Origin of the sequence: Citrobacter sp. Cf118, from assembly GCF_030334095.1 — a bacterium.
In the GTDB taxonomy this organism is placed as follows: domain Bacteria; phylum Pseudomonadota; class Gammaproteobacteria; order Enterobacterales; family Enterobacteriaceae; genus Citrobacter; species Citrobacter freundii.
This window is the reverse complement of sequence record NZ_JAOWES010000083.1, coordinates 4,010-61,680: the sequence shown is the minus strand read 5'-3', so window position 1 is coordinate 61,680 and position 57,671 is coordinate 4,010. Positions and strand designations below refer to the sequence as shown.

At 53.8% G+C, this 57,671-nt stretch carries 52 protein-coding genes and 2 rRNA genes (2 of these 54 running past the window's edge); 20 read left to right on the top strand and 34 right to left on the bottom strand.

Annotation, left to right across the window (positions count from 1 at the left end):
- Positions 1-391, top strand: partial view of a stationary phase inducible protein CsiE gene (gene csiE, locus OGX67_RS10780; protein ID WP_003037652.1) — the 3' end only. 887 nt of this gene lie to the left of the window's left edge; 391 of the gene's 1,278 nt are visible here — the last part of the coding sequence; its start codon lies off the left edge, out of view; it ends in the stop codon at positions 389-391.
- Here csiE and OGX67_RS10775 read toward each other — a convergent pair.
- The 4 genes from OGX67_RS10775 to OGX67_RS10760 form a co-directional block, all read right to left on the bottom strand.
- Entirely contained in the window at positions 386-1,534 is a 1,149-nt protein-coding gene (locus OGX67_RS10775) for a 3-phenylpropionate MFS transporter (protein WP_003037650.1), read from the bottom strand. The two genes, csiE and OGX67_RS10775, sit on opposite strands and share 6 nt — an antisense overlap.
- A gap of 88 nt (positions 1,535-1,622) precedes the next feature.
- Positions 1,623-2,465 carry an aldose 1-epimerase gene (locus tag OGX67_RS10770; protein WP_257651558.1) on the bottom strand — a complete coding sequence of 281 codons (843 nt, stop codon included), beginning with the start codon at positions 2,463-2,465 and terminating at the stop codon, positions 1,623-1,625.
- Positions 2,465-3,904: a sugar porter family MFS transporter gene (locus OGX67_RS10765; RefSeq protein WP_071697615.1), complete on the bottom strand. Its 1,440-nt coding sequence runs from the start codon at positions 3,902-3,904 to the stop codon at positions 2,465-2,467. Before OGX67_RS10765 ends, OGX67_RS10770 begins: the two co-directional genes overlap by 1 nt.
- 73 nt (positions 3,905-3,977) lie before the next feature.
- Complete coding sequence (locus OGX67_RS10760) at positions 3,978-7,244, bottom strand: DUF5107 domain-containing protein (RefSeq protein WP_257651559.1); 3,267 nt, start codon at positions 7,242-7,244, stop codon at positions 3,978-3,980.
- Between the two features lie 114 nt (positions 7,245-7,358).
- Here OGX67_RS10760 and OGX67_RS10755 point away from each other — a divergent pair, with 114 nt between their 5' ends.
- Entirely contained in the window at positions 7,359-8,552 is a 1,194-nt protein-coding gene (locus OGX67_RS10755) for an ROK family transcriptional regulator (protein WP_003037640.1), read from the top strand.
- A 3-nt stretch (positions 8,553-8,555) separates the two neighbouring features.
- On the opposite strand, the gene hcaR is transcribed toward OGX67_RS10755, so the two are convergent.
- Positions 8,556-9,449 carry a DNA-binding transcriptional regulator HcaR gene (hcaR, locus tag OGX67_RS10750; RefSeq protein ID WP_003037638.1) on the bottom strand — a complete coding sequence of 298 codons (894 nt, stop codon included), beginning with the start codon at positions 9,447-9,449 and terminating at the stop codon, positions 8,556-8,558.
- Between the two features lie 135 nt (positions 9,450-9,584).
- On the opposite strand from hcaR, the gene hcaE reads away from it, so the two are divergent.
- From hcaE to hcaD, 5 genes are read left to right on the top strand one after another with little or no spacing between them, the layout of a single operon-like run.
- Complete coding sequence (hcaE, locus tag OGX67_RS10745) at positions 9,585-10,946, top strand: 3-phenylpropionate/cinnamic acid dioxygenase subunit alpha (RefSeq protein WP_003037637.1); 1,362 nt, start codon at positions 9,585-9,587, stop codon at positions 10,944-10,946.
- Positions 10,943-11,461, top strand: a complete 519-nt coding sequence (gene hcaF / locus OGX67_RS10740; RefSeq protein WP_257651561.1) for a 3-phenylpropionate/cinnamic acid dioxygenase subunit beta — start codon at positions 10,943-10,945, stop codon at positions 11,459-11,461. Before hcaE ends, hcaF begins: the two co-directional genes overlap by 4 nt.
- Positions 11,461-11,781 carry a 3-phenylpropionate/cinnamic acid dioxygenase ferredoxin subunit gene (gene hcaC / locus OGX67_RS10735; RefSeq protein ID WP_257651562.1) on the top strand — a complete coding sequence of 107 codons (321 nt, stop codon included), beginning with the start codon at positions 11,461-11,463 and terminating at the stop codon, positions 11,779-11,781. The genes hcaF and hcaC overlap by 1 nt, the downstream gene beginning before the upstream one ends.
- On the top strand, positions 11,778-12,590 hold the full coding sequence (gene hcaB, locus OGX67_RS10730; protein WP_106924074.1) for a 3-phenylpropionate-dihydrodiol/cinnamic acid-dihydrodiol dehydrogenase: 813 nt from the start codon (positions 11,778-11,780) through the stop codon (positions 12,588-12,590). The genes hcaC and hcaB overlap by 4 nt, the downstream gene beginning before the upstream one ends.
- A 9-nt stretch (positions 12,591-12,599) precedes the next feature.
- Positions 12,600-13,802, top strand: a complete 1,203-nt coding sequence (gene hcaD / locus OGX67_RS10725; RefSeq protein WP_257651563.1) for a phenylpropionate dioxygenase ferredoxin reductase subunit — start codon at positions 12,600-12,602, stop codon at positions 13,800-13,802.
- A 92-nt stretch (positions 13,803-13,894) separates the two neighbouring features.
- On the opposite strand, the gene glyA is transcribed toward hcaD, so the two are convergent.
- Positions 13,895-15,148 (bottom strand): serine hydroxymethyltransferase, encoded by a 1,254-nt coding sequence (gene glyA / locus OGX67_RS10720; protein ID WP_003037627.1) that lies wholly within the window; start codon positions 15,146-15,148, stop codon positions 13,895-13,897.
- A gap of 325 nt (positions 15,149-15,473) precedes the next feature.
- Here glyA and hmpA point away from each other — a divergent pair, with 325 nt between their 5' ends.
- Complete coding sequence (hmpA, locus tag OGX67_RS10715) at positions 15,474-16,664, top strand: NO-inducible flavohemoprotein (protein WP_049002473.1); 1,191 nt, start codon at positions 15,474-15,476, stop codon at positions 16,662-16,664.
- 101 nt (positions 16,665-16,765) lie between these two features.
- Here the strand turns inward: hmpA and glnB are convergent, their stop codons facing one another.
- The 5 genes from glnB to purL all read right to left on the bottom strand — a co-directional run bounded on the left by glnB (position 16,766) and on the right by purL (position 25,218).
- Positions 16,766-17,104 (bottom strand): nitrogen regulatory protein P-II, encoded by a 339-nt coding sequence (gene glnB / locus OGX67_RS10710; protein WP_002914032.1) that lies wholly within the window; start codon positions 17,102-17,104, stop codon positions 16,766-16,768.
- A 60-nt stretch (positions 17,105-17,164) separates the two neighbouring features.
- The gene (gene glrR, locus OGX67_RS10705; protein ID WP_304502307.1) at positions 17,165-18,499 is read right to left on the bottom strand and encodes a two-component system response regulator GlrR; all 1,335 of its coding nucleotides are present in this window, start codon (positions 18,497-18,499) and stop codon (positions 17,165-17,167) included.
- A complete protein-coding gene (gene qseG, locus OGX67_RS10700) occupies positions 18,499-19,242 on the bottom strand; it encodes a two-component system QseEF-associated lipoprotein QseG (protein ID WP_044714650.1) in 744 nt (247 codons plus the stop codon). Before qseG ends, glrR begins: the two co-directional genes overlap by 1 nt.
- Before the next feature lie 22 nt (positions 19,243-19,264).
- Entirely contained in the window at positions 19,265-20,695 is a 1,431-nt protein-coding gene (qseE, locus tag OGX67_RS10695) for a two component system sensor histidine kinase QseE/GlrK (protein ID WP_003037614.1), read from the bottom strand.
- Between the two features lie 635 nt (positions 20,696-21,330).
- Positions 21,331-25,218: a phosphoribosylformylglycinamidine synthase gene (purL, locus tag OGX67_RS10690; protein ID WP_110249047.1), complete on the bottom strand. Its 3,888-nt coding sequence runs from the start codon at positions 25,216-25,218 to the stop codon at positions 21,331-21,333.
- 256 nt (positions 25,219-25,474) lie between these two features.
- Between purL and mltF the strand changes: the two genes are divergently transcribed.
- Positions 25,475-27,025 (top strand): membrane-bound lytic murein transglycosylase MltF, encoded by a 1,551-nt coding sequence (gene mltF, locus OGX67_RS10685; protein ID WP_003838390.1) that lies wholly within the window; start codon positions 25,475-25,477, stop codon positions 27,023-27,025.
- Between the two features lie 12 nt (positions 27,026-27,037).
- Here mltF and tadA read toward each other — a convergent pair whose 3' ends face one another.
- Genes tadA through murQ form a run of 4 tightly spaced genes read right to left on the bottom strand, consistent with a single transcriptional unit; the run spans position 27,038 to position 30,498 of the window.
- Positions 27,038-27,574 (bottom strand): tRNA adenosine(34) deaminase TadA, encoded by a 537-nt coding sequence (gene tadA, locus OGX67_RS10680; protein ID WP_071524296.1) that lies wholly within the window; start codon positions 27,572-27,574, stop codon positions 27,038-27,040.
- 17 nt (positions 27,575-27,591) lie between these two features.
- Complete coding sequence (gene yfhb, locus OGX67_RS10675; protein ID WP_003037603.1) at positions 27,592-28,227, bottom strand: phosphatidylglycerophosphatase C; 636 nt, start codon at positions 28,225-28,227, stop codon at positions 27,592-27,594.
- A gap of 3 nt (positions 28,228-28,230) precedes the next feature.
- Positions 28,231-29,595, bottom strand: coding sequence for a PTS transporter subunit EIIC (locus OGX67_RS10670; RefSeq protein WP_049015003.1), 1,365 nt, complete (start codon positions 29,593-29,595; stop codon positions 28,231-28,233).
- A 9-nt stretch (positions 29,596-29,604) separates the two neighbouring features.
- Positions 29,605-30,498 (bottom strand): N-acetylmuramic acid 6-phosphate etherase, encoded by an 894-nt coding sequence (murQ, locus tag OGX67_RS10665; protein ID WP_003037596.1) that lies wholly within the window; start codon positions 30,496-30,498, stop codon positions 29,605-29,607.
- A gap of 117 nt (positions 30,499-30,615) precedes the next feature.
- On the opposite strand from murQ, the gene OGX67_RS10660 reads away from it, so the two are divergent.
- Both OGX67_RS10660 and OGX67_RS10655 read left to right on the top strand, forming a co-directional pair.
- On the top strand, positions 30,616-31,464 hold the full coding sequence (locus tag OGX67_RS10660; protein WP_003037593.1) for a MurR/RpiR family transcriptional regulator: 849 nt from the start codon (positions 30,616-30,618) through the stop codon (positions 31,462-31,464).
- 55 nt (positions 31,465-31,519) lie between these two features.
- On the top strand, positions 31,520-31,780 hold the full coding sequence (locus OGX67_RS10655; RefSeq protein ID WP_003037590.1) for a YfhL family 4Fe-4S dicluster ferredoxin: 261 nt from the start codon (positions 31,520-31,522) through the stop codon (positions 31,778-31,780).
- Between the two features lie 29 nt (positions 31,781-31,809).
- Here the strand turns inward: OGX67_RS10655 and acpS are convergent, their stop codons facing one another.
- The 12 genes from acpS to rseD all read right to left on the bottom strand — a co-directional run bounded on the left by acpS (position 31,810) and on the right by rseD (position 41,394).
- On the bottom strand, positions 31,810-32,190 hold the full coding sequence (gene acpS / locus OGX67_RS10650) for a holo-ACP synthase (RefSeq protein WP_003037588.1): 381 nt from the start codon (positions 32,188-32,190) through the stop codon (positions 31,810-31,812).
- On the bottom strand, positions 32,190-32,921 hold the full coding sequence (gene pdxJ / locus OGX67_RS10645) for a pyridoxine 5'-phosphate synthase (RefSeq protein ID WP_016150781.1): 732 nt from the start codon (positions 32,919-32,921) through the stop codon (positions 32,190-32,192). The genes acpS and pdxJ overlap by 1 nt, the downstream gene beginning before the upstream one ends.
- A gap of 11 nt (positions 32,922-32,932) precedes the next feature.
- Complete coding sequence (gene recO / locus OGX67_RS10640; RefSeq protein WP_071697626.1) at positions 32,933-33,661, bottom strand: DNA repair protein RecO; 729 nt, start codon at positions 33,659-33,661, stop codon at positions 32,933-32,935.
- A gap of 27 nt (positions 33,662-33,688) precedes the next feature.
- Positions 33,689-34,594, bottom strand: coding sequence for a GTPase Era (era, locus tag OGX67_RS10635; RefSeq protein ID WP_198903294.1), 906 nt, complete (start codon positions 34,592-34,594; stop codon positions 33,689-33,691).
- Positions 34,591-35,271 (bottom strand): ribonuclease III, encoded by a 681-nt coding sequence (rnc, locus tag OGX67_RS10630; protein WP_003037579.1) that lies wholly within the window; start codon positions 35,269-35,271, stop codon positions 34,591-34,593. The genes era and rnc overlap by 4 nt, the downstream gene beginning before the upstream one ends.
- 269 nt (positions 35,272-35,540) lie before the next feature.
- Positions 35,541-36,515 carry a signal peptidase I gene (lepB, locus tag OGX67_RS10625; RefSeq protein WP_257651564.1) on the bottom strand — a complete coding sequence of 325 codons (975 nt, stop codon included), beginning with the start codon at positions 36,513-36,515 and terminating at the stop codon, positions 35,541-35,543.
- Positions 36,516-36,530: 15 nt separating this feature from the next.
- Positions 36,531-38,330 carry a translation elongation factor 4 gene (gene lepA, locus OGX67_RS10620; protein ID WP_003037577.1) on the bottom strand — a complete coding sequence of 600 codons (1,800 nt, stop codon included), beginning with the start codon at positions 38,328-38,330 and terminating at the stop codon, positions 36,531-36,533.
- 270 nt (positions 38,331-38,600) lie between these two features.
- Positions 38,601-39,065 (bottom strand): SoxR-reducing system protein RseC, encoded by a 465-nt coding sequence (rseC, locus tag OGX67_RS10615; protein WP_286526466.1) that lies wholly within the window; start codon positions 39,063-39,065, stop codon positions 38,601-38,603.
- Positions 39,062-40,018, bottom strand: a complete 957-nt coding sequence (rseB, locus tag OGX67_RS10610) for a sigma-E factor regulatory protein RseB (protein WP_003037575.1) — start codon at positions 40,016-40,018, stop codon at positions 39,062-39,064. The genes rseC and rseB overlap by 4 nt, the downstream gene beginning before the upstream one ends.
- Positions 40,018-40,668: an anti-sigma-E factor RseA gene (rseA, locus tag OGX67_RS10605; RefSeq protein WP_003037574.1), complete on the bottom strand. Its 651-nt coding sequence runs from the start codon at positions 40,666-40,668 to the stop codon at positions 40,018-40,020. The genes rseB and rseA overlap by 1 nt, the downstream gene beginning before the upstream one ends.
- Positions 40,669-40,699: 31 nt before the next feature.
- Positions 40,700-41,275 carry an RNA polymerase sigma factor RpoE gene (gene rpoE, locus OGX67_RS10600; RefSeq protein ID WP_003037573.1) on the bottom strand — a complete coding sequence of 192 codons (576 nt, stop codon included), beginning with the start codon at positions 41,273-41,275 and terminating at the stop codon, positions 40,700-40,702.
- On the bottom strand, positions 41,272-41,394 hold the full coding sequence (gene rseD, locus OGX67_RS10595; RefSeq protein WP_223306697.1) for a rpoE leader peptide RseD: 123 nt from the start codon (positions 41,392-41,394) through the stop codon (positions 41,272-41,274). The genes rpoE and rseD overlap by 4 nt, the downstream gene beginning before the upstream one ends.
- A 305-nt stretch (positions 41,395-41,699) precedes the next feature.
- Here rseD and nadB point away from each other — a divergent pair, with 305 nt between their 5' ends.
- On the top strand, positions 41,700-43,322 hold the full coding sequence (gene nadB / locus OGX67_RS10590; protein ID WP_286526464.1) for an L-aspartate oxidase: 1,623 nt from the start codon (positions 41,700-41,702) through the stop codon (positions 43,320-43,322).
- Here nadB and trmN read toward each other — a convergent pair.
- A complete protein-coding gene (gene trmN, locus OGX67_RS10585) occupies positions 43,307-44,044 on the bottom strand; it encodes a tRNA(1)(Val) (adenine(37)-N(6))-methyltransferase TrmN (protein WP_257651566.1) in 738 nt (245 codons plus the stop codon). The two genes, nadB and trmN, sit on opposite strands and share 16 nt — an antisense overlap.
- Positions 44,045-44,174: 130 nt before the next feature.
- On the opposite strand from trmN, the gene srmB reads away from it, so the two are divergent.
- Entirely contained in the window at positions 44,175-45,503 is a 1,329-nt protein-coding gene (gene srmB, locus OGX67_RS10580; protein ID WP_003037569.1) for an ATP-dependent RNA helicase SrmB, read from the top strand.
- A 17-nt stretch (positions 45,504-45,520) separates the two neighbouring features.
- On the opposite strand, the gene OGX67_RS10575 is transcribed toward srmB, so the two are convergent.
- Positions 45,521-46,417, bottom strand: coding sequence for a LysR family transcriptional regulator (locus OGX67_RS10575; RefSeq protein WP_086504434.1), 897 nt, complete (start codon positions 46,415-46,417; stop codon positions 45,521-45,523).
- Positions 46,418-46,519: 102 nt separating this feature from the next.
- On the opposite strand from OGX67_RS10575, the gene eamB reads away from it, so the two are divergent.
- Positions 46,520-47,107 carry a cysteine/O-acetylserine transporter gene (eamB, locus tag OGX67_RS10570; RefSeq protein ID WP_032949823.1) on the top strand — a complete coding sequence of 196 codons (588 nt, stop codon included), beginning with the start codon at positions 46,520-46,522 and terminating at the stop codon, positions 47,105-47,107.
- Between the two features lie 79 nt (positions 47,108-47,186).
- On the opposite strand, the gene grcA is transcribed toward eamB, so the two are convergent.
- Positions 47,187-47,570 carry an autonomous glycyl radical cofactor GrcA gene (gene grcA / locus OGX67_RS10565; RefSeq protein WP_003037563.1) on the bottom strand — a complete coding sequence of 128 codons (384 nt, stop codon included), beginning with the start codon at positions 47,568-47,570 and terminating at the stop codon, positions 47,187-47,189.
- 317 nt (positions 47,571-47,887) lie between these two features.
- On the opposite strand from grcA, the gene ung reads away from it, so the two are divergent.
- A complete protein-coding gene (ung, locus tag OGX67_RS10560) occupies positions 47,888-48,577 on the top strand; it encodes a uracil-DNA glycosylase (protein ID WP_003037561.1) in 690 nt (229 codons plus the stop codon).
- Between the two features lie 33 nt (positions 48,578-48,610).
- Here ung and OGX67_RS10555 read toward each other — a convergent pair whose 3' ends face one another.
- Positions 48,611-49,690 carry a tRNA/rRNA methyltransferase gene (locus OGX67_RS10555; RefSeq protein WP_048218418.1) on the bottom strand — a complete coding sequence of 360 codons (1,080 nt, stop codon included), beginning with the start codon at positions 49,688-49,690 and terminating at the stop codon, positions 48,611-48,613.
- A 207-nt stretch (positions 49,691-49,897) separates the two neighbouring features.
- On the opposite strand from OGX67_RS10555, the gene trxC reads away from it, so the two are divergent.
- The 5 genes from trxC to OGX67_RS10525 all read left to right on the top strand — a co-directional run bounded on the left by trxC (position 49,898) and on the right by OGX67_RS10525 (position 55,620).
- Positions 49,898-50,317: a thioredoxin TrxC gene (gene trxC, locus OGX67_RS10550; RefSeq protein WP_003037559.1), complete on the top strand. Its 420-nt coding sequence runs from the start codon at positions 49,898-49,900 to the stop codon at positions 50,315-50,317.
- A 69-nt stretch (positions 50,318-50,386) separates the two neighbouring features.
- Positions 50,387-51,085 carry a tRNA-uridine aminocarboxypropyltransferase gene (gene tapT / locus OGX67_RS10545; protein WP_192465360.1) on the top strand — a complete coding sequence of 233 codons (699 nt, stop codon included), beginning with the start codon at positions 50,387-50,389 and terminating at the stop codon, positions 51,083-51,085.
- Between the two features lie 36 nt (positions 51,086-51,121).
- Positions 51,122-53,782: a bifunctional acetate--CoA ligase family protein/GNAT family N-acetyltransferase gene (locus OGX67_RS10540; protein ID WP_257651567.1), complete on the top strand. Its 2,661-nt coding sequence runs from the start codon at positions 51,122-51,124 to the stop codon at positions 53,780-53,782.
- 114 nt (positions 53,783-53,896) lie between these two features.
- Complete coding sequence (gene pssA / locus OGX67_RS10530) at positions 53,897-55,252, top strand: CDP-diacylglycerol--serine O-phosphatidyltransferase (protein WP_008319601.1); 1,356 nt, start codon at positions 53,897-53,899, stop codon at positions 55,250-55,252.
- Between the two features lie 32 nt (positions 55,253-55,284).
- Complete coding sequence (locus OGX67_RS10525; RefSeq protein WP_153687927.1) at positions 55,285-55,620, top strand: YfiM family lipoprotein; 336 nt, start codon at positions 55,285-55,287, stop codon at positions 55,618-55,620.
- Here the strand turns inward: OGX67_RS10525 and OGX67_RS10520 are convergent.
- The 3 genes from OGX67_RS10520 to OGX67_RS10510 form a co-directional block, all read right to left on the bottom strand.
- A complete protein-coding gene (locus OGX67_RS10520) occupies positions 55,617-56,915 on the bottom strand; it encodes an MFS transporter (RefSeq protein WP_003037551.1) in 1,299 nt (432 codons plus the stop codon). The two genes, OGX67_RS10525 and OGX67_RS10520, sit on opposite strands and share 4 nt — an antisense overlap.
- 510 nt (positions 56,916-57,425) lie before the next feature.
- Positions 57,426-57,541 (bottom strand): 5S ribosomal RNA (rrf, locus tag OGX67_RS10515).
- A gap of 90 nt (positions 57,542-57,631) precedes the next feature.
- Positions 57,632-57,671 (bottom strand): 23S ribosomal RNA (locus tag OGX67_RS10510); it runs 2,845 nt beyond the window's last position.

The window sequence follows — 57,671 nt, the reverse complement described above, 5'->3', positions numbered from 1 at the left end:
TCGAACTACCCGCGAGGCGATTCACGGCTTTGAAGCGGAATACGATGTCCAGTTTTCAGAAGAAGAGATCGGCCTGGTCGCCGTTATTTTCGGCGCCTGGCTGATGCAGGAGAAGGATTTGCACGAAAAGCAGATTATCCTGCTGACCGGTAGTAACGAACAACTTGAAGCGCATATAGAGCAACAGCTGCGCGAACTGACGCTGCTGCCGCTCAACGTAAAACATATGCCGATGCAGGACTTTCAAAAAGAGGGAGCGCCGCGTGGCGTAACGCTGATTATTACACCGTACACCACGCCGCTACCGCTGTTTTCTCCCCCGCTGATTCATGCGGATCTGGCGCTTACGTCTCACCAGCAGCAGCAAATCCGCAAAATCCTTGAATCATAACGTCGCAGGCTGCGCCACCACTTTCGGGCGCAGAACGATAGCTGGTAGCGCCACCAGCGCCATCACCCAGAATACGCCGCTGCCCAGGTTCTGGTACAGATAGCCGGCGAAAACGGTCATGATGGCGATACTGCCGCCCATCGCCACCGCAGAATATACCGCCTGCAGACGAATCACTTCACTGCCCTGTCGCGCAGCAATGTAACGCATCGCCGCCAGGTGGCAGACGGTAAACGTTCCGCAATGCAGGATTTGCACCACAATCAGCCATGGCAGCTCTGTGCTCCAGCCCATCAGACCCCAACGCGCCACGCCGCAAACGGCGGAAAGCAGCAGAAGATCGCGAGCGCTAAAGCGGCGGAACAGCTTGTGGCTGAGCGCAAAAATAATCACTTCCGCCACCACGCCTAATGACCATAAATAGCCCACCGCCGAAGCGGAATACCCGGCAGACTGCCAGTAAATGGCGCTGAAACCGTAATAAGCTGCATGCGCGCCCTGCAGCAGACTCACGCAGGCCAGAAAGCGCCAGCTTTGGGTTATTAGCGCGCGCCAGGCGGGCCATCCTGCGCTCTCCTGCTGACGGTTTTCACCCGCTGGCTGCACGCTCGGGCGAATCATCATGCCCAGCAGCATTGAGGCGGCGCCAAGCGATAACAGGACCAGGATCACCCGATAGTCGAACAGGCTCACCAGTTTGCCGGTCAACGCAGAGCCGATCACAAAGGCCACGGATCCCCACAGTCGCACCCGACCGTAATCCATGGTTATCTGTTTTTGCCAAGTGTTGGCCAGTGCGTCGGTCAGCGGCACCAGCGGTGAGAAAAACAGGTTAAAGCCGACCATCACCACCATCAACCACGCCACGTTGGTCCCCGCCCAGAAGGCCAGCGCAAACACCAACGTCAATAAGGCCAGAATACGTAACGCAGAGATCAGCCGAGAGGGATCGCTCACACGCGGTGCAATCAGCAAGCTACCGAGAAAACGGGCAATCAGCCCCGCGCCCAACAGTAAACCGATGGTTTCCGGCGTCAGCCCTAACCCTTCGAGCCAGACGCTCCAGAAAGGCAGAAAGATACCGTAGCTAAAGAAGTAGGTGAAATAACCGAGCGCCAGCCAGCGCGTGGAATGCAAAGCCATGAATCCCTCCCGTTTGGAGGCGATAGTCTGGCGACAAACGCAGGCTGGCGCAAGAGAGCATTAACAGGCAGATAACATGATTTTTGCCCTATTCGACGCTAATTTGCATCGCAAAATGGCAGCGTTCTCCCTGCGCTAAAACCTGCAATCCCGGCTGCCCCTGCATGTTGTGGGCATTCACCGGATGCGTTTGCGGCTCCAGGCACAGGAACTCCTCACCCGACATTCTGAACAGCATCAACCACGGAGTTTGCGCTAAAATCGTGACTCTCATCACATCCCGCTGAATAACGGCCCGCCCGCTCCAGCCAGAATATCCGACATTCAGCCAGCTATCCTCACCGTATTGCGCATGCATGAAATCCGCCGCTGAAGGGATATCGCGTTGCCATTCCAGCGGCAGATGCTGTTCCCCCTCCGGCCAGTAACCGCCGGCGGTGAACTGCGCCGTGCTGCGCTTATCAAAGGCGAAAAACGGATGGAACCCGCAGCCATAGATCATTGGCTGTTCACCGCAATGAGTGAGCGTCAACGAGGCGTGCAGGCTTGAGGTTTCCAGTTGATAACAAAGCCGCGCCGTATAGTCGTAGCCGCAGGGGTGCCAACTGCGCAACTGCAGCAAACAGCCGCTTTGGGTAGCGGTAATAATCTGCCAGCGTTGCAGCCAGCCGTCACCGTGCAGGAAGAAAGTGTCGTCTGCGCCATGCTGAGGTAAAACCACCTCTTCACCGCGCAGCATAAAACGATTTCCCGCCACCCGATTCGCGACCGGCAGCATCGGGAACAGGCCGCAATCACCAGGCCGCTGACCATGACCTTCGCGTAAAATGGCCTGTTGATGTTGTAACGAAACCAGGCTTAATAGAGAACCGCCCTGCGGATCGACGCACATCCGCAGATGTGCGTTTTGTAGCGTCAGCAGACCATCCATTAGCGGGCGCTTCGCGGTTGGGTTGATGCACCAACTTTTGTATGCTGCGCCGCCAGCTGTTCTTCCAGCGCTTCCAGCGTCACGCCTTTGGTTTCCGGTACATTACGCAGAACATAGATGAAGCCCATCGCGCAAATCACACCGTACAGCAGGAAGCTTCCCGACGCGCCCAGACTCGCATTGAGCAGCGGGAAGGTATAGGTCAGCAGGAAACAAGCAATCCACAGCGCCAGCGTCCCCAGCGACATTGCCAGCCCGCGCACGCGGTTGGGAAAAATTTCTGATAGCAGCACCCAGGTCACCGGCGCCAGCGTCAGAGCATAAATCGCGATTGCCGCCAGCACCAGAACCAGAACCGGCCAGCCCATAATGCCCAACCCGTACGCCCCGGCAATCAGTACGTAGATAACCGTCAATCCTGACGCGCCGAACAGCATCAGTTTACGACGGCCAATTTTGTCCACTAACGGCAGAGCGGCAAGGGTAAAGACCAGATTGATGATCCCTGTCGCCACGATCGATTTTAACGTACCGTTGATGTCGAATCCGGCAGAGGCGAAGATCTCCTGCGCATAGTTGAAAATAACGTTGATCCCACACCACTGCTGGAACACTGCCAGCACCATGCCAATAATCACGATCGGTTTGATCTGCGGTTGTAACAGCGTTGACCACGCGACCTTGTGATTATCTTTTTGCAGCGTATGTTCAATCTCTTTCAGCGTTTGCCCGGCATATTCCGCCGAACCAATGCGCTGCAGCATGGCATGCGCACGATCTGCTTTGCCCGCTTTCACCAGCCAGCGCGGCGATTCAGGTACAAAGAACATCAGCACCAGGAAAATTACCGCAGGCACTAATTCAGCACCAAACATCCAGCGCCAGCCTGTCTGACCGTTCCAGCTTTCAACAATTGCCTGCTGCGTAGCGCCTGTGGCAACAGGTTCGGCAATCATCAGGTTGATAAGCTGCGCCGCCAGCACGCCAATGACGATGGTGAGCTGGTTAACGGCAACAAAGCGACCTCGCTTTTCCGCCGGGCTGACCTCGGCGATATACAGCGGACTTAACGCAGACGCCAGACCAATCCCCACACCACCCACAATGCGATAGACAATAAACATATCGAAGTTACTGGCGACGGCAGTTCCCCATGCAGAAGCGCTAAAGAGGATCGCTGAAAGAATCAGCGGCATTTTTCGGCCAAATTTATCGGCGCACCAGCCGGAAATCAGCGCGCCAAAGATACAACCAACCAGCGCGGAACTCATCGCCCAGCCGGATTGCGCCGGATCGGTAATCGAGAAATATGCTTCATAGAAGGGTTTTGCCCCGCCGATCACCACCCAGTCATAGCCAAACAGTAAACCTCCGCAGGCCGCAACCAGGCAGATAGTCCAGACGTAACCAATCTTTAAATGTGTCTGCGCGTTATTCATTATGATTCCTCTTTCAGGGAAACGCAGGGTACAGTAGGTTTCGGGTGAGGTTATCCCCCACCCGTTTCGGGTGTTACTGGAAAAGCCTTACGTTAATGGCGTGACGCAGCAGTAATGCCTTGTCATGTGCCGGATTGAGTTGCAGGAGTTCATCAAGTTCACGCTGACAGGCGGCGCTATTTCCTAGCCCCAGATGCCCGAGCGCATTGATAAACAGGCAGTGTTGCTGGTGTTTTGCTTGTGCTGAGGTATCCAGCACCACCAGGTCGGGTAGCGATACGGCAAAGAAATCGACATCCGGCACGTTGTCGTGATGCGACTCAACCCATTGCAGGAAGCTATTGAACAGAGCGTCCGCCTCTGCATCATCGCCAAGTTTTCTCTGCGCCATACCCTGCCAGAAGAGATAGTCCACTGGCTGGTCGTTGTAGTAACGTCCGGCATCCAGTGTGCTTCCGCCGCGCGTCGCACGGGAGAAGTAGCGCTGAGATTCTTCGAAATGGCCTTGCAGCTGCGCGCAATACCCAAGCAAATACCAGATGTCGTTATCCGTTTGCCCTGGCAAACGGCCTTCCCCAAGGTTTTGCGGATAGTGCAGCGCCTGTTGCAGTTGCGTAATAGCAGTTTGCGGGTCGCCGGACTGCACGGCAGCCAGCGCGCGATGTAATTGATTAAGCAGATATTGCCCGGTGGCTTTACCTTCACCGCCTTCCCACGGATGGAACACCCGCTCACGTAATACTGCGGCGGCATCGTCATAGCGCCCCAACCCATTCCACAAGCTGAGCAGTTCCACCGTCAGATCATCACGCAGGAAGACAATCTCTTTACTGGCTTCCAGCCGCTGCAGGCGCTGTTCAACCGGTTGTGCCATCAGCTTGTTGAGATAGTCGAGTTCAAACAGGAAGCGGGCATTTTGCGGCTCCAGCGCCACGGCTTGCGACAGATACTGTTTCGCCTGCTGCGCATCTTGCAGTTTGTTCCAGGCGTAAATCCCCAGTAAACGATGCGCCGGAGCGAAATCCGCTTCCTGCGCAAGCGTGAACTGCCAGCAGGAAACCGCCTCGGCATAACGCCGTTTGCTGTACCAGAAACAGCCGAGTAAATAGCGGGCAAAAGCGCTTTGCTCAAGAGTTTGCAGCATCTGCACTTCATCCAGCGTATTGGGGAAACGCACGCGGTTTTGCAGACACTCACGAGCACGTTCAATGAAGGGTTGTGGATTATCGCTCAGCGAGGCGCGCCACAGCATCGGCAGCGTTTCCTGGCTGTCGAGCAGTTCCAGCACGCCACGGGCAGCATCCTTTTGCCCCAAAGAGGTCAGCCAGCCTGCCAGTTCACACGCGTTGGTCCCGCGACGCCCGGTAATCGAGATCAGCGCAAGCGCTGTCGCCTCGTCCTGGCAGATAGCCCAGCGCGCATAGTGCAGGGTATAGCTCAGCGGATAATCCACCAGCTGTTGGCGAATGTAGTCCAGCGCTTGCGCATTGCGATCAAGCTTTGCCAGCGCCAGCGCTTTCAGCCCCATGGCCAGGTTATTACTGCCGTTAAAGAGCAGGCTCTGCTCCACCTTTTCCAATGCGCCAGCGTAGTCCTGACGCTTCATCGCCAGACGCGCTAACGACCAGAAAGCCGCATCCCGGCAGTTGCCGCTCCAGCTGGCCTTATAATAATTATCCCACGCGCTGTCATCATCGCCCTGACGTTCCTGTGCGGCGGCCAGCAGCATACTCGCCTCGCCATCACGCGGATTTTTATTGAGCTTATGCGCCCGCTCCAGCGCCTTGCCGGCACATTGTGCCGCCAGCGCCCAGTCGGCGCGGTTTAGCGCCAGCGTCCCCAGGGCCACATTATTGCGGTAGTCCAGCGGATCAACGTCCAGCGCGCGGCGATAATAATCTTCGGCATAGCGGCTGGCATGGTTGTACTGCTCCAGATGCTGACCAATAAAATAGAGTTCATCGGTATTAGAAAGCGCTTCTGGCAGCGCTGGCGCGACGGCCGCCGATGGCAGTGGTAACTCTTGCGCGATGTGCTCTTCGTACTGCAAAAGCGTAGTGCCATCGGCGCCAGTGACAGTCATCGTTACCCGCGCATGGTTATCGTCAGACACATCAGCCAGCCAGCTTTGTCCGGGCTCCAGGGTCAGCGTATGCTCATAGAACGGTTGTCCATCGGCAGAAAGCGTAATCTGCACGTCGTGCAGCGGCGCAATCGCATAAACGCCCACAGAAAGCTGGTTACTCTCACGTACCAGACGAAGCGCCAACTGCGTACTGGCGTTTTGCACCATGCCCAGTTCGCTGTAGGGCAGGAAGTTTTGTACGAAGACTTTCTCTTCGTACGGCGCAAGCCAGGTGAAATCCGGCTGGTTGTCGGTAAAGACCCCGGTCATCAGTTCAATATAAGGACCGTTGTCATCGGTAAGGTTACGATCCCAGGCAACGCCAAAGTCGCCATAGCCCCAGGTCCACTGTTTTTTCCCTGGCGAAACGTGGTGGTCAGCCACATGTAGCAGCCCGCCTCGCTCACCGTGATGCCATGCGCCAACAAAATCATAATCTGATTTTTCAGCCATGTAGGAGGTCGGTACCGGCACGTTTTTGTAGCGCGAGATATCCACGCCAGCCGAGTAGTCCACTTTATAGTATGTGCCGGTGGCGATAGGAAACGCAGAAACATCACGCTTACCGTGGTCAAATACTGCGGTCACATCCGGCGGAAACACGCTCTGGTGATCGTCGCCGCCCTTCACCGCTGGATTCGCCCACCATAAAAAATGGCGTGGCGTAGCGTTACCGTTAAACACCTTCCCGGTTATCTCGATCAGGGCGCGATCCGGATACAGCGTAAATCCGGTCATCACCTGTAAACCGCGCATAGGTTCTACCTCACCCATCCATACGGTATATTCGCCATGCTCACCCTGCTGCTGCGTAAAATCGACTGGCATAAAAGTGGTTGGGCGATGATGCTGCGGCCAGTTAAATTCAATGCCACCAGAGATCCACGGTCCAAGCAAACCAACCAGAGCGGGCTTCACCACTTCGTTGTAGTAGACAAAATCGCGTTGCTGTACTTTGTCATACGCTCGATGAATACGCCCGCCTAACTCCGGCAACAGCATGACGCGAATGAAGTCATTCTCCATCCACACCGCCTGATAGTCGCGCATTTCACGTTTGCCGGTCAGCGTATCAATCACGCCATACGGATACACCGCGCCAGAAGATCCCTGGTAAACCCGCTTTTCCAGAAACATTGGGTTGGCATCTTCTTCACCCGCCGTCCACGTTGGGAGGGTTATCGTTTCTTGCCAGACTTTAACTGAACCGTACATGCCGCTCTCCACTCAATAAGCAAAAGTAAAAATTCAACTTGATGCTATTCTGCGGCAGTTAAGTGGCGCTAAAATGCGCAATGCTCACGCAATATAGTTAAGGGAGTTAAGTGAATGCAGCGTTCGGGGTTCAACAACGCCAGGGTTCGTCAGGCGAATAAGCAGATCTTTTTGTCGCACCTGTGGCGGGAAAAGCAGCTCAGCAAGTCACAGCTGGCGCAGCTCACCAGCCTGTCGATCCCGGCGGTCAGCAATATCCTCGAAGAGCTAATGGATGAGGGGAGGATCAGTCATTCGCGAAAAACCTTAAGCCAGCGCGGTTTGAGCAGCGGCAGCTATCATTTGCCAGAAAAAGGCGCATGGACGCTATGTATCAACGTCACCCCTACCAGTATCACCAGCCAACTGGCGGACGCACGGCTGGTTGCCATCGGCGACTGGCGTCATGAAGTCATTAAGCCGGAAACCCCCAAAGCGCTGCTGTCAGCCCTGGCTGCACACTGGCGGGAATACCGTCGACAATTTCCCGAGGTCACGATTAATCTGGCGCTCGGCGTTCACGGCCAGGTTGATCCGATCACCGGCGCATCAAAAACCATGCCCCAGGCCCCGTGGAAAACACCGGTGGAAATAAAATATCTGCTGGAAGAGATGCTTGGCGTACAGGTCCGCCTGGACAATGACTGTGTGATGCTGGCGCTGGCCGAAAAATGGCAAAACCCAGCGGCTAACGGTGATTTTTGCGTGATTAACGTTGATTACGGTATCGGCTCATCGTTTGTGATTAACGACAATATCTGGCGCGGTAGTCTGTATGGCAGCGGCCAGATTGGACACACCATCGTTCATCCCGATGGAATTGCCTGTGACTGCGGTCGCTATGGCTGTCTGGAAACGGTGGCATCATTGAGCGCGTTGAAAAAACAGGCCCGCGTGTGGATGAAATCGCAGCCGACGTCCCTTTACGATCCGGAAACACTCACCACCGACCAGCTTATTACTGCCTGGCAGAACGGTGATGTTCGTATTCAGGCCTGGGCCGAGCATGCCGCCAGCGCCATTGGGCTTAGTTTATATAACTTTCTGAATATACTGAATATTAATCAGATATGGTTGTACGGTCGTAGCTGTGCTTTTGGCGATAGCTGGCTCAATACCTTGGTGCAGCAAACTGGGTTTAACCCGTTTGATCACGGTGATAACCCGCGCGCCAGAGCGACTCAGATAAGCTTCGGCCAGCTCAATCGTGCCCAGCAACTCATGGGAATTGGCTATCTGTATGTCGAGTCACAGCTCAGCGAGTTGTAACCATTACACCGTCAGACTCACGGCCAAACGTTCATGTACCGTGGCGATAAAATCGGTCAGTGCCGGTTTGAGCGATCCTTTTTTCCACGCCATCAGCAACGCGATGGTTGGGACATCACCAATAATTGGCCGAAAAACCACCTGTCCGGTATTAAAATTATTCATATAACCGGGTATCAAAGTCACCCCCAACCCCATGCCGACCAGGTTCATGGTCACCAGAATGTTGGTTGCCACTTGCACAATGTTAGGCTGGCTTTTTTGCTGCTGAAACCAGTTTTTGACAATCATCGCTAACGCGCCGGAATAGGCCGGATCGGTGCTGACAAAATTCACGCCGTGTAGTTGTTCTGCGGAGATTGCCTGCTCATCAGCTAACGGATGATTCACCGGTAACACAACTACCAACGGCTCATGAATCAGCTCCAGATAATCGAGATCCGGGCTGTACACCGGGTGGCGCATTAAGCCAACGTCCAGCTCTCCGCTGAGGATCTTCTCTTCCTGCTCGGTGGTGATCAGACTCACCAGTTCAATGTGCGTATCCGGTTGTTTTAAACGAAACAAAGGCAGCACCTTCGGCAACAGATTGACCTCTGCGGAAGGGACAAAGCCAATGGAGAAATGATTATCTTCCTGCACCGTTCTACGGGCACGAACTTTGGCGTTTTCCGCCTGTTCGAGGATCGCCAGCGCATCCTGTAAAAAGCACTCACCGGCCGCCGTCAGCGCAACTTTTCGTTTATCCCGCACCAGCAACGGAACGCCCACGCAGGTTTCAAGATCGCGGATCTGGCTGCTTAATGACGGCTGAGAGGTATGCAGCTTTTCTGCCGCTCGGGTGAAATTCAGCGCCTGCGCCACTGCTACGAAATAGCGTAAGTGCCTCAGTTCCATGCCCTTCTCCTTGTTATCGAAAAAATGTCTCAACTGGTAGAAATTTACTATTTCACAGATTGATAACTAACCAGCAACATCCTTAGGGTACAAAAAAAGAAGGTCAATACATCTTAGCTTTCAGGATTAAAAAATATGACCACACCCTCAAATTTAGACATCTACCAACTGATCGACACGCAAAACGGTCGCGTAACCCCACGAATTTATACCGACCCTGAAATTTACCAACTGGAGCTGGAACGCATCTTCGGACGCTGCTGGCTATTTCTCGCCCACGAAAGCCAAATCCCCAAACCCGGTGATTTTTTTAACACCTACATGGGCGAGGATGCGGTGGTGGTGGTTCGCCAGAAAGACGGCAGCATCAAAGCGTTTCTCAACCAGTGTCGCCACCGTGCGATGCGCGTCAGCTACGCCGACTGCGGCAATACCCGCGCCTTTACCTGCCCGTATCACGGCTGGTCTTACGGTATTAACGGCGAGCTGATCGACGTCCCGCTGGAGCCGCGCGCTTATCCGCAAGGTTTATGCAAATCGCACTGGGGGCTGAACGAAGTGCCTGGCGTAGAGAGCTACAAGGGACTGATTTTCGGTAACTGGGATACCTCCGCGCCTGCGCTTGGCGATTATCTCGGCGACATCGCCTGGTATCTCGACGGCGTACTCGATCGTCGTGAAGGCGGCACCGAAATCGTCGGTGGCGTACAAAAGTGGACCATCGATTGTAACTGGAAATTCCCCGCCGAACAGTTTGCCAGCGACCAGTATCACGCGCTGTTCAGCCATGCCTCTGCGGTGCAGGTGCTGGGAGCGAAAGACGACGGTAGCGATAAGCGCCTCGGCGATGGTCAGACCGCCCGCCCGGTGTGGGAAACCGCCAAAGACGCGTTACAGTTCGGTCAGGATGGGCACGGCAGCGGATTTTTCTTTACTGAGAATCCCGATGCCAACGTCTGGGTCGACGGTGAGGTCTCCAGCTACTACCGCGACACCTACGCGGAAGCCGAGCAGCGTCTGGGTAAAGTTCGCGCCCTGCGTCTGGCCGGTCACAACAACATTTTCCCAACGCTTTCCTGGCTCAACGGTACCGCCACGCTGCGCGTCTGGCACCCGCGTGGGCCGGATCAGGTTGAGGTGTGGGCGTTCTGTATTACCGATAAAGCCGCCTCTGATGAAGTGAAAGCCGCGTTTGAAAACAGCGCCACGCGGGCTTTTGGCCCCGCCGGGTTCCTGGAGCAGGACGACTCGGAAAACTGGTGTGAAATTCAAAAACTGCTGAAAGGTCATCGCGCACGCAACACGAAATTGTGTCTGGAAATGGGGCTTGGCCAGGAGAAACGCCGTGAAGACGGCATTCCGGGGATCACCAACTACATCTTTTCGGAAACCGCCGCGCGTGGCATGTACCAACGCTGGGCCGATTTGCTCAGCAGCGAAAGCTGGCAGGAAGTGCACAAGAAAACCGCCGCCTACCAGCAGGAGGTGATGAAATGAGCGCTTTAGTTTCTCTTGAACTGCATCATCGCATCAGCCAGTTTCTGTATGAAGAAGCGCGTATGCTCGACGACTGGCAGTTTCGCGACTGGCTGGCGCAGCTGGATGACGACATTCGCTACACCATGCGTACCACGGTGAACGCCCAGACGCGCGACCGTCGCAAAGGCGTGCAGCCGCCGACCACCTGGATTTTCAACGACAACAAAGACCAGCTTGAGCGCCGCATCGCGCGGCTGGAAACCGGCATGGCCTGGGCGGAAGAACCGCCTTCGCGTACCCGTCATCTGATTAGCAACTTACAAATCAGCGAAACCGACGTGCCCGGTGTGTTCGCCGTGCGCCTCAACTATCTGCTGTATCGCGCGCAAAAAGAGCGGGACGAGACGTTTTACGTCGGCACGCGCGTGGACAAAGTCCGTCGTTTGCCCGGCGATGAGTGGCGCTTACTGGCACGCGAGATCGTGCTGGATCAAGCGGTGATCACCTCCCATAACCTGAGTGTACTGTTCTGATGAGCCGTGTATTTGCCTGCTCCGCCACGGAGCTGCCGGAGGGTGAAGCCCTCCGGCTGGAAACCTCGCCCGTCATCGCCCTGTTCAACGTTGGCGGCGAGTTTTATGCCATTAACGATCGCTGTAGCCACGGTAACGCCTCGATGTCCGAAGGTTATCTGGAAGACGATGCCACGGTGGAATGCCCGCTGCACGCGGCCAGCTTCTGCCTGAAAACCGGTAAAGCGCTGTGCTTACCTGCCACCGATCCGCTGACCACCTACGCGGTTTACGTGGAAGGTAGCGATGTATTTGTTGATATTCCAGAGGACGCCCGATGAGCGATTTACGCGACAACGTGGTTTTCATTACCGGCGGCGGCTCCGGCCTCGGTCTGGCGCTGGTCGAGCGCTTTATTGAAGAAGGCGCGAAGGTCGCCACGCTCGAACTGTCACCAGCCAAAGTCGCCAGCCTGCGCCAGCGTTTTGGCGAACATGTGCTGGCGGTGGAAGGCAACGTCACCTGCTACGCCGACTATCAGCGCGCGGTCGATCAAATCCTCACCGCGTTTGGCAAACTGGACTGTTTTATTGGCAATGCGGGCATCTGGGATCATAACGCAACGCTGGTGAACACCTCTGCTGAGGCGCTGGAGAGCGGCTTTCACGAACTGTTTAACGTTAACGTGCTGGGCTATCTGCTGGGTGCGAAAGCCTGCGCCCCGGCGCTTATCGCCAGCGAAGGCAGTATCATCTTTACCCTGTCCAACGCCGCGTGGTATCCGGGCGGCGGCGGGCCGCTGTATACCGCCTCGAAACATGCCGCCACCGGGCTGATTCGCCAGTTAGCCTACGAGCTGGCGCCGAAGGTGCGGGTGAACGGTGTCGGTCCGTGCGGTATGGCGACCGATCTGCGCGGCCCACAGGCGCTGGGGCAAAGCGATACCTCGATTATGCAATCGCTGACGCCGGAGAAAATCGCCGCCATTCTGCCGCTCCAGTTCTTCCCCGACCCAGCCGACTTTACCGGGCCATACGTGATGCTGGCATCGCGTCGTAACAACCGCACCTTAAGCGGCGTGATGATCAACGCCGACGCCGGGCTGGGGATCCGTGGGATCCGCCACGTCGCCGCTGGTCTGGATCTGTAAGGAGTCGTTATGAGTGAACACATTATTGCCATCATTGGCGGCGGTCAGGCGGGGGCAATGGCCGCTGCCGCGCTGCGCCAGCAAGGGTTTAACGGGCCGTTACACCTCTTTTCTGACGAGGCGCATCTGCCCTACGAGCGCCCGCCGCTGTCGAAAGCCATGCTGCTGGACGAAAATCCGCAGCTTCAGCCGGTGCTGCCCGCCAGTTGGTGGCAGGAACATAACGTGCAGCTGCATCTGGGCGTGACGCTTCGCGAGATTGATCGCGCCTCGCGTACGCTAACGCTCACCGATGGGCAAACCTACCGCTGGTCGCAGCTGCTGCTGGCTACCGGTGCAGCGGCCAGGCCTTTGCCGCTGCTGGATAAGCTGGGCGAGCGTTGCTTTACGCTGCGCCACGCTGGCGATGCCGAACGCCTGCGCGACGTCCTACAGCCGGGTAAGGCAATCGCGATCGTCGGTGCGGGCACGATTGGCCTGGAGCTGGCGGCGAGCGCCACCCAGCGCGGCTGCCAGGTGACTGTGGTCGAGATGGCGTCGTCGGTAATGGGCCGCAACGCCCCTGCTCCGGTGCGCGATTACCTGCTTGCCCGCCACCAGCAGGCGGGCGTGCGGGTGTTACTCAACAGCAGCATTGAACACGCCGAAGCGGGAGAGTTTCTCTCGCTGACGCTGCAAAACGGCGAGACGCTGCTGGCCGATGCGGTGATTTACGGTATCGGTATCGTGGCGAATGATGCGCTGGCCCGCGATGCCGGTCTGGAGGCAGCTAACGGCATTATCGTTGATAGCGCCTGCACCACCTCCGATCCGGACATTTTCGCCGCCGGTGACGTAGCGATAACGCGCAAGCCCGACGGTTCGTTAGTACGCATGGAAAGCTGGGAAAACGCCAATTTTCAGGCACAGATTGCCGCCGCCGCAATCCTAAATCTGCCGTTGCCGGAGAAGACACCTGGCTGGTTCTGGACCGACCAATTTAATGACAATCTACAATTTGTTGGCGAAATGCAGGGAGAAAGCTGGTTCATACGCGGCAATTCAGATGCGCATAAAGCAATATGGTTTAACCTGCAGGATGGCGTGATTGTTGGCGCAGTAACGTTGAATCAGGGCCGAGAAATACGTTTATTGAGAAAATGGATTCAGGCAAAGAAAAAGCCGCCAATGGCGGCTTTAGTCGATGAAACAATCTTGCTTAAGTCAATATAACTGCCGGATGGCACTTCTTTTATCCGGCCTACATGTGAGTTACCCGTAGGCCGGATAAGGTGTTTACACCGCCATCCAGCAATCAGTATGGCTTACGCGTAAACCGGGAAGCGTGCGCAGATATCCAGAACTTTACCTTTGACGCGCTCGATTACGGCTTCGTCATTGATGTTGTCCAGCACGTCACACATCCAGCCAGCCAGCTCTTTCGCTTCCGCTTCTTTGAAGCCACGGCGAGTGATTGCCGGAGAACCGATACGGATACCGGAAGTCACAAACGGGCTCTTCGGATCGTTCGGTACGCTGTTTTTGTTAACGGTGATGTTAGCGCGGCCCAGTGCGGCGTCAGCTTCTTTACCGGTCAGGTTTTTATCAACCAGATCCAGCAGGAACAGGTGGTTTTCAGTCCCGCCAGAAACCACTTTGTATCCACGGTTCAGGAACACTTCCACCATCGCTTTGGCGTTTTTAGCAACCTGCTGCTGGTAAACCTTGAACTCAGGCTCCATCGCTTCTTTCAGCGCCACGGCTTTCGCTGCGATCACGTGCATCAGCGGGCCGCCCTGCGCGCTTGGGAACACAGCAGAGTTCAGTTTTTTGTACAGCTCTTCGTCACCGCCTTTCGCCAGGATCAGGCCACCGCGTGGACCCGCCAGGGTTTTGTGGGTGGTGGTGGTCACAACGTGTGCATGTGGAACCGGGTTCGGATAAACGCCTGCGGCAATCAGCCCCGCAACGTGCGCCATATCGACGAACAGGTATGCACCGATGCTGTCAGCGATTTCACGCATTTTTGCCCAGTCAACAACGCCGGAGTAAGCAGAGAAGCCACCGATGATCATCTTCGGTTTGTGCTCTTTGGCCTGCTTCGCCATGTCTTCGTAGTCAATTTTGCCGGACTCATCAATACCGTAAGGGATGATGTTGTACAGTTTGCCGGAGAAGTTAACCGGGGAGCCGTGAGTCAGGTGGCCGCCTTGTGCCAGGTTCATACCCAGAACGGTATCGCCCGGTTGCAGCAGAGCGGTGTAAACAGCGAAGTTAGCCTGAGAACCAGAGTGCGGCTGTACGTTAGCGTAGTCAGCGCCAAACAGCTCTTTTGCACGATCGATAGCCAGTTGCTCAACGATATCAACGTACTCGCAACCGCCGTAGTAGCGCTTACCCGGATAACCTTCAGCATATTTGTTGGTCAGCTGAGAACCTTGCGCCTGCATAACACGCGGGCTGGTGTAGTTTTCGGAGGCGATCAGTTCGATGTGCTCTTCCTGACGTACTTTTTCCTGCTCCATAGCCTGCCACAGTTCGGCATCATAATCGGCAATGTTCATTTCACGCTTTAACATCCGCATCTCCTGACTCAGCTAACAATAGAATTTCGGCCTAAAAAGGCAGTCCCTAGGACTTCGGCCAACAGTATAACCGAATCATTCTTCGATAACAGGTCTTGACAAAGGATTTTACGCAAACGATTACCTTCACGGCACGCAAGGCTTTGGAGAACAAAGGTCTGCTGAATTTCAACGGATTTCTTTTCAGGTTTGTGATGCAGATTTTTCACGATGTAACCTTTACAACGCAAAGTTACAAAGAACCATTTACAATGCAGGGGTATTTTTTATAAGATGTATTTGACATACATCATTAAAGTCTCAGATAAAGGAAGACCGTATGCTTGACGCACAAACCATCGCTACAGTGAAAGCCACTATTCCCCTGCTGGTTGAAACAGGTCCGAAGCTGACCGCCCATTTCTACGATCGCATGTTTACGCATAACCCAGAGCTGAAAGAAATTTTCAACATGAGTAACCAGCGTAATGGCGATCAGCGCGAGGCGCTGTTTAACGCGATTGCCGCGTATGCCAGCAATATCGAAAACCTGGCGGCGCTGTTGCCAGCGGTTGAGAAAATCGCGCAAAAGCATACCAGTTTCCAGATTAAACCAGAGCAGTACAACATCGTGGGTGGTCATTTGCTGGCAACGCTGGACGAAATGTTCAGCCCAGGCCAGGAAGTTCTGGATGCGTGGGGTAAAGCGTATGGCGTACTGGCGAACGTGTTCATCAACCGTGAAGCGCAAATCTATAGCGAAAATGCCAATAAAAATGGCGGCTGGGAAGGTACCCGTCCTTTCCGCATCGTGGCAAAAACCCCACGCAGTGCACTGATCACCAGCTTTGAGTTTGAACCTGTCGATGGTGGCGCAGTAGCTGAATATCATCCGGGACAATACCTGGGCGTCTGGCTGAAGCCGGAAGGTTTCCCGCATCAGGAAATTCGTCAGTACTCACTGACCCGTAAACCTGATGGCAAAGGCTATCGTATTGCCGTTAAGCGTGAAGACGGTGGTCAGGTTTCCACCTGGCTGCACAACTATGCGAATGTTGGCGACGTTGTTCACCTGGCCGCACCTGCGGGCGATTTCTTTATGGACGTCGCGACCGACACCCCGGTATCTCTGATCTCCGCAGGAGTGGGACAAACCCCAATGCTGGCGATGCTGGACACGTTGGCGAAAGCGAAGCATACGGCGCAGGTTAACTGGTTCCACGCGGCAGAAAATGGCGATGTACATGCCTTCGCTGATGAAGTAAATGAACTCGGCAAAACGCTGCCACGTTTTAGTGCGCACACCTGGTATCGTGAGCCAACCGAAGCCGATCGCGCGAAAGGTGCGTTTGATAGCGTAGGTCTGATGGATTTGAACAAGCTGGAAAGCGCAATCAGCGATCCGGCGATGCAGTTTTATCTGTGCGGTCCGGTTGGTTTCATGCAGTTCGCCGCGAAGCAGCTGGTCGGCCTGGGCGTGAAAAACGAGAACATTCATTACGAATGCTTCGGTCCGCATAAAGTCTTGTAATGTATTACGCGAGTAGGCCGGATAAGGCGTTTACGCCGCCATCCGGCAATCACTCGGCCTGATGCGCTACGCTTATCAGGCCGACAAATTAACGGCGCGGCTTAGATTGCCGCGTCGTCTTCTTCACCGGTACGAATACGAATAACGCGAGCCACGTCGAAGACAAAAATCTTACCGTCGCCGATCTTGCCGGTCTGGGCAGTACGGATAATGGTGTCGACGCAGGTATCGACGATGTCGTCGGTAACCACAATTTCAATTTTTACCTTCGGCAGAAAATCCACCATATATTCCGCGCCACGGTACAGCTCGGTATGGCCTTTCTGACGGCCAAAGCCTTTCACTTCCGTTACCGTCATCCCGGTGATACCGACTTCTGCCAGCGCTTCGCGGACGTCGTCCAGCTTGAAGGGTTTAATAATCGCATCAATCTTTTTCATGCTATTCCTTGAAAAGGTCGCCTGTCTTTTGATCGAATAAAGCTAACATAATCCGCAGATTTATTCTTTGAAATCGTTTGCATCCAGCTCGTGTCGAGAAAGCAACTTATAGAATTCGGTGCGGTTGCGCCCCGCCATTCTTGCCGCGTGAGTCACATTGCCCTTGGTGATTTGCAGCAGCTTACGCAGATAGTTGAGCTCAAACTGGTTACGCGCCTCAACAAATGTCGGCAGCGCGGTGTTTTCCCCTTCCAGCGCCTGCTCCACCAGCGCGTCGCTGATCACTGGCGAAGAGGTCAACGCCACGCACTGCTCAATTACGTTGACCAGTTGACGCACGTTGCCCGGCCAGCTGGCGGTCATTAACCGCTTCATGGCATCGGTTGAAAAGGCGCGTACGAACGGTTTGTGCCGTTCAGCAGACTGGCGTAGCAGATGGTTCGCCAGCAGCGGAATATCTTCCGTACGCTCGGCCAGCGCAGGGATCTTCAGGCTCACCACGTTGAGGCGATAGTACAAATCCTCGCGAAATTCGCCCCGAGCCATCGCTTTGGGTAAATCGCGGTGGGTCGCAGAAACGATCCGCACATCAATGTCGATATCGCGGTTACTGCCCAACGGTCTGACTTTTCGTTCCTGCAATACGCGCAGCAGTTTCACCTGTAACGGTGCAGGCATATCGCCAATCTCATCGAGAAAAAGCGTGCCGCCTTCCGCGGCCTGAAACAACCCTTCACGATTACTCACCGCGCCGGTAAAAGCGCCGCGCGCATGACCAAACAGTTCAGACTCCAGCAGTTGTTCCGGCAACGCGCCACAGTTAATGGCAATAAAGGGCTTGTGGCTGCGCGGGCTGGCGTTGTGAATAGCCTGGGCGAAAACTTCTTTCCCGGTTCCGCTTTGGCCGTTGATCAAGACACTAACATCCGATTGCGCCACCATTCGCGCCTGTTCCAGCAGACGTAGCATCAGCGGGCTGCGGGTGACAATGGACTCACGCCAACTGTCATCAGTAGCAGGCGCAGACTGTTCCAGCGCCCCGTCAATCGCGTGATATAACGCATCCTTGTCGACTGGCTTAGTGAGAAAACTGAACACCCCTTGCTGGGTCGCCGCAACGGCGTCCGGGATGGAGCCGTGAGCGGTCAGGATAATCACCGGCATGCCCGGCTGCACTTTCTGGATTTCAGTAAACAGCTGCATGCCGTCCATTTCATCCATGCGCAGATCGCTGATAACCAGATCCACTTTTTCACGGTTCAGTACCCGTAACCCTTCCTGCCCACTTTCCGCGGTCACGACGCTGTAGCCTTCGCTGGTTAGTCGCATTCCAAGTAATTTCAACAGGCCCGGATCGTCATCCACCAACAGCAGATGCGCGGGCTTACGGCTTATCATGGCGTAACCTCATCGGCAGACGGCGCTGCGCCTTCTTCGTTATCAGGCGTAGTGAGTTTATCGTTCCCGTGCGGCGCATCAGGATTGTAGTTACCGGCGGGTTTGCGCGTTGAAAGCTGGCGCTCAATATCGGTCAGATTCTCCAGCTTGCGGGTCGTGAGATCGAGCTGGGACTGCAAATGCTGTTGCTGTTGACGCAGCGTATCGAGATCGCTGTCTGACGACTGCTGGAGCTTACTGTAGCGCAGGCGCTCTTCGGCAAGCTGTAACTGCAACATTTGATTACGGAACCAGGCCTGATAAAGCGGTCGAACCTGACTCGGAATTTGTGGGCTTAACGCGTCGAGACGCGTAACTGCCTCTCGCCGTTCAGGCGGGGTAATGCGGGCGTTATCAAGCAGGATCCCGCGTTTGAAAGCGCCCTGCCAGGTATCCGTGAGCTGAGCACTGGCTTCACTGCGCGCCTGTACCGGCATCATGCGATCGGCACAGTCCATCGCCCGCAGCCAGTACAACGGGTTGGTTTCTGTGGACTGGCCAGATAGCGACCAGATATCCGTACAGTCGGTTGCAAGGTAGTCCGCCAGTTGATTAGGCGGAATTTTCTCCTGCGAAGGATCGCCGATAATATGATTCACCGCGTTCGGGACGCAACCAACCAGTGCCAGGCACGGCAGGCTTGCAAGGATGACGCGATGAAGAAAATGTCGTTTAAGCATTCGGGCAACAACGTATGGCATACTCACCAGACTTAGGTTTATTTTAGTGATTTTTCGCAGCAGCTAGCGGCAGTTCTATGCGAAAACAAACGTTTTGCGCATGGTCATCAACCAGATACAGTTTGCCCCGCATACGGCGAATGCAATCTCTGGCAATGCTTAGCCCCAACCCGCTTCCTTTTACCGCCCCTTTTCGCTGATGGCTACCCTGGAAAAAAGGCTCGAAGATCATGGTCTGTTCTGCTTCTGGGATCGGTGTGCCGGTATTCATTACATCGATGTATACCATTGATCCATGCAAACTGCTGCGGATCCAAATGTTACCGGATTCAGCGCCGTAGTGCACCGCATTGGAATAAAGATTGTCCAGCACGCTCATCAACAGCATCGGTTCTGCCAGGCAGGCGTTCACCGCAAGCGCAACATCAGTATGTATCATTTTGGCGCGAGCGGGCAGGCTATGCGCAGAAACAACGCTTTCCACCAGCGGCGCGATTTCCACACTTTCAAGCTCAGCCTCGTCATCCGCCAGCTTGCGGTTGTAATCGAGAAGCTGCTCAATCAGTTTTTGCAAGTTGCGGCTGCTGTCATCGAGGATGCCGACCACCTCTTTTTGCTCCGGTGTTAACGGGCCCACTACCTGATCGGCCAGCAATTCAGTACCTTCACGCATACTCGCCAGCGGTGTTTTCAGCTCATGAGAAAGATGGCGTAAAAACTGATGCCGCTGCGACTCAAGCCAGGAGAGGCGTTCGCTTAACCAGATAATACGCTGCCCCACGGATCGCAGCTCACGGGGCCCAGTTAATAATACGCTATCGCCCAGCGAGCGCCCTTCTCCCAGACGATTGATCATCCGTTCGATGCCCTTCACCGGACCGATAATCATACGGGTAAACAACAGCACCATCGCCAGGCTAAGGAGAAACAGCACCAGTGCCTGCCAGCCAAAAAACTGCCCGCGTTCGGCTATTTCCTGCTGTAACTGCTGGCCACGAGAAAAGACGACGGTACGCGTCGCTTGCACCATCTCGGTATTGGCATTAGCGAACGCTTCCAGCCGTGCAGCCGACACACTGTCAGGGCCGCTGTTTTTACACTGCAACTGCGCGAGATCGTTAAGATCCTGACGCAACGCCTGGTAGAGCTTGGTATCTGGCAACACCCCCGCATGCGCATCCAGCATATCACTGTAGCGTTTACGCTGACTTTGGTAGACCTTGGCCAACGTTGAGTCATCAAGCACACAGTATTGCCGATAGCTGCGCTCCATCTCCAGCGCAGCATTGGTCATCGCTTCACTGCGTCTGGCGTCAATCAGCGTGGTGCGGTTCGTCAGCGCAGCCTGCGCGCTCAGGGCATTCAGACTTTGCCACGCCTGCCAGGCCAAAACTAACAACGGCAACAGGATCAGCAAAAATGCCAACATCACCAATTGACGTAAAGATCGGGGGAAAACTGACCAGCGCTTCAAGGCGTTACTCTCAATGGACAGGAATAGGTAGATGCTAACTGAGGGGAACGCCAGATACAACAAAGCCGGGATTAACCCGGCTTTGTTGTGGAATAAGGCGGTGCCTAACTCGACGTTTCGCCCGGAGGTTGATATGAGCTTCGCTAATATCAGATGTTGGACGGCAGGCACCTTGTTGTGCGTCATTCGAAGTTTATGTAGCACGTCCCGAAGGGGCTGACATAAGAAGGTGAATGAGCCACTGGTTAATATTATGCAGCATCTGTGCCAATATTCAAAACACTTTGTTAACACAATGATAAATATAGAAAATATGATTATTTATATGAGAAATGATATTGTCTATTTTTCACCCACACCGTCGCCAATCAGCAACACCCGTAACACTTAAAAATAAATTCGTTTTAAATCAAATAATTAAATGTCTCTTTTTGGCGACAATGTAACCTTACCTATGTCGGCATTTCCCGACACTTTACTTTTAGGTGCAAGCGCTGAGTTTATTGCCGGATAGCGGCGTGAACGTCTTATCCGGCTACAACCGCATTTCCCCGTAAGCCTGATAAGCATAGCGTTATCAGGCGGCAGACAAAAAAAAAGCCCCTCACAAGAGGGGCTTGATGATCATAGGCTAATTATCCAAGCTGTTTACGCGCGTTGCGGAAGATACGCATCCACGGGCTGTCCTCGCCCCAATTTTCCGGGTGCCAGGAGTTGCTCACGGTACGGAACACGCGTTCCGGGTGCGGCATCATAATGGTGACGCGACCATTTTCAGTGGTCACAGCAGTAATACCGTTCGGCGAACCGTTCGGGTTAGCCGGGTAAGCCTCGGTCACCTTACCGAAGTTATCGACGTAGCGCAGTGCCACCAGACCTTTGCTCTCAAGCTGAGCCAGATGCGCACCGTCACGCACTTCCACACGACCTTCACCGTGAGAAACGGCAATCGGCATCATCGACCCCACCATATCGGCAAGCAGTAAAGACGGGCTTTGCGTCACTTCGACCAGGCTGAAGCGGGCTTCAAAGCGGTCGGAGTGGTTACGCACAAAGCGCGGCCACAGGTCGCTTCCTGGGATTAGCTCACGCAGGTTAGACATCATCTGGCAACCGTTACACACCCCGAGCGCCAAGGTTTGCGGGCGATGGAAGAAGGTTTCGAACTCATCACGCACGCGGTTGTTGAACAAAATTGACTTCGCCCAACCTTCCCCTGCGCCGAGTACATCGCCGTAAGAGAAGCCGCCGCAGGCTACCAGCGCCTGGAAGTTACCCAAGCCGATGCGTCCCCCCAGCAGATCGCTCATGTGTACATCGATGGCGTCAAAGCCCGCACGGTGGAAAGCTGCCGCCATTTCGACGTGGGAGTTAACGCCCTGCTCGCGCAGCACGGCCACTTTCGGACGCGCACCGGTGGCGATATACGGCGCGGCAACATCGTCGTTAATATCGAACGTCAGTTTGACGTTGAGACCCGGATCGGCATCGTTGGTTTTAGCGTCGTGTTCCTGATCGGCGCATTCCGGGTTATCGCGCAGACGCTGCATCTGCCAGGTGGTTTCCGCCCACCACATACGCATTGTGGTGCGACTTTCGCTGAACACCGCATGTCCATCGGCTTCGACCACGAAGCGGTCGCCCTGCACGGCTTTCCCCAGATAGTGCACGCAATCGGCAAGGCCATGTTGAGCCAGCAACGCCTCAACCGCTTCACGATCACCTGCGCGAACCTGTATCACCGCGCCCAGCTCTTCGTTAAACAGCGCCGCCAGACGATCTTCACCAAGAGAGTGGATATCAGCTTCAATACCGCAGTGACCAGTGAAGGCCATTTCCGCCAGCGTCACCAGCAAGCCACCGTCGGAGCGATCGTGGTAGGCCAGCAGCTTACGCTGTGCGACCAGCGCCTGAATGGCGTCGTAGAAGCCTTTCAGTTGCTCTACGTTACGCACATCGGCAGGCTTATCCCCCAGTTGACGGTAAACCTGCGCCAGCGCCGTCGCACCAAGCGCGTTGTGACCCAGACCAAGGTCAATCAGCAACAGGGCGTTGTCTTCAGTAGAAAGCTGCGGGGTAATGGTGTGGCGCACATCTTCCACGCGGGCAAAGGCGGTGATCACCAGCGACAGCGGCGAGGTCATTTCACGCTGCTCGTTACCTTCCTGCCAGCGGGTTTTCATCGACATAGAGTCTTTGCCCACCGGAATGGTCAGGCCAAGCGCCGGACATAATTCTTCCCCAACGGCTTTTACCGCTTCGTACAGTCCGGCGTCTTCGCCAGGATGACCCGCAGCCGCCATCCAGTTGGCCGACAGTTTAATGCGTTTGATATCGCCAATCTGCGTTGCCGCAATGTTGGTCAGCGCCTCACCGACAGCCAGACGCGCAGAGGCTGAGAAGTCGAGCAATGCGACTGGCGCGCGCTCGCCGAGAGACATCGCTTCGCCGTAGTAGCTATCGAGGCTTGCGGTAGTGACCGCGCAGTTGGCGACGGGGATCTGCCATGGACCAACCATCTGGTCACGCGCCACCATACCGGTAACGGTACGGTCACCGATAGTCACGAGGAACGTTTTCTCCGCGACAGTCGGCAGATGCAGCACGCGGTTAACCGCATCTGCAATCGAGATTTCACTACGATTCAGGGCATCGCCTTTGGCTTTCAGCGTCTGCACATCGCGGGTCATTTTCGGTGTTTTACCCAGCAGCACATCGAGTGGCATGTCGATCGGCTGGTTGTCGAAGTGGCTGTCGCTCAAGGTCAGATGCTGTTCTTCGGTAGCTTCACCGATGACCGCGTACGGCGCGCGCTCGCGCTTACACAGTTCGTCAAACAGCGGCAATTGATCGGCAGCAACCGCCAGCACGTAGCGCTCCTGGGACTCGTTACACCAGATTTCCAGCGGGCTCATACCCGGCTCATCGCTGAGGATATCGCGCAGCTGGAACTTACCACCGCGACCGCCATCGCTTACCAGCTCCGGCATGGCGTTAGACAGACCACCCGCGCCAACGTCATGGATAAACAGAATTGGGTTCGCATCACCCATCTGCCAGCAACGGTCGATAACTTCCTGGCAACGACGTTCCATTTCCGGGTTATCACGCTGTACAGAAGCGAAATCAAGATCGGCATCAGACTGACCGGAAGCCATAGAGGAGGCTGCCCCGCCGCCAAGGCCAATGTTCATCGCCGGGCCGCCGAGGACGATCAGCTTGGCGCCAACGACGATCTCGCCTTTCTGCACGTGATCGGCACGGATGTTACCGATCCCGCCTGCCAGCATGATCGGTTTATGGTAACCGCGCAGCTCTTCGCCGTTATGGCTGTTGACCTTTTCTTCATAGGTACGGAAGTAGCCGGTCAGCGCCGGGCGACCAAATTCGTTGTTAAACGCCGCGCCGCCCAGCGGGCCTTCAGTCATGATGTCGAGCGCGGTGACAATACGATCCGGCTTACCAAAGTCCTCTTCCCAAGGCTGTTCAAAGCCAGGAATACGCAGGTTGGAGACGGAGAAGCCTACCAGCCCGGCTTTCGGTTTTGCACCACGACCGGTTGCACCCTCATCGCGGATTTCTCCGCCGGAGCCGGTTGCCGCACCTGGCCACGGAGAGATAGCCGTCGGGTGGTTATGAGTTTCTACCTTCATCAGGATGTGGGCTGGTTCCTGATGGAAATCGTAGCGGCCGGTTTTGTGATCGGCAAAATAGCGGCCCACTTCAGAACCTTCCATTACCGCGGCGTTGTCTTTATAGGCAGACAGCACGTGGTCCGGCGTGGTTTCGAAGGTATTCTTGATCATCTTGAACAGCGACTTAGGCTGTTGTTTACCGTCGATAACCCAGTCGGCGTTAAAAATCTTGTGGCGGCAGTGCTCGGAGTTGGCCTGCGCAAACATGTACAGTTCAATGTCGTTCGGGTTGCGCCCCAGTTTGGTGAACGCATCCTGCAGATAGTCAATTTCGTCTTCCGCCAGCGCCAGACCCAGACGCAGGTTAGCGTCGATCAGCGCCTGACGTCCCTCACCCAGTAGATCAACGCTGGAGACCGGCGCCGGTTGGTGATGGACAAACAGTTTTTCAGCATCGTTCAGCGCAGAGAAAACCGTTTCCATCATGCGGTCGTGCAGTTCGTCGGCCACCATCTGCCATTGCTCAGCGGTCAGCGTAGAGGCTTCTACATACCAGGCAATGCCACGTTCCAGGCGGCTAATCTGATGCAGACCGCAGTTGTGGGCAATATCAGTCGCTTTAGAAGACCACGGGGAGATGGTGCCAGGGCGAGGCGTAACCAGCAGCAGTTTTCCTTCCGGGGCGTGGCTTTGCAGAGCAGGACCATATTTCAGCAGGCGTGCAAGCTGCGCGTGCTCATCTTCATTTAACGGTGCATTCAGATCGGCAAAATGGACGTACTCGGCGTAAATATTGTGGACCTGGAGGTTGGCAGCCTGAAAACGTGCCAGCAGTTTGTTAATACGGAATGCAGACAGTGCAGGTGAACCACGCAGAATTTCCATCATAAGTCTCTCGTCTTCTAAGCTTTCGGTGTGCCCAAGTGGGGAAACGGGCGTCATTATAAAGAATCTACCGCGCCGACGAAACCGTTTGCGTCGAAATAAAATCACGACCGTCACTTATCATCAAATGCGGTCAGATTTCTGAATAAGTTGCCAACTGACGCAAGTTTAAGCAAAATGCCGTTCATTAATGACGACTTCACTTCTTAATCAGCACCACAGCAGGCAGAGAAAACGTACGGTTCAGAGAATTAACTAATTGAAAAAATTAAAGATTAATTATCTGTTCATCGGCATATTGACGCTGTTGTTGGCAGCGGCCCTTTGGCCATCTATTCCCTGGTTCGGTAAAGCCGAAAATCGTATCGCCGCCATTCAGTCGCGGGGAGAGCTGCGCGTCAGTACCATCGACTCGCCGTTAACTTACGCGACCCTCAACGGCAAAAAATTCGGCCTGGATTATGAACTGGCCCAGGAATTTGCCGACTACTTAGGCGTGAAGTTAAAAGTTACCGTACGCCAGAACATCAGCCAGCTTTTTGACGACCTGGATAACGGCAATGCCGACCTGTTAGCCGCAGGCCTGGTCTATAACAGCGAGCGGGTGAAAAATTACCAGCCAGGCCCGACCTATTATTCGGTTTCACAACAGCTGGTGTACCGGGTTGGGCAATATCGCCCGCGCACGCTTGCCACCGTGAACGAAAGCCAACTGACTATCGCCCCGGGGCATGTGGTGGTTAACGACCTCCAGCAGCTAAAAGAGAAAAAATTTCCCGATCTGAGCTGGAAAGTTGATGACAAAAAGGGCACCACCGAATTGCTCGATGATGTAATCGCCGGAAAGCTGGATTACACCATTGCAGATTCTGTCGCCATCAGCTTATACCAACGCGTGCATCCTGAGCTTGCCGTAGCGCTGGACGTCTCTGACGAACAGCCGGTGACCTGGTTTAGTCGTCTGGACGATGACAACACGCTGTCTGCCGCCTTGTTGGATTTCTTTAACACCATGAATGAAGACGGTTCTCTGGCACGGCTGGAAGAGAAATATCTCGGGCATGGCGATGATTTTGACTATGTCGATACCCGCACCTTTTTGCGCGCCGTAGACAGCGTGTTGCCGGACCTTAAGCCGCTGTTTGAAAAGTATGCGCAGGAGATAGACTGGCGACTGCTCGCCGCAATATCCTATCAGGAGTCGCACTGGGACGCGCAGGCCACATCCCCGACCGGCGTACGCGGACTGATGATGCTGACCAAAAATACTGCTCAGAGTCTCGGGCTGACCGACCGTACCGATGCCGAACAGAGTATCAGCGGCGGCGCGCGATACTTGCAGGATATGATGAGTAAAGTACCGGATACCGTCCCCGAAGGAGAACGCATCTGGTTTGCCCTTGCAGCCTATAACATGGGTTATGCGCACATGCTTGATGCGCGGGCGCTAACGGTGAAAACCAAAGGCAATCCGAACAGTTGGTCCGACGTAAAACAGCGGCTACCGCTGCTCAGCCAAAAGCCGTATTACAACAAGCTGACCTATGGCTATGCGCGTGGCCACGAAGCTTACGCCTATGTGGAAAATATCCGTAAGTACCAGATTAGCCTGGTGGGGTATCTGCAGGAGAAAGAAAAACAGGCGCAGGAAACGCAGCAACTGGCTCAGGATTACCCGGCGGTGTCGCCAGCTGAGCTGCTGGGTAAAGATAAATTTCCGCTTTCAGCCTTTCTGACTCAGACGTCGTCAAACTACCTGTCGCACTCCCCTTCCCTGCTATTTTCGGCACAGAAGAAAGAGGACCAGTAGTCTGATTGGTATTTACTGATTAGCGGATTTTTTCAGGGCCTTGATTTCCTGCCGACGCATGCGAAAGAAATCACTGAGCAACGTGGCACATTCATCCCGCAGTACCCCCTCTGTCACTTCAACCCGATGATTCATCCCTGGGTGATGCAGCACATCCATTAATGACCCGGCAGCACCCGTTTTCGCATCGCGTGCGCCAAAAACCACTCGGCCGATACGACTATGGACCATCGCGCCTGCGCACATCACGCACGGCTCCAGAGTGACGTACAGCGTGGCATCTAACAGACGGTAGTTTTGTAGTACCAGGCCGCCCTGACGCAGCGCCATAATCTCAGCGTGGGCAGTCGGATCATGATGACCTATCGGGCGGTTCCAGCCTTCGCCAATCACTCGGTTGTTATGTACCAATACCGCACCCACCGGGACTTCACGCTCATCCCAGGCGCGCTTAGCCAGCGTTAAAGCATGACGCATCCAGTATTCGTGGCTAAATTCAACATCTGACAAAGGGGTTACTCCACCAATAAAAGCGGGCGCATTATACACAGACGCTATCGTTTACTCTATTCGAGTTGTTGCAGCTCTCCGCGCGGCGTGACGCGCCAGCGATGCTGGCAAAAAGAGAGTAACGGATTATCCTGCTTACTGTCGCTGTAGCCGCTGTAGAGAGACAACGGTGCGCCAATCTGCCGCTCCAGTTGCGTCACTTTCTCATGGCCCAGACAGCGCAGAGTCAGCACCCAGCCGCCGTATCCCCGCGCCATTTTGCTGGCGATCAGATTGACTCGCGGTAGCCATGGCGTGTCGAAGTAAACCTGCTCGACCAGCGACTGCGGAGAGCCGGTGATAAGCCAAATATCAGCGTCAGAGCTTAACAGGTAGGTTGTCAGCCGCTGCTGCACGAGCGGAAACGCCGTCACGTTACTGCGAAACCAGCGCACAAAGTCGGCCTGATGCGCTTTCAGACGCGCCTCGCTGCGACCAAAAGTGCATCCCCATAACAGCAGGCTCATTGGCCAGCGGGCGGCACGCCCTTGTATCAGCAATGCCAGCGCAATCACCGGTAGCAGAGGCAGCACCAGCAACGCGTTCAGCGGCTGACGACGTAGCAGATAACGTATAAAACTACCGAACATATCCTGCTGGTGTAACGTGCCATCCAAATCAAAAAAGACAACGCGGCGCTGGTGATTGGTCAAACCTTATTCCTCTGGATCAGTGAATCCCAATAGCCAGGTAAACAGGAACCCGGCGATAACTGCTACCAGATAGCCTAACAGATAGAACATCACTTTTCCGGCAACAATCGTCAGTGCCAGCGGTAATCCGGAGATGCCAAATGTGATGACCGTCGCCACCTTCCAGTAGCTAATCAGCGCTCCACCTACCGCGCCGCCAAGACATGCACCGATAAACGGCTTACCCAACGGCAGCGTTACGCCAAAAATCAGCGGCTCGCCTATACCCAGCAGTCCGACAGGCAGTGCACCTTTGATTACTTTTTTTAACCGCGCATTTCGGGTTTTCATCAGAACCGCGATCGCAGCACCTATTTGCCCAACGCCCGCCATCGCCAGGATCGGAAAGAGCGCGTTATAACCGTGTGCCTGAACCAGCTCAACGTGGATGGGCACCAATCCCTGATGAAGTCCAGTGAGCACCAACGGCAGGAAGGTTCCTGCCAGCACGGCACCGACCAGAAAACCGCCGCGATCGATAGCCCAGGATGCGCCGTGAGCAATAGACTCAGAAATCCAGCCGCCAAGCGGTTGCAGCGCCACAATCGCGATTACGCCGGTAATGATGGTAGTCAGCAGCGGATTAAGGATAAGCTCCAGTGATTCTGGCAACAGCTCGCGGAATTTGCGTTCGATCCAACACATCAACGCCACCACCAGCAGTACCGCGATCACCCCGCCGCGTCCCGGCTGCAACGCTTCGCCAAACAGCGTGATTTGTGCCAGTTGCGGACTGGAGAGAATACCGGCCATCACCCCGCCCATCGCCAGGGAGCCACCGAAAACTTTGGCGGTATTCACCCCGACCAGAATATTCATAATGGCAAACACGGCGCTGCCAAATATGCCCATCAACCCCAGCATATTCGGATAGTGGGTCGCAAAATCCCCCACGATGTCCGGGCGCTTAAGGATGTTAATAATGCCGGTAATCAAACCAGAGGCGATAAACGCCGGAATAAGAGGGATAAAGACGTTCGCCAGCTTGCGCAGCGCATCGCTCATCGGCGCTTTGTACTTCGCTTTGGCCTCTGACTTTGTGCGCTCGATATCATTGGCACCTGCTCGCTCGCCGCCATCGGCAATCAGGGAACGCATGGCATCCACCACTTTGGCCGCTTTACCGGGGCCGACAATAATCTGGTGCTGCGCGCCCTGCTTCACGTAGCCGCTGACACCGGGCAGTTGCCTGAGACGAGGGATATCGAGCTGTCCATCATCCTGAACTTCAACCCTGACGCGGGTCATACAGTTTTCCAGGCGCAGAATATTTTTCTCTCCGCCAACGCCCAGTAGAATATCGCTGGCCAGCACCGCCGTCTTATCCATATACACCTCTTAGTGTTCTAACGCCGCGCGTAAAAAACCCTGGTGAGCGGCAAGCTTTTCGCGGGCGGCAGCGGCGTCAAGGCCGGTGAGCGCCATTAAAATGGCTGGCTTAACGTCAAAATCAGTCTGCTTTAGCAGCGCTTGCGCCTGTTCACGCGCAATGCCCGTGGCTTCAACCACCATACGGCACGCCCGATCGACCAGTTTGACGTTGGTTGCCTGCATGTCCACCATCAGGTTCTGATAAACCTTACCGAACTTCACCATCGCTCCGGTGGAGATCATATTGAGCACCAGCTTTTGCGCGGTGCCGGATTTCAGTCGTGTTGACCCGGTCAGCGCCTCTGGCCCCACTACAGGAGAAATGGCAATATCCGCTTCATGCGCGATAGGGGAATCCGGATTGCAAGAAATAGCCACCGTCGTACAGCCCACCGAACGCGCATATTTCAGCCCACCAATTACATACGGCGTGCGACCAGATGCTGCCAGCCCCACCACCAGATCCTGCGCGGTAAGATTGAGCGCACACAGATCGTCTTCACCTAACTGTGGGTTATCTTCCGCACCCTCAACCGCCTTCAGCAGCGCGCCCGGCCCCCCGGCAATCAATCCAACCACCAGACCGTGTGGAACGCCGAAGGTCGGTGGGCATTCAGACGCATCCAGTACCCCGAGACGCCCGCTGGTCCCCGCTCCCATGTAAATAATGCGACCACCTGCTTTTAGTGCGTTAGCTGCCGCATCAACCGCACACGCAACTTGAGGCAGAGTTGCTTTTACTGCTTCGGCTACCAGCGTATCCTGTTGATTAAAACGATGAACCAACTCCAGCGTGGAGAGCGCATCCAGGTCCATGGTCTGTGGATTGCGGGTTTCTGAAACTAATGCACCGAGATTCATTTTTTGTTCCTTAGGAATTTTTAATTCATAATAATCTGCCATAATGGAATATTATATTCATCCAGGCGAATGAAATTTTGTTTTGTAATCGCCATCACGTTTTCGCCAGGAGACAGCATGAACTGTTTAATTCGCATTCGTCAGCGTTACCCGGACCTCGCGCAAAGCGATAAAAAATTGGCAGATTATCTCCTTTCCCAGCCGGATACTGCGCGTCATCTCAGTTCGCAGCAGTTGGCCGCGGAGGCGGGCGTCAGCCAGTCCAGCGTGGTGAAGTTCGCGCAAAAGATGGGTTTTAAAGGATTTCCTGCACTCAAACTGGCGATCAGCGAAGCGCTGGCCAGCAATCCCAACCCCCATTCCATTCCGGTACATAATCAGATTCGCGGTGACGATCCTATGCGTCTGGTGGGGGAAAAGTTGATTCAGGAGAACGTGGCGGCGATGCATGCGACGCTGGACGTCAACAGCGAAGAGAAACTGATGGAGAGCGTCACAATGCTGCGTTCAGCCCGACGCATTATCGTGACCGGGATTGGCGCATCGGGTCTGGTGGCACAGAATTTTGCCTGGAAGTTGCTGAAGATTGGTTTTAACGCGGTGGTGGAACGCGATATGCACGCCCTGCTGGCGACGGTGCAAGCCCTTTCGCCCAACGATCTGCTGCTGGCCATTTCGTATACCGGAGAGCGCCGCGAGCTCAACCTGGCTGCAGATGAAACGTTGCGCACCGGCGCGAAAATCCTCGCCATCACTGGATTTACACCGAACGCCCTGCAGCAACGGGCAAGTCATTGTCTGTACACGATTGCCGAGGAGCAGGCCACCCGCAGCGCAGCGATTTCCTCCACTCATGCGCAAATGATGCTCACTGATTTACTGTTTATGGCGCTGGTGCAGCAGGATCTGGAGCATGCTCCGGAACGCATTCGTCACAGCGAAGCTCTGGTAAAAAAACTGGTCTGAACAAAGAATGCGCGTATAATGCCCGCCCGGTTTGTGATGTTTTGAGAGTTTCCTGATGGCCCTGTTAATCACTAAAAAGTGTATCAATTGCGATATGTGCGAGCCCGAATGCCCGAATGAGGCGATTTCGATGGGTGATAGCATTTACGAGATTAACAGCGACAAGTGTACGGAATGCGTAGGCCATTACGACACGCCAACCTGCCAGAAGGTGTGCCCGATCCCCAATACTATTTTGAAAGATCCGGCACATGTCGAAACAGAAGAGCAGTTGTGGGATAAGTTTGTGCTGATGCACCACGCCGATAAACTTTAACCGCGTCGCCATCCGGCAACGTGCAGAATCTAACTCTCGATAATCACCGTGGCGCAGGCGTAGTGACGCTCATCGGCCAGCGTCACATGCATATGCGCGACGCCGAGTTTTTCCGCCAGTTTTAACGCCTCTCCCCATAATCGCAGACGCGGCTTACCGAGTTCGTCATTAAAGACTTCAAACTGATTAAACGCCAGCCCATTGCGAATACCCGTGCCAAAGGCTTTTGCTGCCGCCTCTTTGACTGCAAAACGCTTCGCCAGAAAACGCACCGGCTGCTGATGCGTTTCCCAGATTGCCCATTCGTTGTCGCTGAGCACACGTCTTGCCAGGCGGTCGCCGGAACGGGAAATTACCGCTTCGATGCGGGCAATCTCCACGATATCCGTACCTAATCCCAAAATCGCCATTAGCCACGCGCTTCCAGCATCAGGCGCTTCATTTCGACTACGGCATCTTTCAGACCGCTCATCACCGCGCGCCCGATAATGGCATGGCCAATGTTCAGCTCATGCATTTCCGGGATCCGTGCGATAGCTTTAACGTTGTGATACGTCAGACCGTGACCCGCATTCACCTTTAGGCCAAGGCTTGCAGCATAGGTCGCCGCTTTGGCGATACGCGCCAGTTCGCTGGCCTGCTCTGCGTCAGTTTTCGCATCGGCGTAACAGCCGGTGTGAATTTCAATAAACGGCGCGCCAACTTCCGCAGCGGCCTTAATCTGTTCTTCGTCGGCATCGATAAACAGCGAAACCAGAATGCCTGCGTCCGCCAGGCGTTTGCAGGCATCGCGCATCTTGTCACGCTGACCGGCGACGTCCAGACCACCTTCAGTGGTAACTTCCTGACGTTTTTCCGGCACCAGGCAGCAAAAATGCGGCTTAGTCTCAACGGCAATCGCCAGCATCTCTTCGGTGACTGCCATTTCCAGATTCATGCGCGTATCCAGCGTCTGGCGCAAAATACGCACGTCACGGTCGGTGATATGGCGACGGTCTTCACGCAGATGTACGGTAATACCGTCCGCGCCCGCCTGTTCAACGATAAACGCTGCCTGAACCGGGTCCGGATATGCGGTACCGCGTGCATTACGTAACGTGGCAATGTGGTCAATATTGACGCCTAACAGTAATTCAGCCATGACAATCCTCGTTAATCATTATTTGTTTTTACTGCGCGTTTTGGCATAAATTGCCGGAACAGTTCCCGGCTTTTTAACGGCTTACCACCAAGATACGGCTTTAACGCCATGCGGGTAAAGCGTTTAGCGGCGCGTAACGTATCGACATCAGGAAATTCACGCGACTCAAGTGCTTTGAGATGGCGTCCGGTAAAGGTGTTGTTATCAATAACGACGCTGGCAATAAACCCTTTTTCTTCCCGGTAACGATAGGTCATGGTGTCGTCTACCGGCTCGCCGCTGCCCGCACAGTGGGAAAAATCGATGCCGTACCCCAGATGTCCAAGTAAGGCCAGCTCAAAGCGACGCAATGCAGGTTCTGGCGAACCCGTCGCGCCAGCCAGCGCCTGAATACAGTTCAGGTAATCGAAAAAGAGTTCAGAAAAGCGGGTTTCGTACTCGAGTACGCGCGAGACAAGCTCGTTGATATACAAGCCGCTGTACAGCGTGATACCGCTAAGAGGGAGTGCCAGAGAAACGGCTTCAGCACTACGTAGGGTTTTGACCTCTCCACGCCCACCAAAGCGAAGCAACAACGGGGTAAAAGGCTGGAGCGCGCCTTTGAGATTAGAACGTTTGGAACGTGCGCCTTTAGCCACCAGGCGCACGCGACCCGACTCTTCCGTGAAGACGTCCAGCACGAGACTGGTTTCGCTCCAGGGGCGACTATGCAAGACAAAGGCTCGTTGCCATCCTTCCATATACTCGCCGTTTTTCAGAAGATGGGTTTAGACGTCGTCGCCGTAACCGAGGCTACGCAGCGCGCGTTCGTCATCGGCCCAGCCGGATTTCACCTTCACCCACAGTTCGAGGTGAACCGGCGCTTCGAACATCTCCTGCATGTCTTTACGCGCTTCGATGCCGATGGTTTTGATCTTGGCCCCTTTGTTGCCAATAACCATCTTCTTCTGCCCTTCACGTTCAACGAGGATCAGACCGTTAATATCGTAACCACCGCGCTCATTGGAGATAAAACGCTCAATTTCCACGGTAACGGAGTACGGCAGTTCAGCCCCCAGAAAACGCATCAGCTTTTCACGGATGATTTCAGAGGCCATAAAGCGCTGAGAACGGTCGGTGATGTAATCTTCCGGGAAGTGATGAATAGCTTCCGGCAAATGCTTACGCACGATGCCCGCGATGGTATCGACATTCAAGCCGGTTTCGGCAGAAATCGGCACGATATCAAGGAAGTTCATCTGGCTTGCCAGGAACTGCAGGTGCGGCAGCAGATCGGCTTTTTCCTGAACGTTGTCTACTTTGTTCACAGCCAGAATAACCGGGGCTTTGCCATCACGCAGCTTGTTGAGCACCATTTCGTCGTCCGGCGTCCAGCGGGTGCCTTCCACAACGAAAATAACCAGTTCAACATCACCGATCGAGCTGCTCGCCGCTTTGTTCATCAGGCGGTTGATCGCTCGTTTTTCTTCCATATGCAGGCCCGGGGTATCAACATAAATCGCCTGATACGCGCCTTCAGTATGGATGCCAACAATACGGTGACGTGTTGTCTGAGCCTTACGTGAGGTAATAGAAATCTTCTGCCCAAGCAGATTATTCAACAGGGTGGATTTGCCGACGTTCGGGCGACCGACGATGGCAATAAATCCGCAGTAAGTTTTCTCTTCGCTCATTCCAGCTCCAGTTTTTTTAACGCCTGTTCGGCGGCAGCCTGCTCAGCCTTACGACGGCTCGAACCTGTGCCAACCACCGGTTCACTCAGGCCGCTGACCTGGCAGTGGATAGTAAATTCTTGATCGTGTGCTTCACCACGGACCTGTACCACCAAATAAGACGGCAGAGGCAGGTGGCGACCCTGCAAATATTCCTGCAGGCGCGTTTTCGGATCTTTTTGTTTGTCACCTGGGCTAATTTCATCCAGACGAGTTTGATACCAGTTCAGGATTAATTGCTCAACGGTTTGAATATCGCTGTCGAGGAAGACGCCACCGATCAAGGCTTCAACGGTATCGGCCAGGATCGATTCACGACGGAAGCCGCCGCTTTTCAGCTCACCAGGCCCCAAACGTAAACATTCACCGAGGTCAAACTCACGGGCTAATTCAGCCAGCGTATTGCCGCGAACCAGCGTTGCGCGCATGCGGCTCATGTCACCTTCGTCCACTCGTGGGAAACGGTGATACAGCGCATTAGCGATAACAAAGCTCAAAATAGAGTCGCCCAGAAATTCTAAACGCTCGTTATGTTTGCTGCTGGCGCTCCGGTGAGTTAATGCCTGCTGCAACAGCTCCTGATGATTAAAAGTGTAGCCCAGCTTCCGTTGAAGCCGATTAATTACGATGGGGTTCATGCGATACCAATAAATGAATGCGTCAACAATTCAGCACACGAAACAGACCTGATATACGCACTTTGCGGAGCCATCTGGCTTCGCCTGCATGCTTTTATATACAAACCAACGCTGTTTCGTGTGCCGTGGCAACCTGTCGGTGCCAACCTAAAACTTCGGGGGAATATTCTATACACAACGACAAGGGATGTCGTTAGTCTGCGGGAATTTATCCGAGAAATAATTCACGCTGCCGCCGTAATGACGACAACGTGAACGATTATCGGTGATTAGTGAATGCCACCAATACGGCTTAAACGCACACCGGTCGGCCATTCACCTTCTTGCTTATCGAAACTCATCCAGATAGCGGTCGCTTTACCCACCAGATTCGCTTCCGGCACAAATCCCCAGTAACGGCTGTCCGCGCTGTTGTCACGGTTATCACCCATCATGAAGTAGTGCCCTGGCGGGACGATCCAGGTTGCCAGTTGTTGACCAGGCTGGCGGTAATACATTCCCACCTGATCCTGCGCGATTGGCACGGTCAGAATGCGGTGCGTAACCTCACCCAGCGTTTCTTTACGCTCAGAGAGACGAATACCGTTCTCTTTCGTTTTGTTCAGCGGAACTTCAAAGAAGCCACTGGTCGCTTCCCCGCCGTTACGGCGCGCAAAGGTCTGCACGAAATCACTTGGCTGAACATCCGAATACGTTACCGGCAGCGCGTTTTCACACGCCTGACCGGAACGGCATCCTGGCTGAATAGTCACCTCTTTCGCCACTGGATCGTACGTTACTTTGTCTCCCGGTAAACCGACAGCACGTTTAATGTAGTCCAGGCGCGGATCTTCCGGGTATTTAAACACCACGATATCACCGCGTTTCGGATGACCGGTTTCGATCAGCGTTTTCTGGTAAATCGGATCTTTAATCCCGTAGGCGAATTTCTCCACCAGGATAAAGTCACCGATAAGCAGCGTCGGCATCATCGAACCTGACGGGATCTGGAACGGCTCATAAATAAATGAACGTACCACCAGCACAATCGCCAGTACCGGGAAAACGGATGCCCCGGTTTCCAGCCAGCCCGGCTTAGGGGATACTTTTTTCAGCGTTGCTTTATCCAGTGAATCACCTGCAGCAGCTTGCGCTGCTGCCTGACGCTCCCGGCGTTTTGGTGCGAAGATGAATTTATCTACGCACCATAAAATGCCCGTCACCAGTGTGGCAATCACCAGAATCAGGGCAAACATGTTCGCCATGCCAACTCCTTAAGATTATTTGCTGTCTTTACCGACATGCAGAATGGCGAGGAACGCTTCCTGCGGCAGTTCGACGTTACCGATCTGCTTCATGCGCTTTTTACCCTCTTTCTGTTTTTGCAGCAGCTTTTTCTTACGGCTGATATCACCGCCGTAGCATTTCGCCAGAACGTTTTTACGCAGCTGCTTCACGGTTGAACGCGCGATGATGTGCGTACCAATGGCCGCCTGGATCGCGATATCAAACTGCTGGCGAGGGATTAGATCTTTCATCTTCTCAACCAGTTCGCGGCCACGGCTCTGGGAGTTGTCGCGGTGAGTAATCAGCGCCAGCGCATCGACACGTTCGTTGTTGATAAGGACATCAACGCGCACCATGTCAGACGCCTGGAAGCGTTTGAAGTTATAGTCCAGCGACGCATAGCCGCGAGAGGTCGACTTCAGACGGTCGAAGAAATCGAGTACTACTTCCGCCATCGGGATTTCATAGGTCAGCGCCACCTGGTTACCGTGGTAAACCATGTTGGTCTGGACGCCACGCTTCTCGATACACAGGGTGATGACGTTGCCAAGGTAAGCCTGCGGCAGCAGCATGTGACACTCAGCGATCGGCTCACGCAGTTCGTAGATGTTGTTCAGCGGCGGCAGCTTGGACGGACTATCGACGTAGATAGTCTCTTTCGCCGTGGTTTCGACTTCGTAGACTACAGTCGGCGCGGTAGTGATCAGATCCAGATCATATTCACGCTCCAGACGTTCCTGGATGATCTCCATGTGCAGCAGACCAAGGAAGCCACAACGGAAGCCGAAGCCCAGCGCGGTAGAGCTTTCCGGTTCGTAGAACAGGGAGGCGTCGTTCAGGCTCAGCTTGCCAAGCGCGTCACGGAAGTTTTCATAGTCGTCAGAGCTCACCGGGAACAGACCGGCGTAAACCTGTGGCTTCACTTTTTTAAAGCCTGGCAGCGGTTTGTCTGCCGGGTTACGCGCCTGCGTCAGGGTATCGCCAACCGGCGCGCCGAGGATGTCTTTAATCGCACAAACCAACCAACCTACCTCGCCGCATTTCAGCTCGGTACGGTCAACCTGTTTTGGCGTGAAGATCCCCAGGCGGTCGGCGTTATAGACCTGACCGGTGCTCATTACTTTAATTTTGTCGCCTTTACGCATGGTGCCGTTTTTAATACGCACCAGCGACACCACGCCAAGGTAGTTGTCGAACCAGGAGTCGATGATCAGCGCCTGTAATGGGCCTTCCGGATCACCTTCCGGCGGCGGAATGTCGCGTACCAGACGTTCAAGAACGTCAGTGACGCCAACGCCGGTTTTCGCCGAGCAGCGAACGGCATCTGTCGCATCGATACCGACGATATCTTCGATCTCTTCCGCTACGCGTTCAGGATCGGCGGCCGGTAGGTCGATTTTGTTCAGAACCGGCACCACTTCCAGATCCATTTCCATGGCGGTATAGCAGTTAGCCAGGGTCTGTGCTTCTACGCCCTGCCCGGCATCAACCACCAGCAGTGCACCTTCACAGGCGGCAAGCGAACGGGAAACTTCATACGAGAAGTCAACGTGGCCCGGGGTGTCGATAAAGTTAAGCTGATAGGTTTCACCATCAGATGCTTTGAAATCGAGCGTCACGCTCTGCGCTTTGATAGTAATACCGCGCTCACGCTCAAGATCCATCGAGTCGAGAACCTGCGCTTCCATTTCACGGTCAGACAGGCCACCGCAGATCTGGATAATACGGTCAGACAGCGTCGATTTACCGTGGTCGATGTGAGCTATGATTGAAAAGTTACGTATGTTCTTCATATAGTGTAATTATTGTGCCTTACGCCCGCCTGAGCAGGCTCTGAGAAGTCGCTGTTCTGAGCTTAACGTCTGTTTAAGTGAAACGCCGCATTCTACACTACAACGCTGAGGCGAGGAAATGTTCATAGAGCAAGGATAGCGGGAACTGGAAACAACTTTGCAAAGTCGATGAAACTTTTGTCGGATGGCGACATAAACGCCTTATCCGGCCTACGCCTGCATCTGAGGACGCTGTAGGCCTGATAAGCGCAGAGCCATCAGGCAAAGATATCACTGCTGGGTTTCGACGCTAATAAGATCGGGTGGGAGAGCAACGTTCAGAATGACCGGCTGCCAGGCTTCGCGTTCAGCAAGCTTACGAGAGTATCCACGAGCAATCAGGAATCCGCCCACGCCCCCCAGCACTGCTCCGCTTAATGCCGCAAGATCGGAACCAAACAGCACCTGGAATAGCGCCGCGAAAAGAAACAGTCCCGCCAACGGAGACATGTAGACCAACATCGCCGAACCGAGCAGGCTACCTTCGGCAATGCCCAGTTCAACTTTTTGACCAGGGGTCAAGGGTTCGTCGCAGGGCACCACGATGGTGTGTGTGGTCTGTGGTCCCAGTTTGTTCAGCACGCGGCTCCCGCATCCGGCCCGGGAAGCACAGCTGCTACATGATGCTTTAACATCACAGCTGACCGTCGCCAGACCATTTTGCCAGGAGACGACCGTCGCCCACTCTTTAATCATTGTGCTGCCCTGAACTTAATATTGTCCGCGATACGCTTCGCCGTTTGCGGCGGAAGCTCACCGACAATAGTGATTTCGGCATTATCTCGCACGCTGGTGCTAACCGTGCGGCGTCCAGTGCGCAGCAGCTGATCGGCGCTGTTTTGCGTCGCGCGGTTTACGTTCACGGAGAAACTGAACAGACCATCGGAATAAAGCCGTGATTCGATCGGCATGTTATCCATCGTCGGCAGCGGACGTCGACTGCTGGACACCTCGCTGAAGCCTTGCGGCAACCACGACGGACTCCAGTTGAAGTTGGTTTTCTCACCCGCAGGAACTGACAGCAACGGCGGCAGATTGGCTTTCGCCAGCGTCTGCATGCTGTCGCTGACACCGTTGTTAACAGTAAACGCGATGACGCGGAACTGTTCCAGCGTTTCGCCATCACGGTCAAGAAGATCAACACGCATTGGCAGCTTGGTCTCAGTGTCCATCCAAACGATATAGCTGTAACGGGTGCCGTCACGCGCCACAACGCGGATCACTTCACAGAGCCTGTCGGCAATACGGGTGCGGCCTACTGAGATAAAATCATAGTAGGGAGCAAGACGTTTGAAGTCGGTGTAAATCAGGGAGGGCAGTGAGTCAACGATATAGTCGCCGTTCAGCGTGAACGGTTCGAGACCTGGCTCAAAATAGCTGATTTCGTTGCCACGTTGCACCACTTCCCGGCGCGGACCATCCATTTGCAACAGTTGCGCGAGCGGACGGTTATCCTGGCGGGCATGGCGATAACGTAGGGATTCAACACCCTGCTTATTGATGCTGACAAATGACAGCTCATAGGTGAGCGACTGGCTGGCCAGATTCATCTGCTGCAACAACGCCCCGGACGCAGGATTGGCCGAGGCGTTGACAGAGAAGAACAGGCTACCAGCCACAAGTGACATGGCAAACCAAAGTTGCTTCATTACTGCGATTGCGTTCCTAAAGTTTGAATTCCTGGCACCTGCACAGCGGCTTGCTGTGTCTGGGCCTGCTCAAACTGAAGCTGTTCAGAGTGCAGTCGACGTTGCAGTTCGTAATCCTGCAACATGGCATTAATACGACGACGCTGCTCCTGTACCTGCTGTTGTTGACCGCCGCTGGCCGTCGCATCAGAAGGTACACCCAGGCTTACCGGACTGGCTTTACCCATCATCGGTAATGTATTAAATACCGGCGTTTCGGGCTGCTGGGACGTTTCAGATTGCCCATTATAGTGCTGGACGCCAACAATAACTGCAAGTGATACACACGCGGCCACACCCATTTGAGTAAGCTGCGCGGCCCACGGACGCATTTTCTTCCAGAACGGCATTTTCTGCCACTGGTGCGGTGCTGGCTGGGCCTCAGGAATCAATGGCGCCGTCTGACGTACCGGCTCATCCTGGATGGCGGCCATTACGCGGGCGGAAATATCGAAATGGAGAACGTCGGCAGTATCACCTCGCATGGAATCGCGAATCAGGTGATAACTCTCCCAGGTTTTTTGCATTTCCGGGTCGTGAGCCAGCTCTTTGAGCAACTCAGTATCCAGCGTTTCGCCATCCATTAAAGCGGAAAGTTTTTCTTTCTGCATGCCTAATACCTTTTCCAGTATCCCGCTATCGTCAACGCCTGATAAGCGGTTGAACTTTATTATCAATAGCTTCCCTCGCTCGGAAGATACGTGAACGCACCGTACCCACCGGACAATCCATGATAGCGGCTATCTCTTCATAGCTCAGGCCATCCAGCTCCCGCAAGGTTATTGCCATGCGTAAATCTTCCGGGAGGGACTCAATAGTTCGGAAAACTATCTGTCTCAGTTCTTCTGACAACATTAAGTTCTCAGGGTTCGAAATTTCTTTCAGCGCACCGCCACTTTCGTAATTTTCTGCTTCAATCGCATCTATATCACTGGAAGGTGGACGACGCCCCTGAGCGACCAGGTAATTCTTCGCTGTATTGACCGCAATACGATACAGCCAGGTATAAAAAGCACTATCCCCCCGGAACGAGTCCAGCGCACGATAGGCTTTGATAAATGCTTCTTGTACTACATCGGGTACATCACCCGACGGTACATAGCGAGAAACCAGACTCGCCACCTTATGCTGATAGCGCACTACCAGTAGGTTAAAGGCTTTCTGATCTCCCTTCTGGACCCGTTCTACCAGGACCTGGTCCGTTAACTGCTCGCTCATCCGAGGTAAAGTCTCCCCAAACCAAATTTCCACGCGCCTTCGAAACGCCACTCCATCAGCTTCACTATGAGCAAGCAAATGCTTAGAGTGCTCAAGTTTCGTAAAGTTCCGTTACGCATTGTTTTTTGTTTGTCATGTTGTAGACAGGTCTTATCTCTCATTATAAGTCTACATAACCCGATCAACGCACTATCTGTACAGAAATGCCCATTTCACCGCTTGCAGAGTAACCCAACGGGCACTTTATTTCATCACATAATCTGATGCTAACGGCCTGCTTCACAAAATATTTTTGCCTATTTCACCCTCATCATGTTTTTCTTTCATGTTTAGTCATTGCAACACGTTTAAAAATAAAACGTGCAGTATCGCGCAATGTGGTGCTATGGTGACCAAACACTGTTTAGTAAATTAAACAAAAATCATGAATACGACTCCTGAATTATCCTGTGACGTGCTGATCATTGGCAGCGGGGCTGCCGGACTCTCACTGGCGCTGCGCCTGGCTGAAAAACATCAGGTTATTGTCCTGAGCAAAGGGCCGGTCAGCGAAGGCTCGACATTTTATGCCCAGGGCGGTATTGCCGCGGTTTTCGATGAAACCGACAGTATCGACTCCCACGTTGAAGATACGCTGATTGCCGGGGCCGGGTTGTGCGATCGCCATGCGGTTGAATTTGTCACCAGCAATGCCCGTACCTGCGTTCAATGGCTAATCGATCAGGGCGTCTTATTTGATACGCAGGTTCAGCCTAACGGTGAAGAGAGCTATCACCTGACCCGTGAAGGCGGTCACAGCCATCGACGTATCCTGCACGCTGCGGATGCTACCGGCAAAGAAGTCGAAACCACCCTCGTCAGCCAGGCACAAAATCACCCCAACATCCGGGTTCTCGAGCGCAGTAATGCTGTCGACCTGATTGTCTCCGATAAAATCGGTCTGCCAGGAACGCGTCGGGTTGTCGGAGCCTGGATCTGGAATCGTAATAAAGAAGCCGTCGAAACCTGCCATGCGAAGTCGGTAGTGCTGGCAACCGGCGGCGCGTCAAAGGTGTATCAATACACCACCAATCCGGATATTTCCTCGGGTGACGGAATTGCAATGGCCTGGCGTGCGGGATGCCGCGTCGCCAACCTGGAGTTTAACCAGTTTCACCCAACAGCGCTGTATCATCCGCAGGCGCGCAATTTTCTGCTGACCGAAGCGCTGCGCGGCGAAGGCGCGCACCTGAAACGCCCGGACGGTTCACGCTTTATGCCCGATTTTGACGAGCGTGGCGAACTGGCTCCCCGCGATATTGTCGCCCGCGCCATTGATCATGAAATGAAGCGCCTGGGTGCAGATTGCATGTTCCTCGATATCAGTCATAAACCGGAAAAATTTGTTCGTCAGCATTTCCCGATGATTTATGAAAAGTTGCTGGGACTGGGCATTGATCTAACCAAAGAGCCTGTTCCCATCGTGCCTGCCGCGCACTATACCTGCGGCGGCGTGATGGTTGATGACTTTGGCCGTACCGATGTCGATGGGCTGTATGCGATCGGCGAAGTGAGTTACACCGGCCTGCATGGCGCCAACCGGATGGCATCGAACTCATTGCTGGAGTGTCTTGTTTACGGCTGGTCCGCGGCTGAAGATATCGACAGGCGTATGCCTTATGCACGCGGCGTCAGCACGCTCCCGGGCTGGGATGAAAGCCGGGTAGAAAATCCGGATGAGTTGGTTGTTATCCAGCATAACTGGCATGAACTGCGGCTGTTCATGTGGGATTACGTCGGTATTGTCCGTACGACCAAGCGCCTGGAACGCGCTCTGCGCCGTATCACCATGCTGCAACAGGAAATCGACGAGTATTACGCCCATTTCCGTGTGTCGAACAACCTACTGGAGCTGCGCAATCTGGTGCAGGTTGCCGAGCTGATTGTCCGCTGCGCGATGATGCGCAAAGAGAGTCGGGGCCTGCACTACACGCTGGATTATCCAGAACAGCTTCCAGAGGCGGGCCCGTCAATTCTCTCGCCGCTCATTCATCACATAAACAGATAGAACGCCTGGGTCAGCGCCGTATAACCTTCAGAGTAACGTTGGTCTGGCCCACGGATCACCAGCCTGTCGCTAAAGCACTCCCCGGCCTGCGGGGAGAATGCCAGCAATACCCGATGCGGTAGACGGGCCTCGGTTTCTGCTACATCCGTGCGCAATCGCAGATGCCAGCCCATGCTAAGCGCCTGCTGAGTAAATGCGTTACCAATCTGCTCCGGTAGCACCACACAAAAAAAACCGTCTTCCGTAATGCAGTCCGCCGCCAACGTAAGCAACGCCTGGTGATCGAGCGAGATGGTATAGCGGGCCTGCTCGCGCTGCGGTGTAGCGCATTCCACGCCCTGTTTATAATAGGGAGGATTGCTGATTATCAAATCAAAACGCACGGTCTGACGCGGTATCCACTGTTGCGCATCTTCTGTATGAACACTCACGCGATGCATCCACGGAGATTGCGCGATGTTCTCCTGCGCCTGCTGCGCGGCGTCGACATCAAGCTCCACGGCGTCAATGATGACGTTTTCATCAGTGCGCTGGGCCAGCATCAGCGCCAACAGGCCGCTCCCGGTACCAATATCCAGGATCCGCTTTACGCCCGCAACGGGAGCCCAGGCCCCCAATAAAATACCGTCCGTTCCGACTTTCATTGCACAGCGATCGTGTGCCACAAAAAACTGCTTAAAAGTAAATCCATTACGTTTCAGTACGGATGTAGACTGGGGCATGAAGAACAACCTTCCTGGAAAAAAAACGATAACATAGGATAAAAACAATACCTGAGAAGGTATATCCATACAAACAGATGAAGATTGCAGCCGTAACGTCTATAATCAGCGCCCCACTCAGAGGTAGAACATGACTGTAACGACTTTTTCCGAACTTGAACTCGATGAAAGCCTTCTGGATGCCCTCCAGGAAAAAGGTTTCACTCGCCCGACCGCCATTCAGGCTGCCGCCATTCCGCCTGCGCTCGATGGCCGTGATGTACTCGGTTCTGCGCCGACAGGCACCGGTAAAACGGCGGCATATTTGCTGCCAGCGTTGCAGCACCTGCTCGACTTCCCACGCAAGAAATCTGGTCCGCCGCGCATTTTAATCCTGACGCCAACGCGCGAACTGGCGATGCAGGTTGCTGAACACGCCCGTGAGCTGGCGAAAAATACGCATCTGGATATCGCGACCATTACCGGCGGCGTGGCTTACATGAACCACATGGAAGTCTTTAGCGAAAACCAGGACATCGTGGTTGCCACCACGGGTCGTCTGCTGCAATACATTAAAGAAGAAAACTTCGACTGCCATGCGGTTGAGACGCTAATTCTCGATGAAGCAGATCGTATGCTGGACATGGGTTTTGCCCAGGACATCGAACATATCGCCGGTGAAACCCGCTGGCGTAAGCAAACCATGCTGTTCTCCGCCACGCTGGAAGGCGATGCGATTAAAGATTTTGCCGAGCGTCTGTTGGAAGATCCGGTCGAAGTCTCAGCGGATCCGTCCACCCGCGAACGCAAGAAGATCCATCAGTTTTACTACCGTGCCGATGACATCGAGCACAAAACTGCGCTGTTGATCCATCTGTTAAAACAGCCGGAAGCGACCCGCTCGATTGTCTTCGTACGTAAACGCGAGCGTGTGCACGAGCTGGCAGGCTGGCTGCGCCAGGCGGGCATTAACAACTGCTATCTCGAAGGCGAGATGGTGCAGAACAAACGCAATGAAGCGATCAAACGCCTGACCGATGGCCGCGTGAACGTGCTGGTAGCCACCGACGTTGCCGCTCGCGGGATCGATATTCCTGACGTCAGCCATGTGTTTAACTTCGACATGCCGCGCAGTGGCGATGCCTATCTGCACCGCATTGGCCGTACCGGTCGCGCAGGTCGTAAAGGTACTGCGATCTCTTTGGTTGAAGCGCACGACCATCTACTTCTCGGCAAAGCGAGCCGCTATATTGACGAACCGCTGAAAGCACGCGTCATCGACGAACTGCGTCCAACCACGCGCGCGCCAAGTGAGAAATCCAACGGTAAACCATCCAAGAAAGTGCTGGCGAAGCGCGCCGAGAAAAAAGCGAAAGAGAAAGAGAAGCCGCGGGTGAAAAAACGTCACCGCGATGCAAAAAATATCGGCAAACGTCGTAAGCCGAGCGGAGCTGCTACCCAGCAGTCCGACAAAGAGTAAACCGAATGCCGGGCCGTTTAGCCCGGCATTTTTTCACGTGATGCAAAACTCTCTTCAATACACTCAAGAAACACCCGCATCGCCGGACTAACGACTTTTCCGGCATGATAACCACACAATGCCGTAATTAACTCAGGTTGTTCACTGTACGGTAATTCAATCAATTCCCCAGAACGTAGCTCCTTCTCAACGGCAAAACGCGGCAAAAAGCTGACCCCAAGATTTGCCGATACGCACTGCTTAATGCTTTCAATGCTCCATAGCTCAATGGTATTTTCCAGCGTAATCTGTCGTTTACGCAGTAGCCCCTCGAAGCGCTGTCTGAAAATACATTGCGGCTCATTAATGATAAAACTGCAGGGAATGTGCTGGTTATACTGAGTAAAATCAACGTGCTGGAGCAGCGGTGAAGCAACTAATGCCAGTGACTGATCGCCTAGCGGCATCAACTCAAGGGCATCGTCATTACCCACCCGATAAAACACCCCCAGATCGACCTCATCACTGAGCAACGCATCGCGAATGACATAGCAATTGAGTGACTGTAAAGACAACCGCACATGGGGCGCACGTTGTTTAAATCGCTGTAAAACCTGCGGCATTTTATACGCCAGCAGCGTTTCGCCCGTCGCGACACGTAGCTCGCCGCTCGGCTGCGCATCCTGATGTGCTGACTGTCGAATCGATGCCATCACGCGAGTCAGGTCATGGATATGCGGCATCAGCCGTTTTCCCTCACTGGTGAGACACATCCGGCGTCCAATTTTTTCAAACAACTGCACCGAAAGTTCTTGCTCAAGCTGTTGAATATGAAAGGTAACTGTTGATTGCGTACAACACAGTTTTTGTGATGCCCGCAGGAATGAGCCCTCTTCCACCACTGTTTTTAACGTAATAAACCGACGTAAATCCATTCGCACTAACCCATCGAAAATATCGAATTCAGAATGCAAAAACATTCATTTTTTTAAATGTTTTGTCTCGGGTACTGTCTACCAAAACAGAGGAGATAACAAGTGACCCCCACCCTTTTAAGTGCATTCTGGACCTATACATTGATTACCGCGCTAACCCCCGGACCAAACAACATCCTTGCGCTCAGTGCCGCGACATCACACGGTTTTCGTCAGAGTACGCGCGTACTGGCCGGAATGAGTTTGGGCTTTTTAATCGTCATGCTGATGTGCGCCGGGATTTCATTTTCACTGGCGGTTATGGATCCTGCCATTATCCATTGGCTCAGTTGGGCTGGGGCAGCTTATATCCTGTGGCTGGCGCTGAAGATCGCCACCAGCCCGGCTACAAACGATGGTTTGCTGTCAGAGCCGATTAGCTTCTGGGCGAGTTTTGGCTTGCAGTTTGTTAACGTCAAAATCATTTTGTACGGCATTACCGCGTTATCCACGTTTGTATTACCGTACACTCAGGACGCACACTGGCTGATTGGGGTGAGTATTCTGTTGGCGCTGATCGGCACCTTCGGAAATGCCTGCTGGGCGCTGGCGGGCCATCTTTTTCAGCGCGTTTTTCGCCGTTACGGCCGGCAGTTGAATATCATTCTGGCGCTGCTGTTGGTGTATTGCGCGGTAAGGATCTTTTACTAACGGATGCAAAAAAGCGGAAGATACACTGGCATCTTCCGCTTTTTGATTCTTTGCTAAACGGGGTTATTCCCCGTGAGCCTTACAGGCTCTCAGTAAAGGTACGAGCAATAACGTCGCGCTGCTGTTCTGGGGTCAGAGAGTTGAAACGCACTGCATAACCAGAAACACGGATGGTCAACTGCGGATATTTTTCCGGATGCTTAACTGCATCTTCCAGCGTTTCGCGACGCAGAACGTTCACGTTCAGGTGCTGACCACCTTCCACGCGGACTTCCGGCTGTACGTCTACCGGTACTTCACGGTATTCGATTTCGCCCAGTTTGCTGACAGCAACGACTTCATCAGCATTGAAACCTGCTTTCGCAACGATGCAGCGTGCTTCGCCTTTTTCGCTGTCCAGCAGCCAGAAAGAGTTCAGCAGGTCGTCGTTTGCAGCTTTAGTAATCTGGATACCTGTAATCATTTGATGCCTCCCCGGCAAAATTATTTGATCTCGGTTGGCCGTCATCCGGCCAATTGGTAAAACCATTGTTGCTTGAGTGTATATATACCCCTCACACACCCTCGAATCTTTGATTTAAATCAATAAAAACCACACATGAAAAGTGGTGATAGATAGATTTTATTGTTTTACATCAACTTACGTCGTGTACACAGCTAAACTTTTTACATAAATTTTCAACTATCTTTAAGGGGTAGACCATTGAGAAACGTACAGAATTTTGCGACGTCGAAAGAAGCAGTTAAGCTAGGGGGATTGAAAATTCGCAGGAGAGCGAGATGGCCACCGAATTAACCTGGCACGATGTGCTGGCTGAAGAAAAACAGCAGCCTTATTTTGTTAACACACTGCATACTGTTGCCGGCGAGCGTCAGTCAGGAATGACAATTTATCCGCCGCAAAAAGATGTGTTTAACGCGTTTCGTTTTACCGAGCTTGGTGACGTGAAAGTTGTCATCCTGGGTCAGGATCCTTACCACGGCCCAGGCCAGGCACACGGTCTCGCGTTCTCTGTCCGCCCCGGCATTGCCACTCCGCCTTCGTTGCTGAACATGTACAAAGAGCTGGAAGCAACAATTCCCGGCTTCACACGCCCCACGCACGGATATCTGGAAAGCTGGGCACGCCAGGGCGTACTGTTACTCAACACCGTACTCACCGTTCGCGCCGGTCAGGCACATTCTCACGCCAGCCTTGGATGGGAAACCTTTACCGATAAAGTCATCAGCCTGATTAACCAACATCGGGAAGGCGTGGTTTTCCTGCTCTGGGGTTCTCACGCACAGAAGAAAGGCGCGATTATTGATGCGCAGCGTCACCATGTGTTGAAAGCGCCACACCCATCACCGCTCTCTGCGCATCGCGGTTTCTTTGGTTGCAATCACTTTGTACTGGCTAATGAATGGCTGGAACAACGAGGTGAAAAACCAATTGACTGGATGCCGGTATTACCCGCAGAGAGCGAGTAAAAAAATGCCAGCGATTCGCTGGCATTTTTATTATCAGGCTTTGTTCTGACGCCACCACTCCGCGAGCAACACGCCGGTCGCGACAGAAACATTGAGCGTTTCTACCTTGCCGGTACCGTCAATCGCCACACACAGGTCGTCGGCTGAACATGCTGCTTCTGGCAGAGCTTCACGCTCACGCCCCAATACCAGCACCATTTTTTCCGGCAGCGCGGTAGTAAACAGCGGTTTACCTTTCACGCTTGAGGTCATCACTACCGTGTAACCCGCGTTACGGAAATCGTCCAACACATCGACAATGCTGTCACCGGTAATCGGCTGAACATGCTCTGCTCCACCTTCAGCGGTACGGATAGCCGCCCCCGATTCCAGCAGCGCCGCATCCTGAACCACCACGCCTTTCACACCGAAGTGCGCGCAGCTACGCATCATACCGCCCAGGTTATGCGGGTTAGCGATATCTTCCAGTGCCAGCACGCAATCCTGTGCCCCTGCCTGACCGACCCACTGCTTAACGGTAGTACCGTTACGTTTTTTGATCAGGAAACAGACGCCACCGTGGTGTTCAGTGCCAGAGGCTTTCGCCAGCTCGGCTTCGTCAACCACGTGATAGGCTTTGCGGTTTGCCGCCATCCAGCGTAATGCTTCTTTAAAACGCGGGGTTACGCTCTGAACAAACCAGGCGCGGACGATAGCGTCCGGACGACTCTGGAACAGAGCCTGACAGGCATTCTCACCATAAACGCGGGTTTCTTCCGCGCGCTGACGGCGTAATACTTCAGGATCGATAAAGCTCTTACCGCTAATACCGCCGTGATCGGCTTTATCCGCTGCGTCATCATTCGGTGCGCGGGAAACGGTACGCCACGGTGAATCTTCACGTCTGCGGTCGCGTTCTACATCGCGGTCACGCCCGCGTTCACGACCACGTTCGCTGTTCGGACCCTTTCGTTCATCACGGGCAGGGCGACGACCGCCTTCGGCTCGGGAAGTACCGGGGCGACCGCCGCCTTTGCCAGTACGTGGATTTTGGGTGCGTTTATCCGAGTCATCGTCACTGCGGACGTACATCACTTTGACCTTGCCGTTTTTGTTCTTCAGTTCGTCGCTCATGTTTTTCTCCACCTGCTCTGCGCGAAGCGCGCAGATTACCCGATGTGCACGTCGTTAGCCATTATTTCATTTAAAAGCTAAGGACTATTGTACTCATTGAATAAAACGCATTGTTGTTTAGAACAGACTCTCCGATAATATGTAACATAATAGAAACATACTGGCGTTTATGCCGTGAAGTCCACTCCACTCATCCAGAGGTTAGTTATGAATACCGTTTGTACCAGCTGCCAGGCTATCAACCGCATCCCTGACGATCGTGTCCAGGAAGCGGCTAAATGCGGACGCTGTGGTCACGACCTGTTTGATGGGGAGGTGATCAATGCGACCGGTGAGACACTGGATAAACTGTTAAAAGACGATCTCCCGGTTGTCGTTGACTTTTGGGCCCCCTGGTGTGGTCCATGTCGTAACTTCGCCCCGATTTTTGAAGATGTCGCGGAAGAGCGTAGCGGCAAAGTGCGTTTTGTTAAAGTGAATACGGAAGCCGAGCGTGAACTCAGCGCCCGTTTCGGTATCCGCAGCATTCCGACCATCATGATCTTCAGAAAAGGTGAAATCGTCGACATGCTTAACGGCGCTGTACCAAAAGCCCCGTTTGATAGCTGGCTTAACGAATCATTATAATCTCTACGGGGCGCATCTTGTGCCCCGTTTTCACCTCTGCGACAATAGCGTTTTTCAACGTGTTTCCCCATGACCGATAACGCTGTTCTTCAGTTACGCGCTGAGCGCCTCGCGCGCGCCACGCGTCCTTTCCTTGCCCGAGGTAATCGCGTTCGCCGCTGTCAACGCTGCCTGCTGCCGCAGAGGCTCTGCTTGTGCGCAACTCTGGCGCCCTCTGAGGCAAAAAGTCGCTTTTGTCTGGTGATGTTTGATACCGAGCCGATGAAGCCCAGCAACACGGGGCGTTTAATTGCTGATATTCTGCCCGATACCACGGCTTTTCAGTGGTCGCGTACCGAGCCGCCGCAGGCGCTGCTGGAACTGGTAAAAAATCCGGATTACCAGCCGATGGTTGTATTCCCGGCCTCCTATGCGGGTGAAGAGCGTGAAGTGATCTTCACGCCACCAGCCGGTAAGCCCCCATTGTTTATCATGCTCGACGGCACCTGGCCTGAGGCGCGTAAAATGTTCCGCAAAAGCCCGTACCTCGATAACCTGCCGGTGATCTCTGTTGATTTATCACGCCTTTCTGCTTACCACCTGCGTGGCGTTCACGCCGAAGGGCAATATTGCACAGCCGAGGTGGCCATCGCCTTGTTGGATCTGGCGGGAGATACGCAAGCCGCAGAAGGGTTAAGCGATCATTTTACTCGCTTTAAAACCCGCTACCTGGCAGGAAAAACTCAACATCAGGGAAGCGTCACAGCAGATTCATCAGAAAACGTTTAAAATCATTCGGTCACTGGTGTCATTAAGGAAGCCGATATGAGTCAGCGTGGTCTGGAAGCACTATTGCGACCGAAATCCATTGCGGTGATTGGGGCATCAATGAAGCCTAATCGCGCGGGTTACCTGATGATGCGTAACCTGCTTGCCGGCGGTTTCAATGGACCTGTTTTACCGGTGACGCCCGCATGGAAAGCGGTGTTGGGCGTACTGGCGTGGCCCAATATCAACAGCCTGCCTTTTAGCCCCGATCTCGCCGTGTTGTGCACCAATGCCAGCCGTAACCTGGCATTACTCGAAGCACTTGGCGAGAAAGGCTGTAAAACCTGCATTATTCTCTCAGCTCCCTCGGCGCAGCACGCGGAGCTGCTGGCCTGCGCATCACGCTACAACATACGTCTTCTGGGTCCCAACAGCCTGGGACTTCTCGCCCCCTGGCAAGGACTTAACGCCAGCTTTTCCCCCGTCCCGATTAAGCGCGGCAAGTTAGCTTTCATCTCTCAATCCGCCGCCGTATCCAATACCATACTCGACTGGGCACAGCAGAGAGAAATGGGCTTTTCTTACTTTATCGCGCTGGGTGATAGCCTGGATATCGACGTTGATGAGCTACTGGATTACCTGGCACGCGACAGTAAAACCAGCGCGATATTGCTGTATCTCGAACATTTAAGTGATGCCCGGCGCTTTGTTTCCGCCGCCCGTAGCGCCTCGCGCAATAAACCTATTCTGGTGATTAAGAGCGGTCGCAGCCCTGCAGCGCAGCGTTTACTGCATACCAGCGCCGGGATGGACCCTGCGTGGGATGCAGCTATTCAGCGCGCCGGTTTACTGCGCGTACAAGACACTCACGAGCTGTTCTCAGCAGTCGAAACCTTGAGCCACATGCGTCCACTACGTGGCGACAGGCTGATGATCATCAGCAATGGGGCCGCGCCTGCCGCACTGGCATTAGATGAACTGTGGTCAAAAAATGGCAAGTTGGCGACGTTGAGTGAAGACACCCGCCAGAAATTACGAGATGCATTGCCTGAACATGTTGATATCGCCAACCCACTGGATCTGCGTGATGACGCCAGCAGCGAACACTACGTTAAGACGCTGGATATTTTGCTCGCCAGCCAGGATTTCGACGCGTTGATGGTGATTCATTCACCCAGCGCAGCCGCTCCCGGAACCGAAAGCGCACAGGCATTGATTGAAGCGGTAAAGCATCATCCCCGAGGAAAATTCGTCTCGTTGCTGACCAACTGGTGCGGAGAGTTTTCCTCTCAGGAAGCCCGCAGACTGTTTAGCGAAGCCGGATTACCAACCTACCGCACGCCTGAAGGCACTATCACTGCATTTATGCATATGGTGGAGTACCGGCGTAACCAGAAGCAACTGCGTGAAACGCCAGCGCTACCCGACAATCTGACCACCAACACCGCCGAAGCGCATAATCTGTTACAACAGGCGATTGCAGAAGGCGCAACGTCACTGGATACTCATGAAGTTCAGCCTATTTTACAGGCCTATGGCTTACATACACTGCCGACATGGATCGCCAGCGACAGCGCAGAGGCCGTACACATCGCGGAGCAAATCGGCTACCCGGTGGCGCTCAAGCTGCGTTCTCCTGATATCCCGCATAAGTCGGAAGTTCAGGGGGTAATGCTCTACCTGCGTACAGCAACAGAAGTGCAGCAGGCTGCCAATGCCATTTTCGATCGGGTAAAAATGGCCTGGCCGCAGGCACGCATTCACGGTTTATTAGTACAAAGTATGGCGAATCGCGCTGGTGCTCAAGAGCTTCGCGTCGTCGTTGAACACGACCCGGTATTTGGCCCGTTGATTATGCTGGGTGAAGGTGGTGTTGAGTGGCGACCGGAAGAGCAAGCCGTGGTGGCCTTGCCGCCATTGAACATGAATCTGGCGCGTTATCTGGTGATCCAGGGGATCAAAAATAAAAAGATCCGCGCTCGCAGCGCACTACGTCCGCTGGATATCGCCGGGTTGAGCCAACTTCTGGTGCAGGTCTCCAACCTGATCGTCGACTGCCCGGAGATTCAGCGTCTGGATATCCATCCGCTGCTGGCCTCCGCCGAAGAATTTACCGCGCTGGACGTTACGCTGGATATTGCCCCTTTCACGGGAGATAACGAAAGCAGACTGGCTGTACGTCCCTACCCCCATCAGCTTGAAGAGTGGGTGGAGTTGAAGAACGGCCAGCGCTGTCTGTTCCGCCCCATTTTACCGGAGGATGAACCTCATCTACAGCAGTTCATTTCTCAAGTGACAAAAGAAGATCTTTATTATCGCTATTTCAGTGAGATCAATGAATTTACCCACGAAGATTTAGCCAATATGACGCAGATCGACTACGATCGGGAAATGGCTTTTGTTGCGGTGCGTTGTAAAGATAATCACGAAGAGATCCTCGGCGTAACGCGAGCAATCTCGGATCCTGATAACGTAGATGCTGAGTTTGCCGTACTGGTTCGTTCCGATCTCAAAGGGCTTGGACTGGGTCGCCGATTGATGGAAAAATTAATTGCATATACCCGAGATCACGGACTTATACGTTTGAATGGTATTACGATGCCAAACAATCGTGGGATGGTCGCCCTGGCCCGAAAACTCGGGTTTGTTGTTGACGTCCAGCTCGAAGAGGGAATTGTTGGGCTAACGCTTAATCTGGCCCAATGTGAGGAATCGTGAGTAAGGTACTGGAAATGTTGACCACATTAATGGGTACTGGTGGTATCATTGCCCGCTTATGTCGTCTGCATAGCACAGAGGACCCTTCAATGAACAGAGAAGAAATGCACTGTGATGTTGTCAAAATTTAAGCGTAATAAACATCAACAACACCTTGCCCAACTACCCAAGATTTCTCAGTCAGTTGATGATGTAGATTTCTTTTATGCTCCCGCTAATTTCAGGGAGACTCTGCTGGAAAAAATAGCCAGCGCGACGCGACGGATCTGCATTATTGCGCTGTACCTGGAACAGGATGACGGTGGCAAAGGCATACTTGACGCTCTCTATGCGGCAAAACGGCAGCGTCCTGAACTGGATGTCCGGGTGCTTGTCGACTGGCACAGAGCTCAGCGCGGTCGTATTGGGGCTGCGGCATCCAATACTAATGCTGACTGGTATTGCCGAATGGCGCAAGAAAACCCTGGTATCGATATTCCTGTTTATGGCGTTCCGATTAACACCCGTGAAGCGCTTGGCGTCCTGCATTTCAAAGGCTTTATTATCGATGACAGCGTCCTGTACAGCGGGGCCAGTCTGAACGATGTTTACCTGCATCAGCATGATAAATATCGCTATGACCGTTATCAGTTGATTCGCAATGCGCAAATGGCCGATATCATGTTCGATTGGGTTACGCAGAACCTGATAAAGGGTCGTGGCGTTAACCGCCTTGATGATATCAACCGACCTAAAAGCCCGGAAATTAAAAACGATATCCGCCTGTACCGCCAAGAACTGCGTGATGCGTCATTCCATTTTCAGGGTGATGCTGATAACGAACAGCTTTCGGTTACGCCTCTGGTGGGCCTTGGGAAATCCAGTCTGTTAAATAAGACCATTTTCCATCTTATGCCCTGCGCGGAGCACAAACTCACAATCTGTACCCCTTATTTCAACCTGCCCGCCATACTGGTGCGCAATATCATTCAACTGCTGCGTGAAGGGAAAAAGGTTGAAATCATTGTCGGTGATAAAACCGCCAACGACTTTTTCATTCCAGAAGATGAGCCATTCAAGATCATCGGTGCGCTGCCTTATCTGTATGAAATAAATCTGCGCCGTTTCCTGAGCAGATTGCAGTATTACGTGAATACCGACCAGCTGGTCGTACGCCTATGGAAAGATGATGACAACACCTATCATCTGAAAGGTATGTGGGTTGATGATAAATGGATGCTGCTCACCGGCAACAACCTTAACCCTCGCGCCTGGCGTCTGGATCTGGAAAACGCCATCCTTATCCACGATCCTAAGCAAGAGCTGACTCCCCAGCGCGATAAAGAGCTGGAGCTTATCCGTACGCATACTACCGTCGTTAAGCACTATCGCGACCTGCAAAGTATTGCTGACTATCCAGTCAAAGTGCGTAAGCTCATTCGTCGACTACGCCGTATTCGTATCGACAGATTAATTAGCCGTATTCTGTAATCAAGACCCCGTCCAGTGACGGGGTTTTTCATATGGAGGCAACGGTGCGCCTGTTCATTCTTACCAGCATCCTGGCCATTTCTGGCTGCAGCCACATGGCTAACGACCAGTGGAGTGGGCAAGACAAAGCTCAACACTTCATCGCCTCCGCCATGCTTGCCGCAGCCGGCAATGAATATGCCCAACATCAGGGCAACAGCCGCGATCGCAGTGCGGCTATCGGCCTGATGTTCTCAGTCAGCCTGGGCGCGTCAAAAGAACTGTGGGACAGCCGTCCCGCAGGGAGCGGCTGGAGCTGGAAGGACTTCGCCTGGGATGTTGCAGGCGCGTCTACCGGCTATGCGGTCTGGCAACTGGCACATTATTAGAGGCGCAGACCTTTCCCCTTCCCATGCAGCATCAGCGATACTAAAAACGCGACAACTGCCAGCGCGGTGACGTACCAGAAGAATGTCGTTTCCATACCGACAGACTTCAGGGATAACGCCACATATTCAGCTGAGCCACCAAACAGGGCATTAGCCACCGCATAAGATAAGCCAACTCCCAGAGCGCGCACCTGCGCCGGGAACATCTCAGCCTTCAAAATACCGCTGATTGACGTATAGAAACTCACGATTAACAGGGCACACATCACCAGAGCAAACGCCATATACGGGGATGTTACGCTTTGCAATGCTGTCAGAATGGGAACAGTGAAAATCGCAGCCAACGCGCCAAAACACAGCATTGAAGTACGCCGGCCAATCTTATCTGACAAAGCGCCGAACAGCGGTTGAACCAGCATGAACACACACAGTGCCGCCGTCATAATCCCGCTGGCTACGTTGGCATGCATACCAGCTGTATTGACCAGGTATTTCTGCATGTAGGTTGTGAACGTGTAAAAACACAACGAACCCGCGGCGGTAAAGCCAAGCACCATGACAAAGGCTTTGCGATTACGCCACAGACCTTTCAGGGAACCCGCTTCTTTCAGCGCGCGAACGTCCTGTTTCGAGGTTTCATCCAGTTGGCGACGCAGCCATAGCGCAACAATAGCCAGCACGGCGCCCAACGCAAATGGAATACGCCACCCCCACGCTCTGAGCGCAGAGTCTTCTAACGTGTGCTGTAATATGACCACAACCAACAATGCCAGTAACTGTCCGCCGATTAACGTCACGTACTGGAATGAAGCATAAAAACCTTTCTTACCTTCAACGGCAACTTCACTCATATAGGTCGCGCTGGTTCCGTATTCACCACCTACAGATAACCCCTGGAATAGTCTGGCCAGCAGTAATAACGCAGGGGCCCAGGTACCGATAGTTTCATATCCCGGTAGACAAGCGATCACCAACGATCCCATACACATCATACAAACGGACAGCAACATGGACTTTTTACGCCCGTGCTTATCCGCAATACGGCCAAACAACCAGCCTCCAATTGGTCGCATCAAGAAGCCTGCGGCAAACACGCCGGCGGTTTGTAAGAGTTGTGTGGTGGTATTTCCTGATGGGAAAAAGATATGAGCAAAATAAAGAGAACAGAAAGAGTAGATATAGAAATCAAACCATTCGACCAGATTCCCTGATGATGCTCCGACAATCGCCCATATACGACGGCGGGTATCGCCGTCTGCCAGAGCCCCGTTCTCAGTTACACTACTATCAGCCATTAGAATTGTACCCCTGCCAACGATCGCATGAATTTATCAATGATGGTTGTGTGTTTTTTGGTGAATTAAATGTTATATAATTGTTATATATTATTATGCAGGAAAGATCACAGTTTTAATTAGCAGAGAAAGGATTCAGATATGTTCGAGGGAGAGATCCGTGACAGTGTGCTTTTGTTAATCGATTAAGGTGGTTAGGTCGAATCCAGCAATCTGCCGCCGGAATTACGTGATGCGCTGCGCTTATCAGGCCTGCACAATACGTTCAGCCCGGCGGTTTTTACCCCGCACACACGCAAAAAAGCCCATCCGTCAGGATGGGCTTCTTCACTTTATTTGATGCCTGGCAGTTTATGGCGGGCGTCCTGCCCGCCACCCTCCGGGCCGTTGCTGCGCAACGTTCAAATCCGCTCCCGGCGGATTTGTCCTCCTCAGGAGAGCGCTCACCGACAGACCACAGATAAAACAAAAGGCCCGGTCTTTCGACCGGGCCTTTCGCTTTTATTTGATGCCTGGCAGTTCCCTACTCTCGCATGGGGAGACCCCACACTACCATCGGCGCTACGGCGTTTCACTTCTGAGTTCGGCATGGGGTCAGGTGGGACCACCGCGCTACAGCCGCCAGGCAAATTCTGTTATTAACCCGCTTTTCGCCGGTTAATCTTATCTGTATCAAGCTGAATGTCGTCTCTTCGCCAAAACATCTTCGGCGTTGTAAGGTTAAGCCTCACGGTTCATTAGTATCGGTTAGCTCAA

Bases quoted from the DNA above. Each gene is read 5' to 3' on its own strand.
- OGX67_RS10770 (WP_257651558.1), bottom strand. From the start codon at position 2,465: ATGGATGGTCTGCTGACGCTACAAAACGCACATCTGCGGATGTGCGTC.
- rseA (WP_003037574.1), bottom strand. From the start codon at position 40,668: ATGCAGAAAGAAAAACTTTCCGCTTTAATGGATGGCGAAACGCTGGAT.
- glnB (WP_002914032.1), bottom strand. From the start codon at position 17,104: ATGAAAAAGATTGATGCGATTATTAAACCCTTCAAGCTGGACGACGTC.
- trxC (WP_003037559.1), top strand. From the start codon at position 49,898: ATGAATACCGTTTGTACCAGCTGCCAGGCTATCAACCGCATCCCTGAC.
- grcA (WP_003037563.1), bottom strand. From the start codon at position 47,570: ATGATTACAGGTATCCAGATTACTAAAGCTGCAAACGACGACCTGCTG.
- OGX67_RS10760 (WP_257651559.1), bottom strand. From the start codon at position 7,244: ATGTACGGTTCAGTTAAAGTCTGGCAAGAAACGATAACCCTCCCAACG.
- rseD (WP_223306697.1), bottom strand. From the start codon at position 41,394: ATGCGTAACGGAACTTTACGAAACTTGAGCACTCTAAGCATTTGCTTG.
- purL (WP_110249047.1), bottom strand. From the start codon at position 25,218: ATGATGGAAATTCTGCGTGGTTCACCTGCACTGTCTGCATTCCGTATT.
- OGX67_RS10670 (WP_049015003.1), bottom strand. From the start codon at position 29,595: ATGGATAAGACGGCGGTGCTGGCCAGCGATATTCTACTGGGCGTTGGC.
- tapT (WP_192465360.1), top strand. From the start codon at position 50,387: ATGACCGATAACGCTGTTCTTCAGTTACGCGCTGAGCGCCTCGCGCGC.
- ung (WP_003037561.1), top strand. From the start codon at position 47,888: ATGGCCACCGAATTAACCTGGCACGATGTGCTGGCTGAAGAAAAACAG.
- glyA (WP_003037627.1), bottom strand. From the start codon at position 15,148: ATGTTAAAGCGTGAAATGAACATTGCCGATTATGATGCCGAACTGTGG.
- era (WP_198903294.1), bottom strand. From the start codon at position 34,594: ATGAGCGAAGAGAAAACTTACTGCGGATTTATTGCCATCGTCGGTCGC.
- lepB (WP_257651564.1), bottom strand. From the start codon at position 36,515: ATGGCGAACATGTTTGCCCTGATTCTGGTGATTGCCACACTGGTGACG.
- OGX67_RS10660 (WP_003037593.1), top strand. From the start codon at position 30,616: ATGAACTGTTTAATTCGCATTCGTCAGCGTTACCCGGACCTCGCGCAA.
- hcaF (WP_257651561.1), top strand. From the start codon at position 10,943: ATGAGCGCTTTAGTTTCTCTTGAACTGCATCATCGCATCAGCCAGTTT.
- nadB (WP_286526464.1), top strand. From the start codon at position 41,700: ATGAATACGACTCCTGAATTATCCTGTGACGTGCTGATCATTGGCAGC.
- OGX67_RS10575 (WP_086504434.1), bottom strand. From the start codon at position 46,417: ATGGATTTACGTCGGTTTATTACGTTAAAAACAGTGGTGGAAGAGGGC.
- lepA (WP_003037577.1), bottom strand. From the start codon at position 38,330: ATGAAGAACATACGTAACTTTTCAATCATAGCTCACATCGACCACGGT.
- pdxJ (WP_016150781.1), bottom strand. From the start codon at position 32,921: ATGGCTGAATTACTGTTAGGCGTCAATATTGACCACATTGCCACGTTA.
- pssA (WP_008319601.1), top strand. From the start codon at position 53,897: ATGTTGTCAAAATTTAAGCGTAATAAACATCAACAACACCTTGCCCAA.
- hcaR (WP_003037638.1), bottom strand. From the start codon at position 9,449: ATGGAACTGAGGCACTTACGCTATTTCGTAGCAGTGGCGCAGGCGCTG.
- OGX67_RS10775 (WP_003037650.1), bottom strand. From the start codon at position 1,534: ATGGCTTTGCATTCCACGCGCTGGCTGGCGCTCGGTTATTTCACCTAC.
- OGX67_RS10555 (WP_048218418.1), bottom strand. From the start codon at position 49,690: ATGAGCGACGAACTGAAGAACAAAAACGGCAAGGTCAAAGTGATGTAC.
- hmpA (WP_049002473.1), top strand. From the start codon at position 15,474: ATGCTTGACGCACAAACCATCGCTACAGTGAAAGCCACTATTCCCCTG.
- OGX67_RS10540 (WP_257651567.1), top strand. From the start codon at position 51,122: ATGAGTCAGCGTGGTCTGGAAGCACTATTGCGACCGAAATCCATTGCG.
- trmN (WP_257651566.1), bottom strand. From the start codon at position 44,044: ATGCCCCAGTCTACATCCGTACTGAAACGTAATGGATTTACTTTTAAG.
- OGX67_RS10765 (WP_071697615.1), bottom strand. From the start codon at position 3,904: ATGAATAACGCGCAGACACATTTAAAGATTGGTTACGTCTGGACTATC.
- rseB (WP_003037575.1), bottom strand. From the start codon at position 40,018: ATGAAGCAACTTTGGTTTGCCATGTCACTTGTGGCTGGTAGCCTGTTC.
- rseC (WP_286526466.1), bottom strand. From the start codon at position 39,065: ATGATTAAAGAGTGGGCGACGGTCGTCTCCTGGCAAAATGGTCTGGCG.
- hcaE (WP_003037637.1), top strand. From the start codon at position 9,585: ATGACCACACCCTCAAATTTAGACATCTACCAACTGATCGACACGCAA.
- acpS (WP_003037588.1), bottom strand. From the start codon at position 32,190: ATGGCGATTTTGGGATTAGGTACGGATATCGTGGAGATTGCCCGCATC.
- recO (WP_071697626.1), bottom strand. From the start codon at position 33,661: ATGGAAGGATGGCAACGAGCCTTTGTCTTGCATAGTCGCCCCTGGAGC.
- rpoE (WP_003037573.1), bottom strand. From the start codon at position 41,275: ATGAGCGAGCAGTTAACGGACCAGGTCCTGGTAGAACGGGTCCAGAAG.
- hcaC (WP_257651562.1), top strand. From the start codon at position 11,461: ATGAGCCGTGTATTTGCCTGCTCCGCCACGGAGCTGCCGGAGGGTGAA.
- hcaD (WP_257651563.1), top strand. From the start codon at position 12,600: ATGAGTGAACACATTATTGCCATCATTGGCGGCGGTCAGGCGGGGGCA.
- OGX67_RS10520 (WP_003037551.1), bottom strand. From the start codon at position 56,915: ATGGCTGATAGTAGTGTAACTGAGAACGGGGCTCTGGCAGACGGCGAT.
- hcaB (WP_106924074.1), top strand. From the start codon at position 11,778: ATGAGCGATTTACGCGACAACGTGGTTTTCATTACCGGCGGCGGCTCC.
- murQ (WP_003037596.1), bottom strand. From the start codon at position 30,498: ATGAATCTCGGTGCATTAGTTTCAGAAACCCGCAATCCACAGACCATG.
- qseG (WP_044714650.1), bottom strand. From the start codon at position 19,242: ATGCCATACGTTGTTGCCCGAATGCTTAAACGACATTTTCTTCATCGC.
- OGX67_RS10755 (WP_003037640.1), top strand. From the start codon at position 7,359: ATGCAGCGTTCGGGGTTCAACAACGCCAGGGTTCGTCAGGCGAATAAG.
- srmB (WP_003037569.1), top strand. From the start codon at position 44,175: ATGACTGTAACGACTTTTTCCGAACTTGAACTCGATGAAAGCCTTCTG.
- rnc (WP_003037579.1), bottom strand. From the start codon at position 35,271: ATGAACCCCATCGTAATTAATCGGCTTCAACGGAAGCTGGGCTACACT.
- OGX67_RS10525 (WP_153687927.1), top strand. From the start codon at position 55,285: ATGGAGGCAACGGTGCGCCTGTTCATTCTTACCAGCATCCTGGCCATT.
- OGX67_RS10655 (WP_003037590.1), top strand. From the start codon at position 31,520: ATGGCCCTGTTAATCACTAAAAAGTGTATCAATTGCGATATGTGCGAG.